We start from the raw sequence: 41,521 nt of genomic DNA, 5'->3' as shown, positions 1-41,521 counted from the left end.
TTTGCTTCACGCTTTCTCCTAATTCTTTCCTCTATCGCTCACCCATCCGGCTCTTTGCTTCGCGTTTTCTCCTAGTTTTTCCCTCTAGCGCTCACCAATCTCGCTCTTTGCTTCACGCTTTCTCCTAATTCTTCCCTCTAGCGCTCACCATTCCGGCTCTTTGCTTCACGCTTTCTCCTAGTTTTTCCCTCTATTGCTCACCAATCTTGCTCTTTGCTTCACGCTTTCTCCTTTAATTTTCCCCTCTAGAGCCCGCCAAACTGGTATTGATACCCGCATCTGTCACTCCTTTTATTATTTTGCCTACACTGACTTTTTACATACACTTTTTAACATTTTATTTTGGTATAAAAACCTTTTGATTCCTCATAATAACTTAGGTCTAAAGTGTCTATATGAAGTATGTGTAATGATCGTACGTACTTAATGGAGCACAGGAATGTGGGTCGTTTTCACTTTAGATGCTTTGAAACTGAGTAATCATTGAGCATTACTCAGTTTACTTTAAACACCAAATTTAAGGAGGAACTTAGAATGGATCGAGACTTGGAAATGGATGAAATTTATGCAGAACGTGCAGAGGAAGCAGCAGAAGAAAAAATAGAAAGATTAGCCGCGGCTAAAGTAGAGGCAGAGATTGGTGAAGAAATTTCCCCTTTAAAAGGTCAGTTACAAAATATGCAAAACGTATTAAATCAATTACAATCTTCTGGACAACAGATGTCTTCAATGAGTTCTTCATTTGGCCAAAACCAACAACAATCACAAGAGCTTTTACAACAATTCCAGCAATTTAGTTCACAAGCCCAACAACAGCAACAACAAACCTTCCAACAGCTTCAACAATCTATTCACCAAGCTTCGCAAATGTTATCTAGTGTAGAGCAATCTCTTCAATCATTTAATATGTTGAACCAAATTACACAACAAATCGATCAAACGCAACAGCAATTGTATCAACAAATGCAAGGTCAAAATAGCCAAAATCAAAATAACCAAAATCAAAGCAATCAACAACAATAACGACAGTCTTTTTAACTGTAACACCATTTACTGTTACTTTGAAAAGAGAAAGGGACTTATCCTTTTTGATAAGTCCCTTCTATGACTTGAAAAAGCAGGAGCCCTAAACTCCATTTCTAGCGAATATAATTTTCTTTTATTTTAGAGACAGACTCTATAAACTTTTCAAAGATGCCCACCTTTTTAGAGTGATAATCTTCTAGTTCTCGAGTAAAGAATTGATACGTTCCTTTACCTTTTTCTTTTGCATAATACATTGCCTTATCAGCATTTTGAATAAGTGTCTCTAAATCTTCACCATCATCAGGAAAAATACTAATTCCTATACTTGGTGTCACTTTTGCTTCATTCTCATTTATCGTGTACGGCGCTGAAACAACGGACAAAATTCGCTCTGCAATGCCTATGATTTCATCTTTACTGGTTTCCTCAAAGACAATCATAAATTCATCTCCACCGAGACGTCCCGTTAAATCCTCTTCTCTTACACAACTGTTAAGTCTGTTAGCCACTTCTTTTAATAAGATGTCTCCACCTTCATGTCCTAATGTGTCGTTCACCTTTTTAAAACCATCCAAATCAATAAACATAATGCTTAAGCTGTGCTGATGACGTTTTGATCTCGCCATTGCTTTTCGCAGATGTTTATGAATTAACTTTCGGTTCGGTAAGTCGGTTAATTCATCGTAATAAGCCATTTGCCTTAAATATTCTTCTAATTGTTTACGCTTCGTAATATCTGAAATCATACCATCTACTCGAATGATGTTTTCCGAACCGTCAAACAGAGGGGTGGTTAATACTTCAAGCCAGCGTTTTTCATTGTATTTATCGGTAACAATCAACTGGTTTCTCATTTTTCGATTCGCAAACAATTGATCTCTAAATGAAGTCTTGCTTTCTTCCATTGGTTTTAAAACGGTTTCTATTAACCTTGCATTTTGATGGTAATCTTCTTGATCATGAGAGAAAAGGTTCTCAATTCCTTTCGAAATAAACAGCTTATTTTCGTTTACATTGTAAGAGAAAAACGTTTCATTGAAGCTGTTCATTAATTCATGAAGGTGTTCATTTTCCTTTAATAGAGAATGATAGTTTTTTTGGAGTTCACTTCTGTCTGATACAACCTTTGCCTTTTCTTTATGCAAGTGATTGTATTGAGTACATAACCAAAACATTGGGAGAAGCAGAACAACGAAAAATATAACACCATTTGGGACCTGGAACACGTAATGGACAAGTAAAAAAAGGGCCATACAAACAAAGATGTATATAGTAAATAGCTTACTTACATTTTTCAAAAAACCACTCCAACTTTTAAGACTTTCAACATGAAGTTTACAATCAAATTTTTCTAGATTTTCTACATAATATGGTGAAAAATCGTCATTTAAGTGTAATTCATTAACTGCCCTCAATTATAGCAGAGTTTGTAAAAATAGAAATGATTTTGTCGAATCGAATTGATTTTTTTAAGTAGAAAACCCAATTCACAATGTGAATTGGGTTACAATGTTTAATATTCACAACGATCATCTGTACATGTCGCACCTTGGTCCCCTGCTGATGTAAGAGGTTTTAACGGTGATTTTTCATTCTCTTCCTCCCATACTTTTTGTAAAGCATTTAAGAATGTCTCCGTTGGTTGTGCACCGGAAATAGCATACTTATCGTTAATTACGAAGAACGGTACTCCTTGAACACCAATATTTTTTGCTTTGGCTTCATCTGCTCGTACTTCGTCTTCAAAGGCATTACTGTTTAGTACCTCTTTCACTTCACTAACATCAAGACCTGCATTAACTGCCAGCTCTTTTAAAGTTGTATGATCGCCGATATGCTTTGCCTCGATAAAATAAGCTTTTAATAAATCTTCAGCTACTTCTTTGTCCTTCCCTTTTGATTCTGCAAACTTAGCAAGACGATGTGCATCTAAAGTATTCGTTCGAATCATTTGATCAAAATCAAAATCAAGTCCAACAGTCTTTGCTTGTGCAGCAACACCATCCGTCATTTTTTTAGCTTCTTCAACCGACATACCATATTTCTTAGATAGAATTTCATACATCGATTCGTCCGTATCGTGACTAGCGTGTGGGTCTAGTTCATAACTCTTAAACTTTACCTCGACCTCGTCTCGATGAGAAAAACTCTCTAAAGCACTTTCTAAGCGCCTTTTTCCAATATAACAAAACGGACATACGTAGTCTGACCAAACTTCAATCTTCATTAAAACACACCTCATTTTTTCTTTTACAAAGAGAATATCACATCTTGTTAAGCAAGACTGATCAATATGCTCACCGATTTTTAAAAGTTAGCTAATTCCATTAAAATTTGGTCTTCTAAGTTCTTTCCTGCTTTATTATCAAGCATATTATTGGTAAGAATTGAAAAAATGAACGTTTCACCACTTATCGAGTTCACATAACCTGAAATGGTACTGACAGTTGTCAATGTTCCTGTCTTTGCACTTATCCGATCTTGTGTGTGTTGCATGCGATTTTTTAATGTCCCGCCGATCATTTTATCCGAAACCCCGGCAATAGGAAGCGATTGATAAAAAGTAGAAGACCATTTTTCGTTTTGTATGGTAAATAATATTTTCGACAGTTCATTGGCTGGAATTAAGTTCGTATGAGAGATACCAGATCCATCTCTTAATAAAATCGAATCCATATTCATGCCATAACGTCTAAGTACTTGCTCAATAACTTCAAGACCTCTCTCCCACGATCCTTCACCTTTCACAATCTTCCCTATTTCTTTAACGAGCATTTCACCGTGTCCATTATTACTCAATTTCATAAAAGGAATAAGGATATCAGCTAATGGCATTGAAGTGTGTTCACTCAATACCGTTGCGTTTTCTGGAGTAACACCGTGTGATACATTGCCTAACAAATAAATGCCCTGATCCTTTAACGATTGTCTAAAAAGATGTATAGCAAAATCAGTTGGTTCCCAAACAGCAATCGTTTCTTGAAAGTCTGTTGTATGTATCGGTAAAGTTCCTTCAATTAATAATTGGTTCGTACCATGTTTCCTTACAATACTTAGTTCTTCTTTCCCCTCCTTGGAAACCGTTTTTGTAAGGTTGGCAATTTCCAAATAGGTGTTAGATGGTTGCATATTCACTTGAGCAGGTTTGCCAACCTCTTCACTAGGTACGATATGTAACGTAACCGTTCCGACATCATAATCTTCATAAGAAGCTACTGTTAATGCTGATATCGCAGGTCCGTACCTCATCGTTTCATCACTCCATGGTAAATCAATCGAATAACGTACATCGTCATACCATGTATCATCGCCAATGAGATTACCTCGAATCACTTTTATACCTTGCTTTTTAAGCGTTTTTACCATCTCATCAATATCTGACTTTAGAAGCGTCGGATCACCTTGTCCTTTGACATACAGATCACCGTTTAGAATTCCCCATTTTTGCTTTCCATCGGTGAGTAATTCTGTTTGAAAGCAATACTCTTGTCCTAATGTTGACAATGCAGCAACAGCCGTTAATATTTTCATATTAGAAGCAGGCTTTAAACGAACATTTCCATTATAGTCATAGAGTAATTCTCCAGTGGCCGCTGACCGAACACTAATTGAAACTAAGGAGCCTTCTAAATGAGTCTGTTTTTGTAGGACTTGATCAATCTTTTTACTTATTACTTGATGATCAATAGTCGCATCAACCGATGGGCTTCCATGTAAATAGAAATAGAATAACAATACAACAAAACAAATGAATTGAATTTTAAACATCCTATATATTAATTTCAAACTCAACCACCTCTATATCACGTCACTTAGCTATGCGTTCATGGTTATGGATGATACAACTAATCATATTTGTATTTTTTCTTAAAACCTGAAATTCATGTAAGAAAACTAGCTAGTGAGCCAAGAAAACAAAGGCGTAAGTGTACTTATACTGAAGCTCTAAAATTCTCCACCAGTCAAAGGTACTTCTGCAGTACACTTTTAACCCAAAAGAATAACTTTCTTATATAAAAATAATTACGCTCGTTCAAGGGCATATTACGTCTGAATAATGATGTGAGGTGATTGTGTGGAACCGAATGAATTACGTGATCATATTACCGTAGAAGACGAACATGGAAATGAAATGGATTTTGCGGTCGAAGCATTGTTTGATATGGATGAACACTCTTATGCGCTTCTTTCTTCAGATGATGAAACCGTTTTAATGCGTGTTGAGGATCATGAAGGAGAGCAGCAGTTAGTCGGCATCTCCGACCCTGAAGAGCGGGATGCTATTCTAAGTGCCTACGAAATTGCAGTAGAAGCGAACCCAGCTGAGGACGAATATGATTTTTATTAAAATTAGCATGGTAAGTTGATGAACTCTAGCGATTTGTTCTATTCAAATCGTTGGAGTTCTTTATTTGAATTTTGTTGCTGGTACTATTCATTTTTTATATGAGCTCTACTCTTTATTACACATTCTAATTTAATCGCAACCGACACTCCCATTTTTTGTATTTCATGAAAAATTATCTTACAACTCAAACTAGTTGTAGGAGGGATATTGCTGATGAATCATACTTTTATTACTTTTATTCTAATTTTTATGCAAATAATAAACGTACATAGTGATTTAACCATTACGTTAGAAGGGGAAACACTGGCAACGGTGAACCGGTCTGATTTTACAACTCCTGTTTTCGAAGGGTTACTGGTGGATGAAGAAAAACTAGAAACCTTCATCGATAAAATCGAACAGCAGGTAACGAGAGAACCAGTCGATGCTACCATCGATCTCCACGGCAGATTAGTTCCAGAACAATACGGGTACGCGTTAGATCGGAAACGGTTTTCTGAGGCTTTTTACGCTTACTTTTTTAATAACTCTTCTGATGAAATTGAAGTTCCACGATTTATTACATACCCTCGCGTTGACAGCGAACTACTTTTATCGCTACGTAACAAACAGGTTGGACAATATGTGACGTATTTTAATCAGTTTAACATGCAACGAGCTCACAATATCTCTTTAGCTGTAGATGCGATTAATAACTACGTTGTTTTTCCTGGAGAAACCTTTTCATTTAACAAAGTAGTTGGCAATCGGACCGTTGAAAAAGGGTATATACCCGCCCCCATTATTGTTAGAGGCGAGTTGACAGATGGTATTGGCGGGGGAATTTGCCAGGTGTCCTCTACCCTTTTTAATGCCGTTGATAAAGTCGGTGTAGAAATCGTCCAACGCTATTCCCATAGTCGTCGTGTTCGATATGTCCCTCCTGGCCGTGATGCAACTGTCAGTTGGTATGGACCTGATTTTAAATTTAAAAATAATTACACTCAACCATTACTCATTCAAGCACGTATATATGGTGGATCAGTAATTATTCGAATTTTTTCATCGGAAACATTTGTTAAAGCGCAAAAGAAAACTTCATAAATGTTATATAGGAGCCTTAAATGATTTTCATTGCCTCATACAATTTTTAACGTCCGATTATAAACGCAATGCATTTAGGTCAATTTGGGGGACTAAGCCTTCGTCTGCCGCTCGGCCGAGGAGCGAAAAGACGGCTTCGTAGCCTTCTTCACCTAAATTTCTAGTAAATTCATTCACATACAAATTGATATGGGCTTGTGCAACGTCCATTGACATTTCTTGTGCATGACATAAAATATAATCTTCTGACGCTTTCGGGTTTGCCCATGCATAGTCAATTGATGAACGTATCCAATCTGTTATAGCAGTAAGATCGAGTGAACGCCTGGCAATGATTGCGCCTAACGGAATTGGTAAATTCGTATCTGCTTCCCACCAAACACCTAAATCTTGTAACATGTTTAATTGATACGTTTGATATGTAAATCTTGCCTCATGAATCACTAGTCCAGCATCTATTTTCCCGTCGCGAACGGCTGGCATAATTTCATGAAATGGCATAACTACAATCTCTACTCCTCCAGGAATGTTTTGTGCTGCCCAGAGCCGGAATAATAAATAAGCGGTTGAACGTTCACTCGGAACCGCTACACGATGACCAGATAACTCTGCCGCCTCTTTAATCTCACCTTTCGTCAGCACTAACGGTCCACACCCTCTGCCTAATGCGCCGCCACATGGCAACAAAGCATATTCTGATAATACCCAAGGCAGTGCGGCATAAGAAATTTTAAGCACATCTAGATTATTCGGTTTCGTAGCGAGATTATTAGTTATATCAATATCCGCGAAAGTGACATCAAGATTAGGGGCACCGGGGATTAAACCATGTGCCCATGCATGGAAAACAAAAGTATCATTTGGACAAGGAGAATAAGCTATTTTCATGTTAAAACCTCCTGTAAAGTGGTGCTTGCTTCTTGTAAAGTTTGTAATGCTTCTTTTATCCGCCAGGCATCTCGATCTCTTGGTCCAACTTCATTTGAAATTGTACGAATTTCAAGGATCGGAACACTAAATTGCCCGGCAGCTGTTGCAACTCCAAAGCCTTCCATTGCTTCCGCCTTAGCACTAGGTACTCGCCGCAGCATTTCTTTGGTAGTTTCAGCCGTCCCTGTCACTGTCGAAACCGTAATAATCGGACCAGTTGTAACAGTTTGACCTACGTTTGAAAATGTCTTTGAAACAACTTCAACAAGATTTTTTTCTGCTTTAATTCGGGACGAACCGAATCCGAGCTCATCGATACTCGTGAAACCATCTAATGTTTCTGTGCCAAAATCAGCTGCAACGATTTCATTAGCGATGACAATGGATCCCACTTCTGCTTGTCCAACAAATCCACCCGCAATTCCTGCGTTGATGACTAAATCATAAGTTTTAGTTGCTAATTCTCTAGCTGTTGTAGCTGCTGCAGCTGCTATACCGACTCCTGAAACGACCACATCGATAGAGTTCGGTGGTTTCAGTCCGCGTAATATCGCTTCTTTTTCAGCTTCAACTGAAGTAATGATAAGAATTTTTCTACTATGGATCTTCTCTTTATGTTGGTTTTCGTTTGTCGTATGTTGATTCAATGGAAATACTCCTTTAGGGTAAAATCTTTTTAAATTATGTATATCATAAAAATAGTACTACGTTATTTTACCATAAAATATAACTTACCTCAGTAATGCACTCTTTTTCATCCCGCCTTAATAATTTCAAAAAGAAAAACACCTCCAGAGAGATGTTCTTTTACTAGTTCGCCTTAGCACGGTCAATTTGACTATTTATTGTTTTAGCTTTCGGTTTTGTTTGAGATAGGATAACGATCGTTCCCATAATACAGATGGTCCCAATCCATTCTGAAAGGCCAAACGCAACATTTAACCATATAACAGCTAAAATGGAAGCTGATAATGGTTCAGCACAAGCTAATAAACTTGTTTCTGTTGCTCTTAAATACTTTAAACTTTCTAAATAACTATAAAAGGCAATTAGAGTACCGAAAATGATAACAAATAACACGGCTAGTATAGATACTAAAGAGATTGAACCAACCACTTGCCAAGGGGGATGAATAAAGCTCATGGCAACTCCGCCCACTACCATTCCCCACCCAACAACAACTGCTGAACCATATTCTTTCAATAGTTGGGTTGGTTGCAACGTATAAAAAGCTAACGCTAGTGCTGATGCGATTCCCCAAAATAACGCCCAGCCCGAAATGGATAACGTTTGAAAATTCCCATGAGTAACAAGTAAAAAGGTTCCTGAAAGCGCTAGAAGGATCGCTATCATTTGACTCCTAGTAGGTAAAGCTTTCGATTTGATGGCTATATATACAGTAATAAAAACAGGCCCAAGATATTGAAGCAATGTTGCTGTAGCCGCATTACTCGTTTCGATTGCAGCAAAGTATGTATATTGAACTCCCAGCATTCCAACAATTCCGAAGTAAATCATCGCATATCGGTGCTTCTGCACCTTCCAAATTCTCCATACATTCGGATTACGTTTCCAAACACAGATAAGTAATAGAAATATGCCTGCTAGTAGTAAACGTATAACTACTAACCATTCAGCACTAAAGCTCTTCTCTTGAAATAAGAATTGAGCAACCGTACCTGAAACTCCCCACAAGATGGCACCTAATAAAACAAGCCCAATTCCCACTAAACGTAACTTAGTATTTGTAGTTTGCAAGCTGCATGTTCCTTTCACACTATAATAAAACAGCTCTCTATTCTTAGTATGACTATGCATTAAACTTTATATATTTCTAATATTAAAATAATTACACATGATTGAATAATAACAGATATTGGTGAGAAAGTTAATGACATATTACAATTATTATTTCAACTTAGGAGGATCCCATGACAAACGAACGTAAACAACCTACGGAGTATGATCGATACACTGCAGCAGATCTCAGCCCTGAATTGTTAAACCGGGTTATGGAACTGGAAAAAGATTTGCAGGCAGAATCACATAAAGACGTCATCCTTATCGCCTACGAAGAAAGCGATCACAACGCAACCTAATCAGAAAAGCAAAAAAAGAAGTACAATTAAATAAAGGTGCCAGGCACCAATTATACACAAAAGTGTATAACGGTGCCTGGCACCTTTAGTTCACTAAAGCGAAATACGTGAGTTCCACAGTTGCAATAGTACTCCAAGTGTTATCCCGCATACGATCCCCCACTCCGGACCGTATAATAATGTCATAAACAATGTAGTCAATAATAAGATACAGTCTCTTTTACTAGATTTACAAGTTAACCATAATCCTTTTATGTTAATTATTTTAGTGATTGCCACTATAATAATCGCTGCTAAGGTAGGTTTCGGTAAAAAATAAAATAATGGCGTAAACATCAGTAGCGTTAAAAATATACATATCGTTGTAACCAAACTAGCAACCTTTGTTCTTGCACCAGAATCATAATTTACTGCTGATCGTGAAATGCCTCCTGCTACTGGCATACTCGAAAAAAAGGCACCAATGGTATTAGCTAATCCTAAACTAGTTAGTTCCCGATTTACCCCTAACTTATAATTTTCTTTTTCCGCAATCACTTGTGCGACCGCAATGGACTCAATGTATCCAATAAAAGCAATAATGATAGCTGTCGGAAAAACCGCCATTAATACCTCTGCACTAAACATCGGTAGTGTAAAAGTTGGAAACCCTTGGGGAAGCTGACCTATGATCGGCACCCCGAAATTATCTAAACGAAAGAAGGATACACTGACAGTTAAGATGATAACGACAAACAACGGTGTCGGTAACTTTTTACTGATGGAATTCATCGTTAAGATAAGAAAAATACTTATGAGCCCAATTAAAAACGTTGCTAAATGTATACTTTCTAAGTTTGAAAATAACGTTATAGAAGTATGAATAACAGATGTTGAGTGCCCAAGTGAAAATCCAATTAAATTTTCAATTTGACTAACTGCTATAATAACCGCACATGCCGATGTAAAACCTTTAATGACACTATAAGGAATCCATTCCAACAATGTGCCGAATTTCAAAGCAGAAAAAAATACTTGTAATACACCTACCAAAAAAGTGACTGTTATTACTAGACTAAAATAATCATCCGTTCCAGGTATGGCAATTGTTGATACACCTGAAAAAATGAGCAAAGATACGACAGCAACCGGACCTACCGACAAGTGTGGTGAGGTACCAAATAATAAGTAGATCAAAACCGGGACTGTAGCTGAATATAATCCTACAACAGGAGGAACACCAGCTAGAATAGCATAAGCAATTGCTTGTGGAATAATTAATATTGCAACGATGACTCCAGCGACCATGTCATGATGAAAACTATTTTTCCAATAAGACAACGATTGGATCCCTCCTCTCTGCCACATTTTTCTTTTATTTATTTGGGACAGACATAAACCATTCATATGAAAGGCCAATCACAATCATGACAAGTCGAAAATATGAAATATCAACAAAGACAATTAACTCTTATCCAACCGCTCTCCAAAACCCACTTCTCCCCACTTAATGATGTATCTAATAATAAGAAAACATAAATCTAAAAATTATAAAAAACACCACGGCTCCGCAAAAAGCCATGGTGTTACTAAATGTATTCTATTACTCAAAATCCCACTTTTGGATTGAACCCTTTACATGACCGTCCTCAGCTTTAAAGGTAATACTTTTATTAATAACATCATCAGGGAACATCCGAGCCGTAAACACTTCTTGTCCATCATTAATAAAAATTTCAATCGCTGAAGTGTCGACAAACACTTGCAGCTTAGTCATTTTAGTAAGATGACATTGACGTACTTCTGGTGCCCCCGTAGTTAAACTCACCCGTTCAAGTGTAAATACTTGTTCTTTTTTATTGTAACTAAGATGAACACCATCTTTTATTGATATTTTTAGCTGCTCAGCTTCAAACTCTTCCACATGCATTTGAAGTTCATAAACCGATCCTTCCAGTTGGGCAAAAGAGTGCTCTGAATCAATCTTAGCATCTGTTAATGTCAACTCATTTTTTCGTAGGTTTTGTAATTCTTTGACAGGTTGCTGATAAATGCGACCATCTCTAAATAACAACTCCCGCGGAATGGTCATCGCATGAATCCAATGCTGAGCAATAGTTGGATGCCTATCTTCTTCCTGTTCAGGTACACCCATCCAGCCAAACATTAAGCGCCGGCCTTGATCATCAACTGTTGTTTGCGGTGCGTAAAATTCAAAGCCACGATCTAGTTCAAAAAATTCACCATGTTTAAGGGCACCCGTTTGATAGTCTAGTTTCCCAATAAAATACCCGGTATTATAGACATTTTGATAAAGCATTCCTTCTGGTTTAAGTCCTTGAGGGGACACAAGTAAAATGTCATTGTCTTCTAATTGGAACAAATCAGGACATTCCCACATAAACCCGAAGTCACCTATTCCGTTTAGATTTGTCCCAGCCACATCACCGATGATTTTCCATTCTTCAAGGTCGTTTGATGAAAACAATACTGCTCGTCCTTCTAATTGCGGTGATTGAGCACCAATGACCATATACCACTTTTCTTCATACTTCCAGACTTTCGGATCGCGAAAGTGGGCAGTATATCCTTTGGGCAGACGCAGGACAACGCCTTTCTTTTGAAAATCAATTCCATTCGTCGATTCCGCTAAGCATTGATACGTTTCGCGGTTCCCCATTTCATCTTTCACATTTCCTGTATAAAGAAGCTTTAATTTTCCATTGTCTTCTACGGCACTTCCTGAATAGCATCCATTTTTTTCAAACCATTCACTCGGGGCAAGGGCGATTTTCTCTTCCTTCCAATCCACTAAATTACTCGAACTATAATGCCCCCAAAATTTGGCACCATGAGCTGTTTTAAACGGATTCCACTGATAGAATAAATGATATCTCCCCTTCCACTGAATAAAACCATTAGGGTCATTTAATAATCCTACGGGTGGCATCAAGTGAAAATGTAAACGGTACTTATCCTGATTGACTATATCTTTATATTCTACAACTGTTTGTTGAGCTTGATGAATTAGATCACTGTTACGATCCACAAGTGATCACTCCTTTTCTTCTAACTACTTTTCTAACATTTCTTCAACTTTTTCTAATGTCGGTAATGCTGTCATCGCCCCTTTTGTAGAAGCTGCTAATCCACCTGACACGCTTGCAAACCTGGCCATCTCTACAACTTCCTCAAGAGTTAATGAATGTATTTCTTTTTCCGATCGATTAAGCTGGTATAAAATTCCTGAAACGAAAGCGTCGCCAGCACCTGTTGTATCAATCGCATCGACTTTCATTGCAGGTACAGACTGTCTCTTACCATTTAAGTACACAATACATCCGTCCGCTCCTAGTGTGATAAAGATGAGCGGGATCTCATAACAAGCTAATGCTTCTAGCCCTTCGGCAAGATCTTTTTTACCTGTTATGAAATTCAGTTCTTCTTCAGAGATTTTCAAAACATCTGCTTGTTCAAGCATAGAGGTAATCGCTGTTCTAGCAGCTGTTTCACTCGGCCATAAGTTCAAGCGTAAATTAGGGTCGTATGAAATGAGCATCCCTTTTTCTTTTGCAAGCGCTACTGCTTTTTTCGTAGCTGATCTCGCGGGATCATTGATTAAACTAATTGAACCAAAATGAAGGATTTTATTTTCTTCAAAAAGCTCTGGTGTGATTTCTTCTGTTGTTAACATTTGATCAGCACTTGGATTAATGTAAAAATCAAAACTCCGCTCTCCATCTGCTGCTAGTGTAACGAACACCACACCGGTTCGAGTTTGTTGGTCTAAATACATGTAGTTGGTTTGTACACCATATTTATCTAATGTATTTTTTAAAAAATGCCCTAAGACATCGTCGCCTACTTTTCCGAGAAACGTCGATTTCGCACCTAAACGTGCAATTCCTACGGCTACATTTGCAGGCGCACCACCAGCACTTTTCTGGTACGAAATATTATCTTTATCTAATGGGATAAAATCAATTAAAGCCTCACCTAACGAAATGACTCCTTGCTTCATCATCTTGTAAACCCTCCGTAAAAAGTTGAGAAAAGAACAGGCATCAATCGCCTGTTCTCAACTATTTATTTTTCCTCTTCTTTAAATCCTAAGATCCACGTAGCCACAAACGCAGCAACTAGAGCAATCGCAAATCCAATTAAATAGTTCATTAAGTTAATTGTACCTAGTGGTAAAACAATCGCAATCATCGGGATACCTGTCAGGCCGTAAGCTGTTGCTGCTACATTCATGAATACAACATAAGCTCCACCTAATGCTCCACCAATCATCGCACCAATAAATGGTCTACGATATCTTAAGTTTACCCCAAAGATTACAGGTTCTGTAATACCTAAGAAAGCGGAAAAAGCAGAAGGTAATGCAATCTCTTTCGTTTTTGCACGTTTCGTTTTAAAGAATACTGCAAGTCCTGCTCCCCCTTGAGCAACGTTGGCCATTGACCAAATTGGTAGTAGGTAGTTAATTCCAATACTTGCAATTAAACCTGCTTCAATTGCATGGAAACTGTGGTGTACACCTGTAAGAACGATAAGAGAGTAAGTACCACCAAACAAGAGTCCAGCCACAAACCCAACATGATTATAAACAAAGTTCAAAATCGTTGTAATTCCATCCCCTACAAATGTACCAAGTGGTCCGATAATCATTAGAGAAACGAAACCAGTAGCTATAATGGTTATAAATGGAACAACTAATAAATCTACTGAATTGGGAACAACTTTTCTTAATCCTTTTTCAATTTTACTCATAAAATAGACTGCAAGTAATACAGGAATAACTGTTCCTTGGTAACCGATTAAAGCAATTTCAAAACCTAAAAAAGGAAGCATATCTGGCTCAGCATTTCCTAAGCCCCATGGATTTAACAGGGCTGGGTGCGTCATAATTCCACCGATAACCGCTCCTAAATACGGATTTCCTCCAAATTCTTTAGCTGCACTAACACCAATTAAAATAGGAAGAATGATAAAGGCTGCACTTGAAAACATATCAAGTAAAACAATAAAAGCACTATCAGGAGCTACCCATTCAAACGTTCGAAGCATTCCAAGCAGTCCCATTAATAGACCAGCTGCAACAATGGCCGGGATGATAGGAACAAAGATGTTTGATAACGTACGAGCGAACCTCGCAAACGGGTTCATCTTCTTTTTCACTGCTTCTGAGTGATCAATTGCTTCTTTCTCCTTTAAACCGACTTCTTCAGAAAACGGTGCATACACTTTGTTGACGATACCAGTGCCAAATATGATTTGGAACTGCCCTGAGCTCAAGAAAGCTCCTTTAACTCCATCTAACTCCTCAATTTCATCTTTCTGTGCTTTCGAGTCGTCCTGTAGAACGATTCTTAATCGAGTCGCACAATGTGTGGCACTAATTATGTTGTCTTTTCCTCCTAAGAGAGGGATGAGCTGTGAAGCTACCTCTTTGTGGTTCATTCTAATCACTCCAATATTTTTTATTATGGATCGTTTGACAGTCATTTAGACAAAAGAAAAAGACCTAAAATGCATAGAATACCCCCATAGAAAAAGGGAATCCTTTTTACGCATTTTAGGTCTTGCCTGCTTAACCAGTAACAATCCTACAATATATAATTAATACGCTTTCATTGTAATTTGAAAACTATCTTTCGTCAACTACTAAAATAAACTTTTTTCGACTTTTTTCGTCAAATTCCTAATAAATTTACTATTGTTACATTTAAATAAGAAACATACTATACCTTATGAAATGAGCCTTTGAATATGAAGTGAAATATAGCCCATTTCAGAACTTGGTAGTTGAATATCGTACTCTTTTTCAATATAATCCGCTGCTTTTACTGCAATTGTAAAAGCTCTTTCATATTTAGTTTGAATGATTTCTAACATATCTGGATCCATCACTTGAAACGGCTCATTACTTTCTATTCGGGTTAGAGCAAAACGCAGGTGTGTTAATAATCGTTGGTAGGAGATACTCTCTTCATCGAGATCCATCCCGAGCTCTTGATGAATGATTTCGATCATTTCACTTATGATCGTTGTTTGTTGAAGTGTACTTGCTATATCACTGCTGCCAAGTTTAGCCGTATGAATATGAAGAGCAATATGTCCTGCTTCATCGATCGGTAGTTGAACGTTCATTTTTTCTGCAACACATTGAATCGCCCATTTTCCAATTTCAAATTCTTTTTTATATAAGGCCTTAATTTCATTTAATAGCTTATTATTGATTTGAAACCCTTGTTGATGACGTTCAATCGCAAAGGAAAGATGATCGGTCAAAGAAATATGGATATGATTACTTAGTGGTACTTGCAAATAACCTTCAGCGTAAGTAATGATGTCCTCAGCTATTTGTATATGTGCTTCAGGTAATGTTTTCAATAGCTCTTGGAATTTTTCATTTCCCTCATTCATCACAAAAATCTTCTCAATCTTTTGGCGATTAATAACGTCATTTTTCTTTTTCTGAAATGCAATTCCTGATCCCATGACAATTTTTTCTTCACCATTTTCTTTTACTACAACGGCATTATTATTTAATATTTTATATATTTTCACGGACTACACCTTTTCGACATATTCTTCATGCTAGTTAGTGTACCATATGAAGTATAATATTACTAAATAATATAGTAATACAGTCAAAGGAGGAATTTATATGAGAGTGAGTAACATTTATAAAGACATATCAAATATTGTCTTTAGTAAGGAGACCGATACGTTACAAGAAGCACTAACTAAACTCGAAGAATCCGGGTATCGTTGCATCCCTATTCTAGATAAAAACAGTGAGAAATTTTTAGGGAATATTTATAAATCGAAAATCTATGAATATATCGTAAAAGAACAAGGCGATTTGTCTTTACCGGTAACTACATTAGCTAGAGACAAAGCAGCCACAATTCATAAAAATTCTTCCTTCTTTGAAGCTTTCCTCTCCATTAAAAGATTACCATACTTAACCATTTTAAATGAAAAAGAACACTTTGTAGGCATTTTAACTCATAGTCATATTATGGATATTTTAGAAGATAGTTGGGGCGTCGATCAAGGCAGCTATACTTTATCAATTATTGCGATGGAATATAAAGGGGCACTAAATAAAGTGACTCAAGTCATTAATAAATATACTCACATTCAAAGTTTGATTACTTTAGATAATCGGAAAACGTATTCGCGAAGAATTGTTGTAACATTACCTAAAGAAGTAGACGAGGCATTGTGCCAGAAAATTATCTCCAGTTTAAACAAAAATGGCTTCCGAGTTTTTGACACGGAAGAGCCGTTTGAACATTTTGATCAATAAAACATTTTATTGGGGCTGACGCAGTTTGGGTCGGCCTCACTTCATATATAGACGAAAGATAAAAAGGAATTTCAGTTTATGTATTGCGTAATGCAAAACCATAAGACATATTCCCTTACTTTTCTAGTCATTGTCTTTCTGCCCAATTCGATATTTGATGCGTCAATTCTTTTTTTCTAATAAAAGCTTTTCTGTTTCTACAGAGTGTGCATGTAAGGCAGTACTCACTTCTATAGTCGATTGTGCATTCGTTGCACTCGTGCCTACGATAAACAGGCCTAATAATACACATCCTAAAAAAACAGCGATAAAAAAGTTTCTCGCATATTCAACCATTTTTCCTCACCTCCATTTATTAGACGCCGAACCTCAAATAAAGTTTCTAGTTAACGAGCCTAATCTTAAAGTCTTTAATTCTCACTAATGCTCCTGAAATTTCTAAATTACAGGGATGTACATAAAGATTGTATTGTCCATATTCCTAAAAAATTCCTCTCCAATTCATATAATTATTAACTCTTCGTGACATTTATACATACAATGTACTACCTGATAAGAAAGGTGGTGTTATTATGTTTGGACACGGATGCGGTGCTTACCCTGTAAGTCCAGTGCTTCCAGGTTGTGCTCACACAGGTCCAGGGTTTGGTTATGGCCCACAAGTGGCTGGTGTAGGATATGGACCTAGATACGGCGCAGGCTTTTCACTAATTGTGGTACTGTTCATCTTGTTAATCATAATTGGTGCGTCTTGGGGTCATAAAAAAGTCTGCTAATAACTGTATAATTGTATGCGGCTAACTCATAAAATGTATACGCCCTATTTAAGATATCCTTCTTTATCTTAAATAGGGGCGTATGACACTTAAAATTGAGTTAGCCGATTACATTATTTATCTAGTCATGTAAACTATAAACAACGCTGCCTTTGATCACGTCACGGTTTTCTTGATTGACAGCCTTTACATCAAAAGTTAATTTAGCATCATTTACTTCGACTAAACTAGCATTTAGCGTAATGACATCATTTAAGAAAACCATTCCTTTAAAACGAATTTTATAATCCTGTATAAAACCTTCTTCATAATGAGCTGTAAACAGCTTCGCTAAGTTACCCATCGTCCACATGCCGTGAGCAATAATACCAGGTAATCCAGCTTTTGTTGCCTCTTCATCAATTGTATGAATTGGATTGAAATCCCCAGATGCTCCCGCATATTTAATCAAATCAAGTCTAGATACAGGGGAAAGTTGTACCGGCTCTAATGTTTCGCCTACTTGTAATTCTTTTAAAATGCTCATACACTTAACCCCTTTCTAACGGTTTCAGTAATGATAACCACCATTTTTTCTGTAAAAATAGGGTTTCCTTCTAAATCTTCTCCATAGCGGTTAAATGTTAAAAAGCCCATCGAACCACTTTGCCCTGACTTTTCTACATAATTTACTACTTCAACAAAGCAATTAATCTCTTCCCCTACTAAAAGAGGTCTCTCATAATGATAGACTTGTTCCCCGTGGATCAGACCAACGTTCGGTAAGTTGAAGCCTTCGATTTCGCCATAGTCGAATACTCTCGGAAAGGTAGGCGGCGCGATATTGGATTTGTACCTTGACTGTTGACCTGTTTCTTCATCGATATAAATAGGATGAAGGTCACCAATAGCTTCCGCAAACTTCTTCACTGCACCTCTTTCAACGACATTTTTTACTTTATTTGAACGTTTACCGATAAAATCTTTAAACATACTTCTCACCTCACTAATCTTTTGGTCCACCAGCTACATAAATCACTTGGCCATTAACAAACGATGAGTTTTCATCTGCAAAAAACGCAACAGCATTCGCAATGTCACTAGGCTTACCACTTCTTCCAACAGGAATTTCCTGGACAGCAAATTCAATGAAATCGTCAAAAGGAACACCGATTCTTGCTGCTGTTTCTTTCGTCATTTCTGTTTCAATAAACCCTGGTGCCACAGCATTTGAAGTAATTCCATATTTCCCTAATTCAATTGCTAGCGTTTTTGTAAACCCTTGTAAACCTGCTTTTGCTGCAGCATAGTTTGCTTGCCCGCGATTTCCAAGTGCTGAAGTAGACGATATGTTAATAATACGTCCGTATTTGTTATTAACCATATGGGATTGAACAGCCTTCGCTGCATTAAATGAACCTTTTAAATGGACATCCATTACCGTCTGCCAATCCGCTTCGGTCATTTTAAATAATAAATTATCACGGATGACACCGGCATTATTTACTAAAATATCAACAGAACCAAATGCCTGAACAACCTCTTCAACCGACTCTTGTACTTGCTCGGCTTCAACGACATTTACTACTTTTGTATAAATGTCGTAGCCTTTTTCTTTAAATTCATTCGATGTTTCTGCTAATGCCTCTGCATTAACATCGACAATCGCTACTTTCGCTCCTTCTTGAGCTAATTGTAAGGCTACTCCCTTTCCAATTCCACGACTACCACCTGTAATAAAAGCTACTCTTCCATCAAAACGATTACTCATATTCAATATCCTCCCATTAACTATAAACTAAAAATTTTATTAAATAGACTGTCCCAACTTTACATGACCTTTTAGTAAATTACGAGAAATGATTAAGCGCTGAATTTCATCTGTGCCATCGTAAATTCTCCAAAGTCTTGCTTCTCGATACCAGCGCTCAATTGGCAATTCTCTTGTATAGCCCATACCGCCGTGAATTTGTAATACACGATCGACGACTCTATTGCCAATATTAGAACCATATAATTTGGCAATTGAGGCTACGTGACGATTATCCTCACCTTGATCAAGCGTAAAAGCTGCATTTAAGGTTAACCAACGAGCTGCTTCAATTTCAACGGCAGAATCTGCAATTTGCCACTGAATGGCTTGTCTTTCTGCAATCGGTTTACCAAACGTTTCACGCTCTTTTGAATAATCAATTGCCATTTGTAATAATCGTTCGGATGCACCTACTGCTGCAGCTCCAACGATCCAGCGGGCAAAACCAATCCATTCTAAGCCAAGCTGGTACCCCTTATGAAGCTCACCTAAAATGTTTTCTTCAGGTACACGGACATTATCAAACACTAATCCAGCTGGCCCCCACTCTCCCATCGTATCTATATTTTCAGATCTCCAGCCCATATCACGATCTACAATAAAGCAAGTAATACCTTCTGTGCCTGTCGCCTTATGTTTTTCTTTATCCGTAATTGCGATAACCATGACAAAGTCAGCTTCGTTTCCACCTGTAATAAATGTTTTTTCCCCATTGAGTACCCATTCATTTCCATCTTTCACAGCTGTCATTTTAATGTTTCGCGTATCTGAGCCAGCGCTTGGTTCAGTCATTGCAAAACACGATTTCTTCTCACCATTAATCGTTGGTATTAAGTACTTTTTCTTTTGTTCTTCATTTGCATAATAAAGTATGTTGTCTGCACTTCCACCAAAGCTGAATGGCACGAACGTCTTTGAAACTTCCATCATGACGATGGCTAACATCATATTCCCGAGATCAGCCCCCCCATATTCTGCTGGCGTATTAATCCCCCAGAAACCAAATTCTTTCGCTTTCAATTGAAGCGCTTTCATTTGTTCCTCAGAAAGGCTTGGTCTTCCTTCTCTTTCATTACGTAATACTTCATTTTCTAACGGCATTAGTTCATTTTCCACAAACTTGCGAATTGTCTTTTGTACCATTCGTTGTTCTTCGGTTAAACGTAAATGCATACTAATTCCCCCAGACATAATAAAAGTTAAGAGTTTCCCCTTTCTATTTATATTATACCTACCGGTTAGTATGTTGTCTTTAATTAATTTTCTGAAAATTAATTTTTTTGTTAGTTTTTTTATATAATTTTAAAAAATTGACGTCTTTTTCTCGTTTTTTTGAAATAGTAGAAGAATAGAGGTGACTCTTTGAAAGTTACATATACCTTAATCACTACTTTTACCATCCGTTTATATAGTGGAATAATAAGGTTATAAAATCCTTTTTGAGTCACCTGTCTCATCAATTTCCTTTTACTTAATGACAAATGCCGTTTGACTATGACCTTCTTTTGTTTTTTTCACATCTAAAATAGCTGGTATCGCTTGTTTAAGTTCTTGGACGTGTGAAATGACACCGATTAGCCTTCCCGATTGTTGCAGCTCAATAAGCGTATCGATCGCTTTACTGAGTGATTCTTCATCTAATGAGCCAAATCCTTCATCAATGAACATCGTCTCTATAGAAATTCCACCTTGGTGTGATTGAATAATATCAGCCATACCGAGTGCTAAACTCAAGGATGCATTGAACTTTTCGCCACCTGACAACGTTTTTACATCGCGCTTTTGTCCCGTATAATTATCATACACATCTAGACTCAGCCCGCTTTGCTTTCCTCTTTTTTCAAGTCGATCACTTCGAACAAGCTGGAATTGACCGTTGGAAAGTCGAGTTAATCGTTGATTCGCGACTTGAACAATTTGCTCTAAAAACTCGATTAATAAATATCGCTCAAATGAGATCCTTTTCGCATTATCCCCCCGAACGACATCATAAAGGTCCTTATGAATGTAATAAATCTGTTCAGCTTCCTTCACTTTTTCGCTTGCACTTTCAATATCTATGATAGCTTGTTTAATCAAATTCACATTAGTGTCCATTTGAATATAGGTTAATCTTATTTGCTCAATTAGTTGTTCTAGATGATGAAGATCCGTTTCCAAGGTAACAAGATCAAAACGTTCTTTATCTTTTAAATCACTTTCAAGCTCGGCGACTTGCTTTTTCGTTGTAGTTAAGTCCGTCTTAAATGTTTCAATTTCTTCTTTCAGACCATCTCGTTTTAATTTTGTTCGCTTTGCCCCGTGGTACTCTTCTTCTGTTGCGAAGCCAGCTGCTAACAGTTGTTCCTGAAATTTATTATACGCTTTTTCTTTTTTCTCACTTGTAGATAAGACTTGTTTTTCAACATTAGAAATCGTCGTTTTCGTAGTAAAAAAACGTTCATTCGCTTCGTTTAATGCATCTTGAACAGCTTTCCACTGTCGCTCAAGCTTTTGCTTTTTTTCTTCTTGTTGGGTAATTTCATTTTGGATCTTCTCTAGTGACTGAAAATCGGCTGGAATGTCTTTTAATAATTGTTCATGTAACGTCGTTTCTTTTTCAAAAGTTATGATTGTTTGATTATAATGCTTTTCAACTTGGAGCTTTTCCGTTTCTGTTTGTTCCATGTATTTTTCTAGTTGTTCCAGTGCTTTTTTGTGCTGATCCAATTCTCTTTGCTCTGATTTAAGTTGAGAGATCTCTTTTTGCAACACCATTTCTGTTTCAGTGAGTTGCTGTAATGTGTTGTGTGGCTCTTCAGGCGATATACCGAAGTCTTGAAGTTCTTGTTGTTTAGTTTCCTGCTGCATAAGAATTGTACTAAGTTCAGCTTGTAATTTTCTAAACTGAGCTTCAATACTGTCTTTTTCACTCCGTTTTTGTTCAAGAAGCTCTTTCGTTGGGATATTGTCTTTTTGAATAGCTTTCTCAGGGTGTTCAACACTGCCGCAAACAGGGCACGATTCCCCTTCATGTAGATGCTCAGCTAACAAACTAGCTTGTCCAGCAATCCATCGGGCCTCTAATTCATCATAGGCATTTTTAACTTCCCCAAAAGCTGTTTCCTCTGTTTGTATCTGTGTAGAACATCGTGTTTGTCTATCTGTTAAGCTTATATACTCATGAACTGCTTTCACTTTTGTTTTCATGTCTTGCAGTTGCTCGACTTTTAGCGCATACCCTTGACTATTTGTTTCTAGACGTTTAATCTCAGCTGTCCTCTCAGCCTTTATCTCTTTATATTGCTTCAACTGTAACGTAAAAGTTTCAGTTTGTTTTTCTAAATGCTCCGCTTCTTTTTTCAATTGTTGTAATGACGTTCGATGTTCATCGAGTTTTGCTACTTTCGGTACATATTCCTTTAATTTGTTAACGAGAACTACTATATCTTCCCGTTCTTCATGCTTCGCTTCTTCCACTTTGTACATTTTTTCAGCTGTGACCTTAGCTGCTTCTGCTTGTACAAGTTCTCTGTTTGCTTTTTCATGTTGCTCTTTAATTTGCTGAAGTTCATGCTCGACTTCTTTATAATGTGCTTCATGGACCTCTAATTGACTAGCGGTTTCCGCTAACGTTAGCTCTCGTTCTTTTTCATTCATTTCAGGAATTTTATGTTCTAAAACTTCATTTAGTTTCCGCTTCGTTTCTAAATTTTCAAATCGTTCATTAATGGCTTTTGCTTCATGAAATTGTTTCGTTTTTTCTTGAAGTCGCTGATTATGTTCGTCCAACCGAAGTTTTTGTTGTGTTGTTTCTTGTTGGTAATACGCCATTTCATCTGTTAACGCTTCGAGGACTTGGTACGTATTATAATTTTCTTGAGCAAACACTTCTGTAAACAATGAACCCTCACGCGTAGGGAGATTTTTGGAAATGTTTTTAATATGAAGGTCGCGTTCTTGCCTTTGTTCTTCATATACTTTTTGTGACGAAACACGTTTTTCGTTTAAACGCTCTGTTACATGTTTAAACAATCCTGTTTTAAATATTCTTCGTAGGATTTCTTCTTTGTCTTCAGTTTCTGACGTTAATAACTTTCGAAATTCCCCTTGTGGGAGCATGACGATTTGGCTGAACTGCTCCTTCGTTAATCCGATAATTTCTTGAAGCTTTTCGTTAACATGAGTTACTGTCAAACGATCGACTAATAACATTTCTTGGCCGTCTGTTATCTCATACAATTCATATTTGTCACCGGTTGCTGTTTTATTTGTTCCTTTAATATGTGCGAGCTGTCTAAACACACGGTACATCCGGCCGCGAAGTTCGAATTCAAAATCAACCGATGTATGGTCCTCATCCGCTGCAAAATGACTTCTAAGCATTCTTGAATCATTACGATCTTCACCGCTTGCCTCACCATATAGAGCAAAGCAAATCGCATCAAAAATACTCGTTTTTCCTGCTCCTGTATTTCCAGAAATGACAAATAGACGGTGTTCTTTTAAGTCTCTAAAATTAATGACTTCCTTATGTTTATAAGGTCCAAACGCAGTTAATGTTAATTTTATCGGTCTCATTTGCGCTCACCATCCAATCTGATCGTTTCTTGTAACACTTCGCTGAATAATTGTTCAGTCTCTTCTGTTATGTCTGAGCCTTTTACTTCTTTGTAAAACGCCTTAAAAAGAGAAAGTTCATCCATTTTCGAACGTACCATCGTTTCCTCGTTATCGTGATCCGTAGCTAAAAAGGAAATTACTCTTTCTACGTGCATCGCATTAGGATAAACCGAACGGATTCGCTCCATCGGTGATAGGACTGGGCTCTCGTCTAATAATCTAACAAATACGTAATCTTCATTGCGTTCGTGCTGCTCAATTTCATCAATCTTACCTTCTACAGTCCGGATCGTTCGGCGTGGCTCTAACAATCTTTTTTCAACTGACACTTCACCACTTTGATCTAACTCGACGATATAGTAGCCCTTTTTATGATGTTCTTCCGAGATTGAGTATTTTAATGGTGAACCTGCATAACGAATTTTTTCAATCCCAACGTGATGGGCTTGGTGTAAATGCCCTAAAGCTGTGTAATGAAATGGAGCAAACATATTAGCATTGACGTGCTCAGCTCCCCCAATCGCTAGCGGGCGTTCCGAATCACTTGTATTTGGCTTTTCTTCGCCGTATGGAGTTACAAAGGCATGTCCAACGAAAATATGTCTAGCGTTTTTATCCATCGTTTCAACAATTTTATTAATAATCGCTTGCATTGCTTCATTATGAGATCGAACGTCTTCTAGTTGCATTTCATAGCGAACTTTACTAGGTTCAGCATAAGGAACTAAATGAAAGTGAACTTCTCCATGCTCATCATGCAGTATTACGGGGTCAAACGTATCTGTGTATTGACCTACAATATGAAAACCGTTCGTCTTCATAATTTTCCTTCCAAAATCAAGGCGCTCAGGGCCATCATGGTTTCCACCGATCGCAAGTACTGGAATTTTCAATTTTAACACGATCGTTTCTAATACTTCATCTAGTAGATCGACAGCTTCAGTCGGTGGAATGGAGCGATCATATAAATCTCCAGCAATGACGACAGCATCTGGCTTTTCCTTTTCTACTTCTTTAATCAATTGGTCTAGTACATGTTTTTGATCTTCTGTCATATAGACACCTTGTACTAATTTTCCGAGATGCCAATCTGCGGTATGGAAAAATTTCAATCTGAGCACCATCCTTTTACAGTTAAAATTTAAAAATGTGCACTTGTCTTTTTGGTTCTTCTCAAAACTTACAAAAGAGCCTTGTTTAACTACTTCTATTATGACAAAAAAGGTATACCAAAAATGGTACACCTATTATTTAAGCGATAACGATATAAAACCTATTTCATTTTATCATATTTAAAATAGCTTGATAGAGATTTTCTATTGGAATTCATCCGTAATTCCATTCCTTTTGTTATACAGCTTTAAAACAATATAAACGAAGCAAGTTACAACAAAAGTTATAAAACCAGGCGAAAGAGATTCTGGGAGACACAAATAAAGAACAATACCCATACTAATAGTGAGTAATCCGGCCTTATTATAGTGAAAACTATTAGTCTTTAGCTTTTCGAAATCAACTGAAGTTAGTTCACGTTTTTTAATGATAATATAATCGATTATAATAACAGCCGAAAGCGGGATAATAAGCGCACCCATCCATGAAATATAAACTTGCGCATTAGTCACTAGATTTGGAAAAGCACTTAAAGTAACTGCTGTGACTCCAAAAACAATTGCACTTCGAACTCTACCTAAATTCGGAATACTATTTAATAAGCTATATCCCCCTGTATATGCATTACTTAAATTAATCGTAATCATTGAAAAAATGGCTGCTACAAAGATAATCGCAGTTAAAATAAAAGAACTCGTAAGCTGACTCGAAACGACATATGGATTCCAATCTCCTGAAATCGTTGCAGTATAAGCTCCTAGTGTTGCGGTTAATGCAAAACCAACTGTATTGCCTGTTAATAACCCAAAATATGCGTGTTTTGTAGATTTGGCGTACCGAGCCATGTCCGAAGCCGAGCTAACACCAGAAATATACTGAACAAAAGCTAAGCTTGCAAAGAACATCATCGTTCCTATTGGAATAGTTCCATCGTGTGTATTTACGTCCGACATTACGACACCACTTCGACCAGCAGTTATTAGAATATAGAGCATAACGACACCGCCAATAAAAAGCAGCGGTAAAAAATACTTCGTCATCTTTTTAACAGCTTCAAAACCAATGAGTGCTAGAGTGGCCATGATCGTAGCCATTACTAACGCGAGCGGAGTAAAAGGAACCTCGATTGATGCGACTCTTTCTAGTATCTCTTTTAATAGATACGTCCCACCTATCGTTTGTACAGCAAACCAGTACAGTGATGTAATCGTCCGAACCGGTGAGGCAATATACCGTGCCCCCTTTACTCCCATAATCGAACGAATGGCATATTGTGCAGGAATACCGTATTTTGCCCCTGGTAACGCTAAAAATGAGACGAGAATAAATGCAACAGTTGCACCAATCATCGTTGATAACACTGCTTGAAAAAAAGATAAGCCACCTTGCAGTACTGCTAATGCAGGAATTAATACATTGCCTGCATTGACTGAGATGGCCATCTGAATCATCGCATATTCAATCGAAGTTGTCGTTCGCAAATGAATGGGTACCGACTCTAAACCATATCGTTCTACCACTGGAATTTTCTCTTTATGACGATAATTTACTTCTCCCATAATGCCACTCCTAGTTGTTCATTCGACTGAAACTAAATTGGGGTACTAGCTGATTTTTTCATTCATCTGCTTAGCAAAGGCACGAATGGACTCTTCATTTAAATTAGTAACGTCACTACTAATACCCTTAACTTTCGTAATGATTTGCCGTTCTAAAAAGTTCATCTGTGAAAACAGGAGCTCACCGCCAAAAAGTCCGTTTGCGAAAGAGTGCTCTCTTAATTGAACAGGGTATACCTTATTAAATTGCTCTTTTGCTAATTCACCTTCATTCATACAACAAAGAAAAAGCCCGACTCTTTTAGTTAACAGCTGATCAAGATTTGCTTTTATAAATTGTCTCACTTTTTTTTGGATAGAGCCCAAGTGAATAGAACCGCCAATAATAATCGTGTCATATCGATAAATTTTCGGCTGAAAGATACTCTTATTTAAATCTACGAGTTCAACATTACCTTCAAAATAGTGAGAAAGAAGTTTGGATGCTTTTTCTGTTGTCCCATGTGAAGTACTATAAACGATTAAACACTTCATATGTATTCCCCCACAAAATTAACTTTATATTTGAAAGGCTGGTTCAAACGTATATTGCTATAATAGTGCTTCATTTATAAGCTCACTCATTTTTCACATTCTGTTTGAAGCAATGAGCAATAACCTTTTAAAGAGTCTATGGTAAAAGACCTCTATATAATCAGTATATTATATGTTATTGGATAGGAATACCATAATGTTTGAGATTACCATGCCATTGTACTATACTTTACTTGAATAAAATGGATACCTTAATTAATTGAAATAATTGAGAAAAAGGTGATGGAGTTGCGATTGTTGGTCTTTTTATTGTGCGTCCTATTATTGAGCGCTTGTGGGCAACAAGTTACCGAAACGGAAAGGATTAGTGAAGATACATTGGCAAATGACTCTATTTATCATGTAAGTGTAACAACAGCTGAAGGAACTGAAAGAAAGCTTCAAGATTATGAAGGTAAAGTGCTATTCATTGTGAATGTTGCATCTAAATGTGGATTTACATCTCAATACGAACAGTTAGAAAGTGTTTACCAAAAATACAAAAATCAAGGTTTTGAAATCCTTGCATTTCCCTCTAATGACTTTGGTGGGCAAGAGCCTGGTACGGTCGAAGAAATCGTTGAGTTCTGTCAAGTAAACTACGGGGTTTCATTTGAAGTATTCGATAAAGTTCATGCGGGGCAAGATGACACTCACCCTTTGTTTAAACAGTTAACGGCCTCAAGTGATCCAATTAAATGGAACTTTGAAAAGTTTCTTATTTCACGGGATGGTGAACTCATTGAACGTTACGGAAGTCGTATTAAGCCCGATGACGATCAAGTAATTCAGGCAATTGAAGCCGCGTTGGGCCAGTGATTATAGTTTCTAATTAGCTTAGGATGCAAATCGAGATTTGCATCCTATTTTTTGATAATGAGATTATATTTACGAGGTTGTCCTTCCACTTACTACCTTCTCCAAATTACTTCCCATCCGTTACCATTCTTTTTTGAACAACGACATCGCATTCATTTTCTAACGGACGGATGACCGCCGACATATCTAAATCTGCAAATCCTTGATTAATCGCCTCTTGAAACGCTCGTTCGGCAAACCGTCCAGAAAAATCCTGTAATCCTGCTTGTTCAAATAATGGGTTAGCCAGTTTCACATCTTTGTGAACGTATTTGACAGCGCCACCAGGTTCAAATTGCCGGTCTAAAACGTAATCTCCCATATGTCTGCGTAACATTTTACTGTCTCCATAGCTTACTTGTAGTATTTCAAAAAGCTGTTCAGGATTTAAACCGAGGGCTGTTCCTGTCACCATAGCCTCTGAAGCAGCAATAGAATGAACAGCTACTAAGTACTGGTTAATTAATTTGGCTGCACTACCCGATCCAGTTGGACCAAGGTGCTTGATTGTCTTTCCTAACACATCTAACATCGAAAGAACTTGAACAAAAGACGACTCCTTTCCGCCAACCATTATAGTTAATGTTCCTTGTTCCGCGCCTTCTGGACCGCCACTAACAGGTGCATCTAAATAATGCGCCCCTTTTTCAATAGCCTTCATCGCAACATATTTACTCGTATCAACGCTGACTGTCGTAAAATCAATACATACGGTGTTAGGCTTGGTGTGCTCTAATACCCCACCGCTCCCACAATACACCTCTTCTACATCTTGAGGCATGGATAGACACGTACAGATTACGTCTGATTGACTAGACAGAGTTGCTATATCTTCAGCTCGAAAAGCACCTTCTTTTATAAGTGGTTTAACTTTTTCGGGTGAGCGATTATAGACCGTTACCTTATAGCCTCCAGCTAATAATCTTTTTACCATTCTCGAACCCATAACACCCGTTCCGATGAATCCAATGTTCATTTCTCATTCCTCCTCATCCACACAAAGCTTTCATCACTTTTTCCCTTAGGCGTGTATTCTAGCCCTACAAACCCTTTATATTGAAGGTTATCGAGAGACTTAAAAACTGATTCATAATCGATTTTTCCTGTTCCAGGTTCGTGACGCCCGGGAACATCTGCTATTTGTACATGTCCAATATGGTTTTTGTACGTTTCAAATGTAGATATAAGGGAACCAGCCTGAATTCTTTGCTGATGATAAAAATCATACTGAAGCTTCACGTTTGGTAAATCGACTTCTCGAAGGACGTTAACCGCTTCTTCAATATTCGATAAAAAGTAACCTGTCATATCAAAAGAATTAATAGGTTCTAGGAGTAGTGTTAATTGATGTTTTTCAAAACGACTTGCTGCATATTGAATATTGTCTAAGTACGTTTTCTTCGCAACCGCTCTTTCAAGTCCTTCAGGCAGTATTCCTGCCATGCAGTGTATTTTTGAGCAGCCTAGAGCAGTCGCATACTTGATCCCGTCCTCAACTCCTTCCCGAAACTCGGTCATCCTAGAAGGATCAACGGCTAAACCGCGATCCCCCTTTTCCCAGTTACCCGGCGGTAAGTTCATAAGTACAAGTGATAATTGATGTTGGTTAAGCTCCTTTTTAATATCCTCAATCGAAAAGCTGTATGGAAATTGACATTCAACAAAAGAAAAATCCGCTTCCTTTGCTTTAGTAAAACGTTCTAGAAATGGTACTTCGGTAAAAACCGTCGAAAGATTAACAGCAAATTGAAACACTTTACACACCTCGATATAATTAATAGTTAAAACTATTTCGACAATTTATCCTAAATTCCTTCCAAAATCAATTTTCAAATAATATAGATCTCTTTGGAAACAATAACCTTTAAGATTAATGGATATTAAGGAGATAAATAATGATACCTTCTAATCAATTTCGCAAAGAAAAAGATACTTTAGGTGAAATTCATGTTCCATCTAATGCGTACTATGGTTCTCAAACTCGACGCGCTTTCGAAAATTTTCAAGTTAGCGGGAGAAAACTGCCCCGATCATTTATTAAAGCACAGGGTATTATTAAAGCTTCTGCGGCACTCGTGAACATGGAGGTTGGTAAATTACCCCAAAATATAGCCCAAGCCATCATTACAGCCGCTGAAGAAGTTACAGAAGGACAATGGGATGATCATTTTGTCGTAGATGTATACCAAGCCGGTGCTGGAACCTCACAAAATATGAACGCAAATGAGATTATCGCTAACCGAGCTACCGAGTTATTAGGTGGGTCTATCGATCATTCACTCAATACATTTAGAGTACATCCAAACGATCATGTGAACATGGCACAATCAACAAATGATACTTTTCCTGCAGCACTAAATATAGCTGCCGTAGAAAATATAAATCAACGGCTTCTTCCTGCTATCTCAGATTTGCAGCAAGAACTCCAAAACAAGTCTAATCAATTTATGCACATTTTAAAAACGGGTAGAACTCATTTACACGATGCAGTGCCGATGCGACTAGGACAAGAATTTTCAGGCTATGCTGGGACAATTGAGTCAATGTACGCTCAAATCGAAGCAACCGTTGACCCGCTTTATGAAATTGGTTTAGGCGGCAATGCAATTGGCACTCCTATAAATACACACCCAGATTACCCGCAAAAAGTTATTCTAGAGATTAGCAATCGTACGAATTACCCTTTCCGGTCTCCAGCCAACCTGTTCAGCTTTATGCAAAATCGTAATGCACCGATCCGTACAATGATGGCTTTAAAGGAGCTCGCTGTTCACTTAATAAAAATTACAAGTGATTTGCGTTTACTAAGTTCGGGGCCTCGTACAGGCTTAGCTGAAATAACACTGCCATCCGTACAGCCAGGCTCAACGATTATGCCCGGAAAAGTAAATCCAGCGATCTTAGAAATGGTTCATATGGTTTGTTATCAAATTATCGGGTATGAAGCTGCTGTCGCTACAGCCGGAATGTCCGCTCAGTTAGAGATCAATGTCATGATGCCGCTCATTGCCTACACTTTACTTGACGCCATCGATATACTAGCTAATGCTGTTTCGACACTAGTCACAAAATGTATTACAGGCATTCAGGCTAATGAAGAAGTATGTAAAAATTGGATGGAAGCAAGCTTAGCCTTAGTAACTGGGCTCAGCCCATCTATGGGGTACGATCTTACAGCTCAGATTGGAATGCAGGCTGATGTTAAAAATAAGACTTTAAATCAAGTTCTCCAAGAATTAGGGTTAATGTCAGATGAAGTTAAAAAGGCAATCGATCCTAAAGGAATGGTTTAAGTTAAAAGTTTAATAAGAGGGCGGTTGCCAATGAAATCAAGTAAAATTAAATACATAACACTTGTGATACTTTCGTTTTTTATTGCGGGTATATATAGTTTTCCAACTCAAGCTGATGAAGTCAAAACCACAACTAACATTGACTCGGTTTTTGACCTAGTTGGACATCTAGGATTAAAAAAAGCTCATGAAAAAGGTTTAACAACATCTGTAAATAAAGAAGTTACCATAGAGGACAACGTCATTACTTTTACGGAGAGCCTTTTTGATGGGTCAAAGATCTATATCGGTTATATCTTTGAACCTAGGGATAACCTAAAAGTCGGGCCTGAAAGAAACGACTTTTTAGACGTAGAGATCTCAATTAATAATGAACAAGTTGGAAGTCACAGTTTTGGGGTTAGTGAAACAAAATTACATAATGGGATGTATGTTGGAATGTTGGAAGTTCAGCTTTCTGATGAATATCCGTTGCCCAATTCCTTCTTACTTGGATTACAATCTTACAAAAACCAATCATTGTACATTGAACTTCCGGTTGAGAGAAAGGGTCACCATTACTCATATTTCATTACAAAAGAAAAAGAAGCTAATGATCTTTCACTTTACTATGACAAAGTTACCTTCTTTCCAACCGCTATTGAAATTAAGTACAAAGAAGTCATAGATTATGAAAATTTCAACTCTCAAGCTCCTCACATTTTGTTTTTTCAAGTTGTAGACGACCAAGGACGGGTCCTACAACCATTAAGTGGTGGTGGGGGTGGAAGTATTAAAGGTTACAAGTTTATTAACAACTCTAAGTATTACTTTGAGCCCCTTGAACAGATTCCAACAACGTTAACAGTCAAACCTTATCTCGTTGACATGAATACTCATCAACCTAAAAAGGTCAAAAAGAAATGGAAAGGCAAAGAATTCACTCTTTCACAAGGAAAAATGGGACAATTAAAGATTTTAAAGGTTGAGGAGAACAATGATATTGTTAATGTCACATACGAGACGAAAGGTTACCATGCATATCAACAAGCAATGGTTTTATGGATTGAAGATACAGCGGGTACTGAATACCATTTTGTTGAAGCTCCTAAAAGAATTGAACGTACAACCAATCAATATCAAGCAACCTTTCGATCAATGTCTTCTATTGATGGTGAGTTATATTTAAACACAGTAAAACTAAAAAAACCTAACTATGTTAATGAATTTGAAATAAACATTCAATTTGTGAACAATTCATTTTAGGGATAACCATATAAGGCGAACACTTTCATCAGGTGCCCGCCTCTTATTTCTATTTAAAACAATACCCCGACGGCTTTTCTGCTGTGTATCCGCCGTCGTTATAAAGCTCATAGTAATGCAGCACTTTGTCTACATATTTTTGACTATGATTATAAGAAAAAACCGCTTTTGGTAGATCACCATTTGCCGCACCATGATCGGCTAAATATTTTGCTGCGGCATTCGCAGCGTCGACTACATTAAAAGGGTCTGCTTTTCCATTACCTGAAGCGTCAATACCATAGCCGCCATATTCCACTATCAATTCGAGGTCGGTTATATCTACACCATCTGTAATATCTCCTAAGTCGGTTCCTGGGTAGCGCCAACCGACCCATGTGCGTGGCATAAATTGAAAATGACCGACAGCCCCAACTGAACTAACCATTGGATCTACCGTTGAAAACCTAGTTTCAATTCGATGAATTGCAGCGAGTAATTCCCATGGAATGGAATACGTTTCGGCAGCTTCTTTATAAATCGGTATATAACAGCTTGGAATAGCATTATCTTTAAAAGAAAATTGAATAAGACCTCGTTTAATTTCCGTTTGATAATGTAAAACCATCACAAGAAGAAGAACGGCGAATACGAAGATTAACCGTCCTCTCATTGATTTTCTTTTTTTAATTTTCTTCTTCCCCATGATTCTTACCTTTCACTTTCTATCTTTTGAATTCATAATAATAATCATATTTTTTATGTCGAGAAGCGTAGCAGTCCTCACATATTTGAAATGCGAAGTCAAGGTCAAGCTTCGTTCCGCAGGTCTTACATTTCTTGCTCATATTTCGGACGTCTGTTTTTAGGCGTTCATGTACATCATCACTAATCTCCTCCCGCACTCGCTCCCAGTATAATGCTTCGGTACGCCGGTCAAGCCGGTACAAGAATAGTAAATGTAAACCAACCGCTTTGTAAGACAGCTCTACTTCTTCGAGTGTTCCTTTTTTAATAATAGGCTCCGGCAGTTCTTCACCTTTTATTATCGCTGACATGGCTCTTCTCCACTGTTTAGTAAGAAGTGGTTCATTCGTTGAAAAAGGTAAGTGTAAAAATCCATATAGATCCATCATCGATAAACGCGCCTCGATTTGTGTACCACGTACCATCGTATACAATTCTCTTTCCTCGGAAAGAGTTGCTTTCTTCGTACCTTTTGGACTTTCAAACTTATTCCAAAGCTCAAAAAATGTACCAAGATCACGGTGATACTTCTGAAATCGCTCAAAAACTGCATTTGTTGGTGCAATAGCGAATGTCGACACAAGCGCATCTTCTTGATCTAACAGACGCTTCATTCGTTTAATGTCTTTTGTGAATGCAACCTTCCCAACATCATAAATCCCTTTACGACCTGCACGTCCAGCAATTTGTTTTACTTCTTGAGACGTAAGACGTCGTCTTCTTGTCCCATCAAATTTTTCATTTTCTAGAAAAACAATTCGCCGTATCGGTAAGTTTAACCCCATGCCGATCGCATCTGTCGCAACTATGACATTCGTTTCACCATCAATAAAACGTTGCATTTGTTTTTTCCGCGTTTCAGGAGGCATACTACCGTAAATCATACTGACCGAATGACCGCTGTTTTGGAGCTTAGAAGCCGTTTCAAGTACTCTTCTTCGAGAAAAACAAACGAGTGCGTCCCCTTTTCTCGTATGCTTCATGCTAAACTCTTTGGACTCTACTTCAAGGGGGATTTCGCGGTAATATTTATAAATTTCAATATTCGAGTCGCCTAGCAGTTGTACAATCATTGATTCAGCATTATGACTTCCGATGATATGAACTTCTTTTGCATTTGCTTTTGTAATCGCCTTGAACCATGAGAATCCACGATCATTATCTGCAATCATTTGTGCTTCGTCGATAACGACAATATCGTAGTACTCTTTTTCATGGAACATTTCAACTGTACACGAAATATGGTTCGCACCTTCCATCTCTTTTTCTTCTTCACCTGTTTTCAGCGAACAAGGGACTCCTTCGTGATTTAATTTATCGAATACTTCAAGAGCTAACAACCGAAGTGGTGCTAAATATAAACCACTGTTTGCTTCTTTCATTCGTTCTAGTGCATGATGGGTCTTTCCTGTATTGGTTTCACCAATATGCAGCACATACTGAATGTTTCGGCCAATCGATGGTCGATACTCACGCCCAAATATGTCTTCGAGCATCCGTTCTTCCATCGCTTTTTTTCGTTCAATTTCAGCTATTTCTTCGGCTTTTTTTCGTTCACGGTCCTCAAGATCTTGTTCGTATATTTTTTCATGACGTTCTAAGTCAAATGGAATTGTTGCTAATTCCAGAAGATCAGATACGTACTCTTCTTGTATCCTTTTAAAATAATCACTTTCAAGAGTATTCACATAGATGGTTAACAGTTTTCTTAACGATCTTTGGGACAATTCTCGATTGAATTCTATAGCATATTGGTCAGTAAGTGATGGAGGCAATTGTTCCAATACAGTACGTGCTACAAAATTTGGAAGATAGTCACCAATTAATTTTTCATACGCATAAAAATACGTTTCGTATTCCCAATGAAATTTTTTATGAACAGCCCCTGTTAATTCATCAAAGAATGTCACTAATGTTGAATAGTTAGATGGGTCAAAAGGGCCTTCTTCAACTAACTTCTCTTCTATTTTAAAAGGTGCAATTGCAGGATACTTTTGATTGTTCTCAAAATCAAAAGCTAATTGTTTCGCCACATGGTATCTAACGTAAATGTAAAAATGCTCATATTCTTCTTCAATCAAATGTTGAGCAAAAGCTTCAATGTTTTCTTTTATGCTGCTTCTCTTTTCAGCTTGTAACTCTTCTTCTTTTCTTTTAAGAAATTCTTCACGTACACGATGATAACGTTCTTCCCATCCTAAGTAATCTCCAGAAAATGAATTTTCAACCCATAAAAGGGTATCAAATGGTTCGTATGAACGCATTTCGTTTCGAAACAAACGGTTAATTAATTTCCGGTCTATACCTTCAACTTCATACCCATTTTCACTAAGAAAAGCTTTCTTCTCTCGCTTTGGTACATCATTCGTTACTTTTGTAAGCCAGACATTAATCCAAATTTGTTCGATATAGTGACGACGGTCAATAATATATTGTTCATATGTGGGCATTGAGTCCTTTATCTCAAGGTAATGATCAATGTCCTCATTAATTTTCATTTTCGTATGTTCTATCGCTTGAGGGTAAAGTACGGTTAGCTTGCTCATCATAAGCACCCCTTCCTATTCTTTCAGAGACACTATGTATTTTTCCATTTAGAGTTTTTTTGTACTACTAGTTGACTTGCTTCACTTTAGACTGAAAGAGAAGCTGTGTTATCTTTTTATTCGTCATCCAAAGTTGTTTGTTATAATATATTAACCATACTGTTAATAAGGAGATTTTTCAATGAGCAAAAAGCAATTAGAAGAACAGATTATCCAAAACTTCCAACAAGATGAACAAATGATGATTCTCGTTTTTGCCCAGTGGTGTATCAATCACGATCTACATCCAGAGGAACTATACTTACGAGCCTATCCTAAACAAGAAAGTAACCAAGCTTTACAACAGGCTTTAAGTTTAACTGTTTCTAAAGAAGAAGCAGGCCCAATCCCTGATGATACCGTCCTCGGTGTACTATCTTTATTTGGTAATGATGACCTCGCATTTATTGTTACTGAAGAAATTTCAAAGCGAGAGAAACAATAAATTAACGTTCATGACCTTTGTCAACTGTTCATGATCAAGCTTTAGGAAGTTACCCTTTCTGATATAGGTTTTGAATTTGTTCAAGATCTCGTAAAATGGCCTTCGTCTCTTCGCTTGATAATGGAACAAGCAACTGATCATAAAGGCTAATAACTTGGCCATCCGCTTCGTTCTCGTGCTTTTTCAAGTAATTATATAATTGGGCAACTTGACATTGCTTTAAACTTGTTTCTGTTAAATGGTGTTTGACGGAATGGAGCGAGAATTCATTTGCGCTCGTATCAAATTCTCCGGAAATAATTTGACCATTAACATAGGACATTTTTACTCACTCCCCATAGTATTTTAAAATAGTTTGCCCTAATACTAAAAAGATAATTGCATTTATCTTTATTAGAAGTTCTTATCTTGACAAACTTTTTAGAATGCACCAATCCTTCAAGTAATGTTAAATAAAAGATTTGATAATTGAGGTTGAGGTGATAAAATGCGCTACCGGTTTTGTCCGAAATGTGGTGGTAAATTAGAAATCCAAGGTCCGAAAAGTATTCACCGTCCAAAGTGTACCGATTGTGGATTTATTTTTTATCAAAATCCAATCGTTGGAGTTGCCGCAATTGTTGTTCAGGACCAAAAACTTCTTCTCGGAAAACGCAATATAAGTTTTAAAGACAAATGGTGTATTCCATGTGGTTATGTTGAATACGATGAAGACGTTCGTGCAGCAGCCAAAAGAGAGTTTTTTGAAGAAACAGGTCTACATATCCATTTAAAACGAGTATATGAGGTGCACTCGAATTTTCATAATCCTGCAACAGAATACTGTCGGTATATGGTTTTTGGCAGAAGTTTTAGGTGGAACGTTAAAAGCGAATGATGATTTAAGTGCAGTAGATTACTTTGCTTATGATGCGATACCGGCACTTGCCTTTGAAACCGACCGTCTCGTAATAGAAAAGTTAAAGAAAGAAAACATCCTATAACTACAAACCGTCTTCCAAACTTATCAAGTGGTTTATCGGCCAATATTCTAATATAATAGTAGAAGATGATTACTAGATAAGGGTTGTTGACTTATGATTGAAGAAAAAGCGCTAGCTGTAAAATGGTGTAATGACTTACTAGAAAATGATAGCGACACGACGCTTTCACCAATCAGTTACCAATACATTTTATGGAGCCGTTCTAAAGCCTACGAGACCCAAAGTTTTGATTGGGTTACCTTAAATGCTCATTTACGGTCTTCATTAGATAATCGTTCTTTTACCGAACAGTTTATCGATGTGATTAAAGATGTTCAAACGTTCACGGATGTCTTGAAACTGATTAAAATTGAAGGTGAGTTACGGGACTTTCAACAATTCACAAAGATTGTTCCATTCAAAAAGCTTTCCTATGCAAGAGGCTGATGTTTATCAGTCTCTTTTTATTTGTTTGTAAGTAAGCCCTATAATTCAAATGGTGAACTTAGATAACAACCTTTTCCTAAACCTCAAAAAACTTCTCCGATGATTGAAAAAATTTTAGGATAAACTAAATGGAAAGTAAGAAATAACTTTTCTTGCACTATACGAAATGCTGCAACCAATCGATCTACATTTCGTATATAAAGTAAAGTCTAATGAAAGAAGTGATATGATGTTACAGGAACCTTTACAACAAAAGGTGGAGCAATACATAGATGGTTATAAGCAATTAAAAAGTGCACTAAAATGGAAAGTTTCTGACAAAACATTGATGATGGTTGCTTCAATTTATGTCGTTAACAACAAAACATTAAACATAACCCAATTTACTGAGCTGAGTGAGCACATAAAAAGTCAAGTTGGACTGCTCTCAACATTAAGGGGCTACCAACGTTTTACGATCGCTGCAATGCTCGATGTTCGTTTTGAAAGTCCAAACGCAAAATTTGAAGAATTCATCGACTTATATGAAAAATTAATCCAAGGCGGTTTTAAACGCGACTCATTTTCCTATATAGCAGCAATGATTTTACTTACTAATGATCCTGATGGTAGTGATCATAGAGAAAGTATCGAGCGGGCACTCGCCATTTATAAGGGAATGAAGGCGCAACATTTTTTTCTCACATCAACTGTAGACTATCCGTTAGCTGTCTTGCTAGCAAAAGTAGACACAGACATACAAATACTCCTAGATCTTACAAAAACGTATTACAATGAATTGTCAAAGCATGGTTTTAGAAAAGGAAATGACCTTCAATTTCTTAGCCATATCTTATCTCTGCAATACGAAGAAAAACCAAGTGTACTAATTGAACGCTCTTTAAATATCTTGGACAAATTTAAGCAATCTAGACGCAGATTAAAGACGATGCACTATCCTGAAGTCGGATTACTAGCCTTGTTAGAAAATGGTATCAAAGAAATTGACTTTGTATTGCAGCTTGAAGACCAACTCAATAATGAAAAAGCATTCAAATGGCATAAAGATATGAATTTTATAATGGCGGCCAACTTCTTAATGACAGATAAAATGAAGGAATCCATGATCCTAGAAACAGGCATCTTCACTACTTTTGAAGCACTTATGCAAGCTCAACAAGCAGCGATGATTGCTGCTGTTACCAGTGTATCCGTTGCTTCTTCAAACTCAAACTCAAATTAATTTAAGGAAAAAGGTGGTTGAAATACCTTCAACCACCTATAGATCTGTTAATAGAGGTGTCCATCATGTTTATCTGATTTCACATGAACTTGTTGCTTTTGCAGCACTTTAATTTTTAACTCTACTACCATTTTCTCTTCCACTGTTGTAAATGTTCCTTCTTCAAATGGAGCATCAATACAATTACCTTTCTCATCGTAAACTCTACCCATCTTCTTATCTAACGCTTCATCATACTCATAGAAACGGCTTGAAATTAGCTCGCAGTACGGAATTTCATTGAACTCTTCTCCACTAAATTGATCAAATTGAGATAAGTCTGCAGATAATAAATGTTCTTTCGCAGCAAAGCCATCAGGGAGTTGAGACTTCATAAAATAAGAAGAATTTTGTGTTGGTGGGGCAAATGTGAATTTTGGTTTTTTAATATAATCAATTTCTGTTACTGTTTTGAATGGTACATCAATCGTTAAAGAACGAATATTAGAGATGACCGCATCTTTTGTACCATAGTGTGGTGTAGCATATTGAATATTCTTACGGACAAATCCACTAATAAATAGTTTGTTAGTCGGTAATAGAAGACGGCATTGCGTAATCTTTAGATTCTTTTTAATGGCTTTGATCTCTAGTACTGGTTCAGGAAACTTAATCGTTGGATTTAGATCAATTTGTACCATTGTTTCTGCTAAAACAACTGGGACCTTTACAGTTGTTGGTCCTAACGTCAAATCTGGCTCAACTGGGTGATTACTTACTTTTGGAGACACGGCATTCTTATCTTTAAATGGCTTGTAGTTAAAATACGGTGGCGCTGGATCTACCTTATGACTCTTTTGACTCTTTTGACTATCTTTTTTATCAGACATCTTTACCAAACCCTCCTTAACGTTTTCTAATACTACGTTATTCAAGTAATTTCCAATAGTGTGGACGAACTACTCAAGATAAACTACTATTTTTTAATTGTACCCTTACTAGACTATAGTAAAGGCGGAGTCCCTACTAATTGTAGAAACACCGCCTATCGTTCCGTTACTTTTCGATTTTCTTCCCGTGCAGCACTTGAACTAAATGCTTCCATGCTTGATCATTTGCAAAGTGTCTTGCCCAACCCGCAACACCTGCTAATTTGTAATCCTGACTAATAGCGACCCTTTTTTCAATCGACATCTCATCTTCTATCCAAATCTTATATGTTGCATTTTCACGTTCATCTATAAATTCAACATAATGTTGACCACTAGTTTTGTCATAGGTTGGTGTTAATCCCCGCTCTTCTATCCATTCTTGCACTTCATTCATAGACAATGCTTGAGAGGAAACCTCAACATTTCCACCTTCTGTCGTTTGCTCAGTCCACAGTCTTGCATAGAATGGAATTCCAAGCACAAGCTTTTCGTTCGGAACTTCTTCCAGTAATCGCATCACATTTTGTTCCACCCATGGCAGGCTAGCAACACTTCCAGACTGTGGGGATGTTGCCCAGTGCTCATCATAGGCCATGACAATCATATAATCAACAATCGATGATAAGGCGACTCGGTCATAAAACATCGACCAATTTTCACTCGCAGAAATAAACGTAATGTCCATAGAAACAATCAATCCCGCACGATGCAGATACGGGGTAAGTTCTCTCATAAATTGTGTAACCAAATCTCTATCTTTTAAGTACACATTTTCAAAGTCGACATTAATTCCATCTAAACCATATAATTGACTATAATAAATAAGCTGGCGAATCATGTTCTGACGGGTTTCAAAACTTGCAAGCGCCTCAGTCGTCAAATCAGGATCGAAGTCATTAGAAAATAACCCCCATACTTGAAAGTCCCTGTCTCTTGCCCAATCCATATACTCTAACGACCCGAGATTTGAAATATCTCCCTCACCGTTTTTGAGCTTAAACCATGTCGGTGAAACGACGTTTACCCCAGGGAGTTCAGGTAAGGAGCTAGCACTAGGTGTTTCTGTGTATACTGCTTCCCACGTCAGGTTAATTGGTCCATTGATTATAGGTAGATCTGTAGAATTTTTTCTCTCCAATTCTACTACGATCCGCTCTCGCTCCAGATCTATGGTAATATGGTCTCTTTTTATAAAACCTGCCACCCCATTTAACTTACGGACATACACAAACTCATCATTTTGGTGTTCCACAATGACTCTTTCATCATTAATTACTTCTGCTGTATATGGACTTGTTACTGTCTCCTTTGTTCTTAAGCGTGCTTCATGATCCTTTAATGAGCCTACTACAACCGCATATTGTACTTCTTCACCATCTTCACGAATAAAAAGGGCTTCAGTCTCTTCGACTACATTCGTTTCCAATGCATAAATCATTTCGAGTAACTCAAGGCTTATAAAATAATCTCGTTCATTTAATGTCAAAACTGGGATTTCAAATGTAAAAGGCTCTTGATTAATAAAAATAGACAGTTCCTCCTCTGGAACTTGGAGCACTTTATCATCCGTTGTAATGATCATTGACCTTGACTGTTCATCAAAAAATCCAATTGGATCGATGTATT

Annotated in this window: 41 protein-coding genes (1 of these 41 running past the window's edge); 14 read left to right on the top strand and 27 right to left on the bottom strand. The window is 37.3% G+C overall.

Annotation, left to right across the window (positions count from 1 at the left end; genetic code table 11):
• Positions 1-534 precede the first annotated feature (534 nt).
• Positions 535-1,023, top strand: a complete 489-nt coding sequence (locus AC2VNP_RS14350; protein WP_486917983.1) for a hypothetical protein — start codon at positions 535-537, stop codon at positions 1,021-1,023.
• A 116-nt stretch (positions 1,024-1,139) separates the two neighbouring features.
• On the opposite strand, the gene AC2VNP_RS14345 is transcribed toward AC2VNP_RS14350, so the two are convergent.
• From AC2VNP_RS14345 to dacB, 3 genes are all read right to left on the bottom strand, one after another.
• Complete coding sequence (locus AC2VNP_RS14345) at positions 1,140-2,201, bottom strand: diguanylate cyclase domain-containing protein (RefSeq protein WP_486917982.1); 1,062 nt, start codon at positions 2,199-2,201, stop codon at positions 1,140-1,142.
• Positions 2,202-2,539: 338 nt separating this feature from the next.
• Positions 2,540-3,253 (bottom strand): DsbA family oxidoreductase, encoded by a 714-nt coding sequence (locus AC2VNP_RS14340; RefSeq protein ID WP_486917981.1) that lies wholly within the window; start codon positions 3,251-3,253, stop codon positions 2,540-2,542.
• Between the two features lie 80 nt (positions 3,254-3,333).
• Positions 3,334-4,794 (bottom strand): D-alanyl-D-alanine carboxypeptidase/D-alanyl-D-alanine endopeptidase, encoded by a 1,461-nt coding sequence (gene dacB / locus AC2VNP_RS14335; protein ID WP_486917990.1) that lies wholly within the window; start codon positions 4,792-4,794, stop codon positions 3,334-3,336.
• 307 nt (positions 4,795-5,101) lie between these two features.
• Here dacB and AC2VNP_RS14330 point away from each other — a divergent pair, with 307 nt between their 5' ends.
• Together AC2VNP_RS14330 and AC2VNP_RS14325 are read left to right on the top strand one after the other, a co-directional pair.
• The gene (locus AC2VNP_RS14330; RefSeq protein WP_486917980.1) at positions 5,102-5,374 is read left to right on the top strand and encodes a DUF1292 domain-containing protein; all 273 of its coding nucleotides are present in this window, start codon (positions 5,102-5,104) and stop codon (positions 5,372-5,374) included.
• A gap of 213 nt (positions 5,375-5,587) precedes the next feature.
• Complete coding sequence (locus tag AC2VNP_RS14325; protein ID WP_486917979.1) at positions 5,588-6,457, top strand: VanW family protein; 870 nt, start codon at positions 5,588-5,590, stop codon at positions 6,455-6,457.
• 57 nt (positions 6,458-6,514) lie between these two features.
• On the opposite strand, the gene AC2VNP_RS14320 is transcribed toward AC2VNP_RS14325, so the two are convergent.
• The 3 genes from AC2VNP_RS14320 to AC2VNP_RS14310 form a co-directional block, all read right to left on the bottom strand.
• Entirely contained in the window at positions 6,515-7,345 is an 831-nt protein-coding gene (locus tag AC2VNP_RS14320; RefSeq protein ID WP_486917978.1) for a 1,4-dihydroxy-6-naphtoate synthase, read from the bottom strand.
• Entirely contained in the window at positions 7,342-8,034 is a 693-nt protein-coding gene (locus tag AC2VNP_RS14315; protein WP_486917977.1) for a futalosine hydrolase, read from the bottom strand. The genes AC2VNP_RS14320 and AC2VNP_RS14315 overlap by 4 nt, the downstream gene beginning before the upstream one ends.
• Before the next feature lie 163 nt (positions 8,035-8,197).
• Positions 8,198-9,145 carry a DMT family transporter gene (locus AC2VNP_RS14310; RefSeq protein WP_486917976.1) on the bottom strand — a complete coding sequence of 316 codons (948 nt, stop codon included), beginning with the start codon at positions 9,143-9,145 and terminating at the stop codon, positions 8,198-8,200.
• Between the two features lie 173 nt (positions 9,146-9,318).
• Between AC2VNP_RS14310 and AC2VNP_RS14305 the strand changes: the two genes are divergently transcribed.
• Positions 9,319-9,486 (top strand): hypothetical protein, encoded by a 168-nt coding sequence (locus tag AC2VNP_RS14305; protein WP_486917975.1) that lies wholly within the window; start codon positions 9,319-9,321, stop codon positions 9,484-9,486.
• Positions 9,487-9,579: 93 nt separating this feature from the next.
• Here the strand turns inward: AC2VNP_RS14305 and AC2VNP_RS14300 are convergent, their stop codons facing one another.
• The 5 genes from AC2VNP_RS14300 to AC2VNP_RS14280 all read right to left on the bottom strand — a co-directional run bounded on the left by AC2VNP_RS14300 (position 9,580) and on the right by AC2VNP_RS14280 (position 16,038).
• On the bottom strand, positions 9,580-10,806 hold the full coding sequence (locus tag AC2VNP_RS14300) for a SulP family inorganic anion transporter (RefSeq protein WP_486917974.1): 1,227 nt from the start codon (positions 10,804-10,806) through the stop codon (positions 9,580-9,582).
• Positions 10,807-11,068: 262 nt separating this feature from the next.
• The gene (locus tag AC2VNP_RS14295; RefSeq protein ID WP_486917973.1) at positions 11,069-12,514 is read right to left on the bottom strand and encodes a sucrose-6-phosphate hydrolase; all 1,446 of its coding nucleotides are present in this window, start codon (positions 12,512-12,514) and stop codon (positions 11,069-11,071) included.
• Positions 12,515-12,538: 24 nt separating this feature from the next.
• Positions 12,539-13,486, bottom strand: coding sequence for an aminoimidazole riboside kinase (locus AC2VNP_RS14290; protein WP_486917989.1), 948 nt, complete (start codon positions 13,484-13,486; stop codon positions 12,539-12,541).
• A 65-nt stretch (positions 13,487-13,551) separates the two neighbouring features.
• Positions 13,552-14,928, bottom strand: coding sequence for a sucrose-specific PTS transporter subunit IIBC (locus AC2VNP_RS14285; protein WP_486917972.1), 1,377 nt, complete (start codon positions 14,926-14,928; stop codon positions 13,552-13,554).
• Positions 14,929-15,216: 288 nt separating this feature from the next.
• The gene (locus AC2VNP_RS14280) at positions 15,217-16,038 is read right to left on the bottom strand and encodes a PRD domain-containing protein (RefSeq protein ID WP_486917971.1); all 822 of its coding nucleotides are present in this window, start codon (positions 16,036-16,038) and stop codon (positions 15,217-15,219) included.
• Positions 16,039-16,138: 100 nt separating this feature from the next.
• Between AC2VNP_RS14280 and cbpA the strand changes: the two genes are divergently transcribed.
• Positions 16,139-16,786 (top strand): cyclic di-AMP binding protein CbpA, encoded by a 648-nt coding sequence (cbpA, locus tag AC2VNP_RS14275; RefSeq protein ID WP_486917970.1) that lies wholly within the window; start codon positions 16,139-16,141, stop codon positions 16,784-16,786.
• A gap of 162 nt (positions 16,787-16,948) precedes the next feature.
• On the opposite strand, the gene AC2VNP_RS14270 is transcribed toward cbpA, so the two are convergent.
• On the bottom strand, positions 16,949-17,122 hold the full coding sequence (locus tag AC2VNP_RS14270) for a hypothetical protein (protein WP_486917969.1): 174 nt from the start codon (positions 17,120-17,122) through the stop codon (positions 16,949-16,951).
• Positions 17,123-17,355: 233 nt separating this feature from the next.
• On the opposite strand from AC2VNP_RS14270, the gene AC2VNP_RS14265 reads away from it, so the two are divergent.
• The gene (locus AC2VNP_RS14265; RefSeq protein ID WP_486917988.1) at positions 17,356-17,562 is read left to right on the top strand and encodes a YjcZ family sporulation protein; all 207 of its coding nucleotides are present in this window, start codon (positions 17,356-17,358) and stop codon (positions 17,560-17,562) included.
• Between the two features lie 121 nt (positions 17,563-17,683).
• On the opposite strand, the gene AC2VNP_RS14260 is transcribed toward AC2VNP_RS14265, so the two are convergent.
• The 8 genes from AC2VNP_RS14260 to AC2VNP_RS14225 all read right to left on the bottom strand — a co-directional run bounded on the left by AC2VNP_RS14260 (position 17,684) and on the right by AC2VNP_RS14225 (position 27,162).
• Positions 17,684-18,088: a MaoC/PaaZ C-terminal domain-containing protein gene (locus AC2VNP_RS14260; RefSeq protein WP_486917968.1), complete on the bottom strand. Its 405-nt coding sequence runs from the start codon at positions 18,086-18,088 to the stop codon at positions 17,684-17,686.
• On the bottom strand, positions 18,085-18,534 hold the full coding sequence (locus AC2VNP_RS14255) for a MaoC family dehydratase N-terminal domain-containing protein (protein ID WP_486917967.1): 450 nt from the start codon (positions 18,532-18,534) through the stop codon (positions 18,085-18,087). The genes AC2VNP_RS14260 and AC2VNP_RS14255 overlap by 4 nt, the downstream gene beginning before the upstream one ends.
• 13 nt (positions 18,535-18,547) lie before the next feature.
• Complete coding sequence (gene fabG, locus AC2VNP_RS14250; protein ID WP_486917966.1) at positions 18,548-19,312, bottom strand: 3-oxoacyl-ACP reductase FabG; 765 nt, start codon at positions 19,310-19,312, stop codon at positions 18,548-18,550.
• Positions 19,313-19,351: 39 nt separating this feature from the next.
• Positions 19,352-20,527, bottom strand: a complete 1,176-nt coding sequence (locus tag AC2VNP_RS14245) for an acyl-CoA dehydrogenase family protein (RefSeq protein ID WP_486917965.1) — start codon at positions 20,525-20,527, stop codon at positions 19,352-19,354.
• A 294-nt stretch (positions 20,528-20,821) separates the two neighbouring features.
• Complete coding sequence (locus tag AC2VNP_RS14240) at positions 20,822-23,914, bottom strand: AAA family ATPase (protein ID WP_486917964.1); 3,093 nt, start codon at positions 23,912-23,914, stop codon at positions 20,822-20,824.
• Entirely contained in the window at positions 23,911-25,068 is a 1,158-nt protein-coding gene (locus tag AC2VNP_RS14235) for an exonuclease SbcCD subunit D (RefSeq protein WP_486917963.1), read from the bottom strand. Before AC2VNP_RS14235 ends, AC2VNP_RS14240 begins: the two co-directional genes overlap by 4 nt.
• Before the next feature lie 204 nt (positions 25,069-25,272).
• Entirely contained in the window at positions 25,273-26,628 is a 1,356-nt protein-coding gene (locus AC2VNP_RS14230) for a purine-cytosine permease family protein (protein ID WP_486917962.1), read from the bottom strand.
• A 45-nt stretch (positions 26,629-26,673) separates the two neighbouring features.
• On the bottom strand, positions 26,674-27,162 hold the full coding sequence (locus tag AC2VNP_RS14225) for a flavodoxin domain-containing protein (RefSeq protein WP_486917961.1): 489 nt from the start codon (positions 27,160-27,162) through the stop codon (positions 26,674-26,676).
• 378 nt (positions 27,163-27,540) lie between these two features.
• Here AC2VNP_RS14225 and AC2VNP_RS14220 point away from each other — a divergent pair, with 378 nt between their 5' ends.
• On the top strand, positions 27,541-28,020 hold the full coding sequence (locus AC2VNP_RS14220; RefSeq protein ID WP_486917987.1) for a glutathione peroxidase: 480 nt from the start codon (positions 27,541-27,543) through the stop codon (positions 28,018-28,020).
• A gap of 106 nt (positions 28,021-28,126) precedes the next feature.
• On the opposite strand, the gene AC2VNP_RS14215 is transcribed toward AC2VNP_RS14220, so the two are convergent.
• The gene (locus AC2VNP_RS14215; protein WP_486917960.1) at positions 28,127-29,035 is read right to left on the bottom strand and encodes an NAD(P)-dependent oxidoreductase; all 909 of its coding nucleotides are present in this window, start codon (positions 29,033-29,035) and stop codon (positions 28,127-28,129) included.
• Complete coding sequence (locus tag AC2VNP_RS14210; RefSeq protein WP_486917959.1) at positions 29,032-29,814, bottom strand: hydroxypyruvate isomerase family protein; 783 nt, start codon at positions 29,812-29,814, stop codon at positions 29,032-29,034. The genes AC2VNP_RS14215 and AC2VNP_RS14210 overlap by 4 nt, the downstream gene beginning before the upstream one ends.
• Before the next feature lie 140 nt (positions 29,815-29,954).
• Here AC2VNP_RS14210 and AC2VNP_RS14205 point away from each other — a divergent pair, with 140 nt between their 5' ends.
• Positions 29,955-31,352 (top strand): class II fumarate hydratase, encoded by a 1,398-nt coding sequence (locus AC2VNP_RS14205; RefSeq protein ID WP_486917958.1) that lies wholly within the window; start codon positions 29,955-29,957, stop codon positions 31,350-31,352.
• Between the two features lie 30 nt (positions 31,353-31,382).
• Positions 31,383-32,597 (top strand): DUF4179 domain-containing protein, encoded by a 1,215-nt coding sequence (locus tag AC2VNP_RS14200; RefSeq protein ID WP_486917957.1) that lies wholly within the window; start codon positions 31,383-31,385, stop codon positions 32,595-32,597.
• A 49-nt stretch (positions 32,598-32,646) separates the two neighbouring features.
• On the opposite strand, the gene AC2VNP_RS14195 is transcribed toward AC2VNP_RS14200, so the two are convergent.
• The gene (locus AC2VNP_RS14195; RefSeq protein WP_486917956.1) at positions 32,647-33,282 is read right to left on the bottom strand and encodes a lytic transglycosylase domain-containing protein; all 636 of its coding nucleotides are present in this window, start codon (positions 33,280-33,282) and stop codon (positions 32,647-32,649) included.
• A gap of 19 nt (positions 33,283-33,301) precedes the next feature.
• Entirely contained in the window at positions 33,302-35,869 is a 2,568-nt protein-coding gene (locus AC2VNP_RS14190) for a DEAD/DEAH box helicase (protein WP_486917986.1), read from the bottom strand.
• 181 nt (positions 35,870-36,050) lie between these two features.
• On the opposite strand from AC2VNP_RS14190, the gene AC2VNP_RS14185 reads away from it, so the two are divergent.
• The gene (locus AC2VNP_RS14185; RefSeq protein WP_486917955.1) at positions 36,051-36,353 is read left to right on the top strand and encodes a hypothetical protein; all 303 of its coding nucleotides are present in this window, start codon (positions 36,051-36,053) and stop codon (positions 36,351-36,353) included.
• 49 nt (positions 36,354-36,402) lie between these two features.
• Here AC2VNP_RS14185 and AC2VNP_RS14180 read toward each other — a convergent pair whose 3' ends face one another.
• Entirely contained in the window at positions 36,403-36,675 is a 273-nt protein-coding gene (locus tag AC2VNP_RS14180) for a hypothetical protein (RefSeq protein WP_486917954.1), read from the bottom strand.
• Positions 36,676-36,840: 165 nt separating this feature from the next.
• Between AC2VNP_RS14180 and AC2VNP_RS14175 the strand changes: the two genes are divergently transcribed.
• The 4 genes from AC2VNP_RS14175 (at position 36,841) to AC2VNP_RS14160 (ending at position 38,984) form a co-directional block, all read left to right on the top strand.
• A complete protein-coding gene (locus AC2VNP_RS14175; RefSeq protein ID WP_486917953.1) occupies positions 36,841-37,230 on the top strand; it encodes an NUDIX domain-containing protein in 390 nt (129 codons plus the stop codon).
• Positions 37,193-37,336, top strand: a complete 144-nt coding sequence (locus AC2VNP_RS14170) for a hypothetical protein (protein ID WP_486917952.1) — start codon at positions 37,193-37,195, stop codon at positions 37,334-37,336. The genes AC2VNP_RS14175 and AC2VNP_RS14170 overlap by 38 nt, the downstream gene beginning before the upstream one ends.
• A gap of 93 nt (positions 37,337-37,429) precedes the next feature.
• A complete protein-coding gene (locus AC2VNP_RS14165; protein WP_486917951.1) occupies positions 37,430-37,762 on the top strand; it encodes a hypothetical protein in 333 nt (110 codons plus the stop codon).
• Positions 37,763-37,928: 166 nt separating this feature from the next.
• Positions 37,929-38,984, top strand: a complete 1,056-nt coding sequence (locus tag AC2VNP_RS14160) for a DUF4003 family protein (RefSeq protein ID WP_486917950.1) — start codon at positions 37,929-37,931, stop codon at positions 38,982-38,984.
• A 47-nt stretch (positions 38,985-39,031) separates the two neighbouring features.
• Here the strand turns inward: AC2VNP_RS14160 and AC2VNP_RS14155 are convergent, their stop codons facing one another.
• Positions 39,032-39,898, bottom strand: a complete 867-nt coding sequence (locus AC2VNP_RS14155) for a CsxC family protein (RefSeq protein WP_486917949.1) — start codon at positions 39,896-39,898, stop codon at positions 39,032-39,034.
• Positions 39,899-40,019: 121 nt separating this feature from the next.
• Positions 40,020-41,521, bottom strand: the 3' portion of a protein-coding gene (locus AC2VNP_RS14150) for a glycosyl hydrolase family 18 protein (protein WP_486917948.1). The gene runs 241 nt beyond the window's last position; the window shows 1,502 of its 1,743 coding nt (coding positions 242-1,743); the start codon falls outside the window, past its right edge; it ends in the stop codon at positions 40,020-40,022.

This window comes from Alkalihalobacterium sp. TH-98, assembly GCF_057473385.1.
The sequence above is the reverse complement of the archived record's forward strand: the minus strand, read 5'-3'. Positions and strand labels throughout refer to the sequence as shown.

Excerpts from the sequence above, each read along its gene's own strand:
- AC2VNP_RS14350 (WP_486917983.1), top strand. The coding sequence starts at position 535 with ATGGATCGAGACTTGGAAATGGATGAAATTTATGCAGAACGTGCAGAG.
- AC2VNP_RS14345 (WP_486917982.1), bottom strand. The coding sequence starts at position 2,201 with ATGTTTTGGTTATGTACTCAATACAATCACTTGCATAAAGAAAAGGCA.
- AC2VNP_RS14340 (WP_486917981.1), bottom strand. The coding sequence starts at position 3,253 with ATGAAGATTGAAGTTTGGTCAGACTACGTATGTCCGTTTTGTTATATT.
- dacB (WP_486917990.1), bottom strand. The coding sequence starts at position 4,794 with ATGTTTAAAATTCAATTCATTTGTTTTGTTGTATTGTTATTCTATTTC.
- AC2VNP_RS14325 (WP_486917979.1), top strand. The coding sequence starts at position 5,588 with ATGAATCATACTTTTATTACTTTTATTCTAATTTTTATGCAAATAATA.
- AC2VNP_RS14320 (WP_486917978.1), bottom strand. The coding sequence starts at position 7,345 with ATGAAAATAGCTTATTCTCCTTGTCCAAATGATACTTTTGTTTTCCAT.
- AC2VNP_RS14305 (WP_486917975.1), top strand. The coding sequence starts at position 9,319 with ATGACAAACGAACGTAAACAACCTACGGAGTATGATCGATACACTGCA.
- AC2VNP_RS14290 (WP_486917989.1), bottom strand. The coding sequence starts at position 13,486 with ATGAAGCAAGGAGTCATTTCGTTAGGTGAGGCTTTAATTGATTTTATC.
- AC2VNP_RS14285 (WP_486917972.1), bottom strand. The coding sequence starts at position 14,928 with ATGAACCACAAAGAGGTAGCTTCACAGCTCATCCCTCTCTTAGGAGGA.
- cbpA (WP_486917970.1), top strand. The coding sequence starts at position 16,139 with ATGAGAGTGAGTAACATTTATAAAGACATATCAAATATTGTCTTTAGT.
- AC2VNP_RS14270 (WP_486917969.1), bottom strand. The coding sequence starts at position 17,122 with ATGGTTGAATATGCGAGAAACTTTTTTATCGCTGTTTTTTTAGGATGT.
- AC2VNP_RS14260 (WP_486917968.1), bottom strand. The coding sequence starts at position 18,088 with ATGAGCATTTTAAAAGAATTACAAGTAGGCGAAACATTAGAGCCGGTA.
- AC2VNP_RS14255 (WP_486917967.1), bottom strand. The coding sequence starts at position 18,534 with ATGTTTAAAGATTTTATCGGTAAACGTTCAAATAAAGTAAAAAATGTC.
- fabG (WP_486917966.1), bottom strand. The coding sequence starts at position 19,312 with ATGAGTAATCGTTTTGATGGAAGAGTAGCTTTTATTACAGGTGGTAGT.
- AC2VNP_RS14245 (WP_486917965.1), bottom strand. The coding sequence starts at position 20,527 with ATGCATTTACGTTTAACCGAAGAACAACGAATGGTACAAAAGACAATT.
- AC2VNP_RS14240 (WP_486917964.1), bottom strand. The coding sequence starts at position 23,914 with ATGAGACCGATAAAATTAACATTAACTGCGTTTGGACCTTATAAACAT.
- AC2VNP_RS14230 (WP_486917962.1), bottom strand. The coding sequence starts at position 26,628 with ATGGGAGAAGTAAATTATCGTCATAAAGAGAAAATTCCAGTGGTAGAA.
- AC2VNP_RS14225 (WP_486917961.1), bottom strand. The coding sequence starts at position 27,162 with ATGAAGTGTTTAATCGTTTATAGTACTTCACATGGGACAACAGAAAAA.
- AC2VNP_RS14215 (WP_486917960.1), bottom strand. The coding sequence starts at position 29,035 with ATGAACATTGGATTCATCGGAACGGGTGTTATGGGTTCGAGAATGGTA.
- AC2VNP_RS14205 (WP_486917958.1), top strand. The coding sequence starts at position 29,955 with ATGATACCTTCTAATCAATTTCGCAAAGAAAAAGATACTTTAGGTGAA.
- AC2VNP_RS14200 (WP_486917957.1), top strand. The coding sequence starts at position 31,383 with ATGAAATCAAGTAAAATTAAATACATAACACTTGTGATACTTTCGTTT.
- AC2VNP_RS14195 (WP_486917956.1), bottom strand. The coding sequence starts at position 33,282 with ATGGGGAAGAAGAAAATTAAAAAAAGAAAATCAATGAGAGGACGGTTA.
- AC2VNP_RS14190 (WP_486917986.1), bottom strand. The coding sequence starts at position 35,869 with ATGAGCAAGCTAACCGTACTTTACCCTCAAGCGATAGAACATACGAAA.
- AC2VNP_RS14185 (WP_486917955.1), top strand. The coding sequence starts at position 36,051 with ATGAGCAAAAAGCAATTAGAAGAACAGATTATCCAAAACTTCCAACAA.
- AC2VNP_RS14180 (WP_486917954.1), bottom strand. The coding sequence starts at position 36,675 with ATGTCCTATGTTAATGGTCAAATTATTTCCGGAGAATTTGATACGAGC.
- AC2VNP_RS14175 (WP_486917953.1), top strand. The coding sequence starts at position 36,841 with ATGCGCTACCGGTTTTGTCCGAAATGTGGTGGTAAATTAGAAATCCAA.
- AC2VNP_RS14165 (WP_486917951.1), top strand. The coding sequence starts at position 37,430 with ATGATTGAAGAAAAAGCGCTAGCTGTAAAATGGTGTAATGACTTACTA.
- AC2VNP_RS14160 (WP_486917950.1), top strand. The coding sequence starts at position 37,929 with ATGCTGCAACCAATCGATCTACATTTCGTATATAAAGTAAAGTCTAAT.